A 56,284-nucleotide genomic window follows, 5' to 3' on the forward strand; every position below is an offset into this window, starting at 1 on the left:
TCTCGTCCAGCGCGTCGGGGACGAACGACTCCGCGACGCCGACCCGGCGCAGCAGGCGGGCGAGTACCTCCGCGGGGCCGAGGCCGCGCAGGTCAACGAAGAACTGGCCGTCGGGGAACGCGTCGGCCAGCCCGTGTGCCGCGTGCACCACGAGCGCCGTCTTGCCGACCCCCGGCATTCCGTCCACGAGCACCACACCCCCCGCGAAACGGGCAGCGGCACGCGGCGGCGCACGTCGCGGCCTGCCGACCGCGATGGCACGGGCGGCCTCGCCGAGCGCCTCCTCGTAAGCCGCCTGGAGCTCCCTGCCGGGACCAACGCCGAGTTCCCTCGCCAGCACGTGCCTGGCGCGGCGGTAAGCGCCCAGCGCGTCGGCACGCCTGCCCTCGGCGTGCAGCGCGCGCACCAGGAAGGCCCACGCCCCCTCGCGCAGCGGGTCGTCGCCGGTGAGGGCGGTCAGGGTACGTGCCGCCTCGTCGGCGCGGCCGAACGCGAGCTGCGCGGCACCGAGCTCCTCCCGCAACCGGCCGTGCAGCTCGACGAGCCTGCCGGCCTCCTCCGCCGCGCTCGGCACGCCGTCGTACGGGTGGCCACGCCACAGCGCCAGCGCCGCGCCCAGTTCGTCGATGGCCGTCGCGAGGTCTCCCTCGTCCACCGCCGCATGTGCCCGGGCGGCGTGCTCGGCGACGCGGCCGGTGTCGAGCTCACCAGGCAGCACCCGCAGCCGGTAGCGACCGGGCGCGCTCTCGATCCGCGACCGGCCGGCGTCCGCGGGCAGCAGGCGCCGCAGCTGCCACACGTAGGTCTTCAGGTTGGCCCGCGCCGACGGCGGTGCGGCAGCTTCGTGCCAGGTTGCGGCTGTCAGCGTGGCGGCGGTGACCCACGCGTTAGGGTGCTGCAACAACGTCACCAGCACGGTCGCGGCCTTGCCACGGCCGAGCCGGTGGATGTCCCCGCCACGGCCCTGCACCTCCAGCGGCCCCAGAACACGGAAAAGCATGCGACCAACGATCGCGGCACGAACATGAGGATCCGATGACAGCGACGGCACGGGTGCTGGTGGTCGAGGACAACGAGGACCTGCGCGTCGCCGTCGCGGCCGAACTGCGGGCGCAGGGCTTTCACGTCGACGAGGCCGCGGATCTGGCGGAGGCGCACGCCGCGCTCGGTCGAGCGGACCACGACTGCGCGGTGTTCGACCGCATGCTGCCGGACGGCGACGCGGTCACCTACGTGGGTCGGCGCAGGCAGGACGGCTGGGCCGTACCCGTGCTGTTCCTCACGGCGCGCGACGCCGTCGCCGACCGGGTCGCGGGCTTCGAGCACGGGGGCGACGACTATCTGGTGAAGCCGTTCGCCGTCCCCGAGATGTCGGCCAGGGTGATCGCGCTGTGCCGCCGCGCCGGTGAGCGACGGTCGCCCGTGCTGCGCCACGGCGACCTCGAACTGGACAGCGCGCGACGACGGGTGCGGCGCGCGGGAGCCCTGGTCACCGTGAGCGACAAGGAGTTCGCGATCCTCGAGTACCTGATGGCCCGCCCCGAGCAGGCGGTCACCCGCAGCGAGCTCATCGACCACTGCTGGGACACCAGCACCGATCCGATGTCCAACGTGGTGGACGTGGTCGTCCGCCGGTTGCGGGCGAAGCTGCGCACGCCCGAGCTGATCCACACGGTCCGCGGTGTCGGCTACCGCTTCGGTGCGGCGCGGAGCGGCTCGTGACGACCTCGGCCGCCGCCCGGCTGCGGCGGCTGCGCTGGCTGCTCACCGTCCTGTTCACCATCCTCAACGCGGCGGGCCTCGTGGTGCTCGCGTGGCTGTTCATCGAGCAGGACCGCGAGGCGGGCGAGCTGCGGATGGACACCGAACTCAAGCAGGTCACCGCGGCGGTGCTGCGACTCGTCCAGCGCACAGGCGACACGGGAATCACCACGGGGTACATCGGCGGCGACCAGATCGACACCAGCTGTCCCGAGTTCGCCGTGCTGCCCGCGGGCGCGGGCGAGTTCGACCCGCACTTCAGCACGCGCGACTGCGTGGCCGAGGACCGGAGGTACCTCTACGGCCTCGCGCGGGACGCGGCCGCGAGCGGCAGGTTCGTCGAGGGCTACGTTCCCGGTCAGGGCGGCGAGCTCGTCCGGGTCGTCGCCCAGCCGTTCCTCAACGCGGCGGGCCAGTACGCGGGCGCGGTCGTCGCCACCAGCGACCCCAGCGCGGCCCTGGCCCAGCACCGCAACGTCGTGCTGTGGGTGATCGGCGGCTGCGCCCTCCTGGTGAGCGCGCTCGCGGTGACCGGGCACGTGCTCTCCGGCCGCGCCATCCGGCCGGCGGCCGCCGCGCTGGAGCAGCAGGAGGTGCTGCTGGCCGAGACCGCGCACGACCTCCGCACGCCGGTCGCGGCGCTGCGGGCGCTGGCCGAGACGGCCTGGCGTAACCCCGCGGAACGGCCGGACCTGCTGCCCCGGACCGTGCGGCTCGCGGCCAGGATGGGTTCCATCATCGACGACCTGCTCGTGCGAGCGCGCCTCGCCGCAGGCGTCGAGGTGCTCGCGATGCAACCGGTCTGGCTCGACCAGCTCGTCACGGCCGTGGTGGAGGAGACGCCCGCCGAGGGCGCGCAGGTCACGGTCACCGCGACGCCGACGAGGATCAACGCCGATCCCGGTCTGGTCCAGCGGGCGGTCGGCAATCTGCTGGCCAACGCCATCCGGTACGGCCGTCAGCCCGGCGCGCCCGCGATCGTGCACATCACCGTGGCCGGTGGGCGGGTGACGGTGGCCGACCACGGGCCGGGCATCGATCCGGCGGTCGCGGAGGAGAGCTTCGACAGGTTCGCCAGCGGCGGCGGCTCCAGCGGTCTCGGCCTGTCGATCGTGCGCTGGACCGCGCAGGCACACGGCGGCTATCTGCGGGTCTACAACGCCCAGGACGGCGGCGCCATCTTCGAGCTCGCCTTCCCGCCGGTCCCCTGACGAGCCGCCCGACTGGGCTGCCGGCCGCGCCTGCGCCCGGGCGCTCGGCCGTTCCGGCGGCCCTGTGGGCGATCTGGACCCGGGATGTACCGGCGTATCCTATGCTTGCCCCCGTGACGGGGAGCAAACTGCGGCGTCGCCTTCCGGTGGCGCTGCTCGTGGCCGCCACCGCGGCCACGGTGACGATCGCGGTATCCGGCGCCGCCGAGCCACCACGGGGGTTCGATTTCGCGCAGGCGGGCCATTGGGTCGCCAGCCCCGATCTCGACATCGTCTTCCACGTCAACGGTGGGGCTCAGACGGTCGACGCGCAGGCGCCGATGACGATCGATCCCGGCGACCGGGTCTACCAGGGCGACACCAGTGCCTACGTGGTGGGCGACTCCCGGATCAGGGAGTTCGGCAAGTCCACTCTGGAAGTCGAGCGCACGATCACCCCGCCGACCGGCGAGCGGCCGGTGGGTGTCGAGACGGCGGGCGGTCCGTACCTCGTGTACCGGGAGGCCGGGACGGTGGTGCGGCTCGGCGAGCAGCCGACGACGATCCGCGCGGGACAGGGGCTCGGCAACCCGGTCGCCACCCCCGACGGCACGCTCTGGCTGCACCGTCGTGCCTCGGGAGTGCTGTGCAAGCTGGCCAGGGGTTCGCACCAGGTGTCCTGCCCCGCCGTCACCCCGCGGGGGCACAGCGGTGAGCTGACCGTCGTCGACACGCGGCCCGCGTTCGTCGACACCACGACGGACACCGTGCACGCCGTGCTCGACGAGGACCTCGGCGAACCCGTCAACATCGGCCTGGACGTGCCCGGCACCGCGAAGATCGGCACGGCCGACGCGGGCGGGCGCATCCCGATCCTCGACCCCGGCAAGGACGAGCTGCACCTCATCGACGCCCGCGGAGTCACCACGGCCGCGCCGCCGGCGGCGCCGGTGACCGTGGACCTGCCCGACGGCGAGTACGCCAGGCCCGAGCCGAGCGGCGACTCGGTCGTCCTGCTCGATCTCGAGAGCAACTCCGTGCGCACCTACGCCAGTGACGGCAAGCAGCAGGACGTCACCCCGGTCCCGCCGGAGACCGGCGAGCCGAGGCTCACGCGCGGCGAGGACGCGCGCGTGTACGTCGACGGCGACAAGGGACGGCACTTGATGGTGGTCGAGGAGGGGGGCCGGACGAGCCAGGTTCCCCTCGTCGGCGAGGAGCGGACCGAGGCAGGGGACAAGCCGCAGGCGCCGCCGCCCGAACGCCGTCAGCGAAGGCAGCAGCAGGAGAACCCGCCCGCGCCACCGCCCTCCCGGACCGACCAGCAGGTCGTCGCACAGGAGCCGCCCGCGCGCCAGGAGCCTCCTCCGCCACCGGCGCCACCACCGGCGCCGCCGGACACGCGCTCGTCTCCGGCGCCGGACCCGCCGCCGCCACCGAAGCCGCTACCCGCGAGCCCTCCAGGGGTCGCCACGAACGTCGCGGCCACGCACGAGACGGGCAGCGACACGGCGCGGATCACCTGGAGTGCCGCGAGTCCCAACGGTGCGCCCGTGACGGCCTACCACGTGTCGTGGCGGCCGGTCACCGGCGCAGGGAACCGGACGCTGGCCGGCAACGCACGCACGGCTGTCCTTTCCGGACTGAGCAAGGGCGTCACCTACACCGTCACCGTGGTGGCGGAGAACCGCGCCGGACGGGGCCCGGCGGCGAGCACGACCGTGGTCATCCCGAACCAGGCCATCACGATCTCGCGTGGCGACCCCAGCGAGTACGACGGCTGCGGCCCGCCATGCCACAAGATCCACGTGGAGGCCACCGGGCTGGAACCCAACACGATGTACGAGTTCGAGGTCGACACCAACCATCCGACCTGGGAGAACCCGGGCTCGGGCTGGGAAACCGACGAGAACGGCAACGCAGTGTTCGAGAACATCGACTTCGGTGAACCCGGCTACGAGGTCTGGGTCTACATCGCCGAGCTCAACCTTGTGTCCAACCGCTACCTGTGGCCGGGCGAATGAGCGCGCGAGCGAACGAGGTGGGCAGGCTCATCTCGGACAACGTGCAGCAGGTCATTCGCGGTAAGCCGGAACTGGTTCGCCTCGCGGTGGCCGCGCTGCTGGCCGAGGGGCACCTGCTGATCGAGGACGTGCCGGGGCTCGGCAAGACAACGCTCGCGCGGTGCCTCGCGCGCAGCATCGGGGGCGAGTGGAGCCGGATCCAGTTCACCCCCGACCTGTTGCCCGGCGACATCACCGGCGTCACCGTCTACCACCAGAAGGACGAGGAGTTCACGTTCCACCGCGGGAGCGTCTTCGCGAACATCGTCGTCGCCGACGAGGTCAACCGCGGCACTCCCAAGACGCAGTCGGCGCTGCTGGAGGTGATGTCCGAACGGCGCGTCACGGCCGACGGCGTCACGCACGACGTGCCGCGCCCGTTCCTCGTTGTCGCCACGCAGAACCCGATCGAGATGGAGGGCACCTACCGGCTGCCCGAAGCGCAGCTCGACCGGTTCCTGATGCGACTGTCGGTGGGGTACCCGGACGTCGCGTCGGAAGTTCTGGTGATCATGAGCGACTGTGCCGGTGTCACCGCGGACGATCTGCCGACCGTGGTGGACATCGAGACGCTGCGCGGGGCCATCGAGGACGTGCGCCGCTCACACATCGACCGTGCCGTCGTGGAGTATGCCGCCAGGCTCACCGCGGCGACCCGCGACCACGTGGCCGTGCGGTTCGGTGCCAGTCCCCGGGGCAGTATCGCGCTGGTGCGCACCGGTCAGGCGCTCGCCGCGATGGCGGGGCGCGGGTTCGTGACACCGGACGACATCAAGGACGTCGCCAGGCCGGTGCTCGCGCACCGGCTGATCCTGACGGCGGAGGCGGAGCTGAGCCAGCGCACCCCTGGGGAGATCGTCGACGAGGTGCTCGCCGCGACGCCCGCGCCCGCGGTCAACGCGGCCACCAGGTGACGCCGTGCGGCCCACCAGGCGAGGCATGGCGGTGCTCGGGCTCTGCGTGGTTCTGGTCGTGTTCGGACAGTGGGCGGGGTATCCCCTGTTGCGTGCGCTGGGTGGCATCGCGCTCGCGGCGGTGCTGGCGGCCGCCGCACTGACCGCGCGCCCGGTGCGCGTGACCGTGACGCGTTCGGTGTACCCGGACCGGGTCGAGCGCGGCAAGCCCGCTCTGGCCCGCCTGCGGGTGCGCAACCCGACAGGGCACCGGCAGCCGGCGTTGCTCGCCACCGACACGGCGGGCGGGGCGGAACACACCGTGCGGGTCCGCGCCTCGCCACCACGAGCCGAGTCCACGTATCACTACGAGCTCGCGACCGCGGTCCGCGGCGAGCTGACCGTCGGTCCGCTGCTGCTGCACCGGGTCGACCCGTTCGGGCTCGCCACCAACAGGCTGCCCACCGGCGACACCGCGATCCTCAAGGTGTACCCGCGCCAGTTTCCCGCGCGGGCGCTCGTGGGCGCGCATCCCCGGCACCACCACGAGGGCGCCGCGACCGATGCGGTGCTCCGCGGTTCGATCGACCTCCGTGACGTGCGGGAGTACCAGCCGGGGGACGAGGTGCGGCACCTGCACTGGAGGGCGACCGCTCGCACGGGACGGCTGATGGTGCGGGACCTGGCCGACCCCCAGCAGCCGCGGTTCACCGTGCTGCTCGACACACGCCGTGGTTCGCTCGCGCCGGAGACGTTCGAGGAGGCCGTCGACGTCGCGGCCTCCCTGCTGGCTTCCTCGGCCAGGGCCGGGCAGCACACCAGGCTCGTCACCTCCTCCGGCCTCGACGTGCCGACCGCGGGCGGGAGCCAGGCGTCCCGCACCCTGCTCGACGAGCTGTGCGTGCTCCGGCAGGACGGCGACGCGCGCGGCGCGGTGGTGCCTGCGGCGCTGGCCGCGAGCCGTGGCTTCGGCGGCTGCCTCGCGGTCGTCACCTCGCCCGGGCCCGAGCTGGCGTCGATGGCCTGGCTGCGGCAGCGCTACTCGTCGATCTTCGTGTTCGTGCTCGGAGGTAGCGGCCGTGAGGCGCACGCGGTGACCGGGGCACGGATGGTCGGCGCCGACAACGCCGCGCACGCCGTCCGCAGGTGGAACGAGGTGCTCGGTTGACCCGCCTCACTCCGGTGCCCGCCGTTCTCGTGACGCTGGCGTCCGTGGTCGCCGGGCTGTTGTTCGCTCCCGTGTTCGGTGTGTGGCCGCTGGTCCTCCCTCTGCTCGTGCCGGCCGCGGTGTCGCTGGCGATCGCGGTCGTGGTGTCCCACCGCGAGGCGCTGGTGCCGTGGCGGCCGGTGCTCGCGCTGCTCGGCGGCCTGCTCGGCGTCGTCGAGACCATGCTGTGGTCCACGACCGTCGCCGGACTGCCGACCGGCAGCACCGCACGCGCACTGGGGTCCGGAATCACCAGCTCGTGGCAGCTCGCGCTGCAGTCGACGTGGCCAGCCCGCCCGGAACCCGCCCTGATGCTGTTCGTGCCACTGCTCGTCCTGCTCGCGAGCGTGCTGGGGGTCGAGCTGCTGCACCGCTGGGGAGCGCTGCCCGCATTGGCCCCGGGCTTCGCTGTGCTCGTGCTCAGCCAGTTCTACAGTGCCGCCACGGGCCTAGCGGCGGTGCTGGCCGCGCTCGCCTACGCGGCCGCCGCCGGGGCGTTGCTGATGGCCACGAGACCGGAGCGCGGGTCCCCGGGGCGGCGGCTGTCGTCGGGGCTGCTGCTCGCCACGCCGGCCGTGGTGCTCGCCGCGATCGGCGCCCTGCTCGGCGCCCTCGTGCTGCCCGGCGAGGACGCGAGGTACACGCTGCGGGACGAGCAGTTCGCCCCGCTGACGGCGAGCAACCTGACCAATCCGCTGGATATGCTGTCCTACCGGCTCGCCCATCCCGGCGTCCCGGTGTTCACAGTGGACGGCGATGGTGCCGTGGACCGGTGGCCGGTGGTCGTGCTCTCGGGCTTCGACGGTGTCAACTGGACCCCGGGATCGGCCTATCGCAGGCTCGGCTCGGCACTGGCGCCCAGCCCCGACGTCGCGGTCGAGGTCGAGTGGCGAACGGCCCGGATCAGCGGCGCCCGCCTCGACGGTCCCTGGCTGCCGAGCCAGCCGTCGCCCGCCGCGGTCGGCGGGATCCGCCCGCTCGTGGAGGAACGGCAGGGCTCGCTGCTCGCTCCTGATGCGCCGCGGCCCGCCTCGTACACGTTGAGCTGGTGGGAACCCCAGGTGGATCGCGACGACCTGGTGAACGCCGCCATCGACCGCGACGTCGCCGCCGGGATGCGGGGTGGCGTAGGGCAGGTTCCGGAGGGAATCGCCGAGCTGGCCGACCGGGCGGTGCCCGCGAGGCCGACCTTCCGGACCGCCGTGGCACTGGCGGACTTCCTGCGCACGGAGTACCGGCTCGCGACGGGCCAGAACCTGCCCACCGGGCATTCGTGGGCGCAGCTGCGGGAGTTCCTGCTGGACAGCAAGCGCGGCACCAGCGAGCAGTTCGCCGCCGCCTACGTCGCGCTGGCCAGGATGAAGGGAATTCCGGCGCGGCTCGTCGTCGGGTTCCGGGCACCGGCCGACCGCGAAGGCGGGCGGTACACGGTCCGCAACGGCGACGCGCTGGCCTGGCCGGAGGTCGCCGTCGAGGGCGTCGGCTGGGTGCCGCTCGACCCGAGTGGTTCTGCCGGCGCGGTCGGTGCGGTGCCCGCCCGGGGTCTGGCGGCGGCCACCGAGGAAGTGCGCAGATCGTTGCCCGAACGCGACGAGCTCCGCGACGCCCCTGTCGCGCCTGAGCCGGCGCCGCCAGGCTCCGATTCCGGCAGTGGCTGGCCGGTCCCGTGGTGGGTGCTGCTGGCGGTACCGGCGGCGGCGCTGGCCTGGCTGACCGGGGTACCGCTCGCCAAGGCCTTGCGGGCACACGGGCGCAGGCGGAAGCCGGGCGCGGCCACCGTGATCGGCGCCTGGGAGGAGGCGCGGGACATGCTGCGCGCCCACGGGGTCCCGGTGTCGCCGGGCATGACGGTGCGGGACCTGACGACGGTGGCCGTGGCCGCTCAGCCGCTCGGCGACGAGGCCACCCAGGGGCTGCGGTCACTGGGCGCCGCGGTGGACGTCGCGCTGTGGTCCGGTACCGAGCCCGGGCCGGACAGCGGGACGCAGGCGTGGGCCGCGGTCCGCGCGATGCGCAAGGGGCTGGCACGGCGAGGTCTGCGGGCGCGGATCCGTGCCGCGGTGAACCCCGCTCCCCTGCGGCCCCCGCGGTGAGCGCCTACTCGCTGCAGGTCGCGTTGTGGATGGGCTTCGACTGGCTCGTGTAGACGCCCGCGCTGTTCGCGCCCTGAACCTGGAAGCAGTAACCCTTGACGGGATCGACTTCGAGCCGGTACTCGGTCACCCGCTGCACGAAGATGGTGCGCCGCTGCTGGCCCTCGGCCGCGACGACGATCGCGTAGTCGAGCGGCTCGCTGCTGCTCCACGACAGCTCCACGTAGTTGCCCTTGTCGACGGGGTCGGCGAGCTCGATGTGCACGGGCGGGACACTGGGCGCGGCCGGTGGACGATGCTCGGGAACCTCGGCAGCACCGCGCACGTCCAGCTGGGCCGGCTGGTTGAGCAGCAGCACGACCACGGCGACGGCGAGCACCGCCAGCGCCCCGGTCGCCGCGAGGACGAGACCCGCCCTCGGCTTGGCGCGCGGCCGGTCGTCCGGTCCGTACTCGACGAGCAGGTGACCGCGCGGTGGGCCGGGCGGCACCGGAGCGGGAGGCCCGGGGAGTGGTGCGGCGGCCACGGGAATCGGCCCCGCCGGCACGGAACCCGCCACCGTGCCGCCGAAGTCGTCGAACGCCGGCTCGGTCCGTGCGGGCCCTGTCATGGCGCCGATCCTGGCTGCCACCGTCGCGGCGTCCAGCGGCCGCGCGTCAGGGTTCTTCGCCAGCAGTGCCGCGATGAGCTGCCCGAGCCCGGCAGGCACATCGGGCCGCTGCAGCGGGATCACCTCGCCGCTGAGTGTCCGGAGCAGCTGGTCGTCCGCCTGCTCCCCGGGCCGCCCCTGGTGCGGGGAGGCACCCGAGAGCGCGAAGTACAACACCGCGCCCAGCCCGTAGAGGTCGGTCCGCTCGTCGCGGGTGCCGTCGCGCACCGTCTCCGGCGCGAGAAAACCGGCGGCACCGGTGACATCGCCCGCGAACGCGTGGCGCAGCGCGAGCCCGAAGTCGGCGAGCACCGGCTCCCCCGACGGGCGGAACAGGACGTTGCCCGGGGTGACGCCGCCGTGCACGATGCCGGCCCCGTGCGCGGCCGCGAGCGCGCTGGCCAGCCCGCTGCCCAGGGCCAGAGTGTCGTCGACCGTGAGGGGACCGAACGACGCGACCAACTCCGGCAGCGACTGTGCGCACAGCTCCATCCGGAGCGCGCAGCGGCCGTCAGGCAGCTCCTCGACGCGGTCGGCGACGAGAACATGGGCCCGGGTGCGTAGGTCGGCGAGGCCGCGCAGCTCGGCGTCGACATCACCGCGGGTACGCCGGTCGATGCCCCCGGGGAAGACCTTCAGGGCGAACGCCGCGCCGCTGTGCGCATCGACACCCGCGAACACCGTGGCGACCGGACCGTCGCCAAGGGGAACCAGTTCGTCGCTTCCGGAGAGCATCGTCATCGCGCTGGTCATTGTGGCGTCATCCCGTCGTGTCCGCTAGCTGCCGTCCCGGTTCCGCCGCCTTCCTCGCGCCGCGATCGTAGGCAGTGATCAGGTGCAGGACGGGCTTCACGGCCGTTTGCTGCCACCACCCGAGGCTTCGAAGGGGCACGCGGATGACCACGACACTCGTCAGGGTGACCATCGACGCGCCCGCCCGGCGGCTCGACCTCGCCTTGCCGGAGCGGTCGACCGTGGCCGAGTTGCTGCCGGGCCTGTTGCGGCGCGCGGGCGAGAACCTGCCCGACGACGGGGTGACCGACGGCGGCTGGCTGCTGCGCCGCACCGACGGCACGGCGCTCGAACTCGGCACGACACTGGGCGCCTGTGGCCTCCGCGACGGCGAGGTGCTGCACCTCGTACCGCGGCGCCTGCACTGGCCTGAGCTCGAGTACGACGACCTCGCCGACACGATCGCCCAGGGCAGCGGCCGCACGGGCAACCTGTGGGGTCCGGCGCACACGCGCGCCGCGGGCCTCGCGGCGGGCGGGTTCGCCACCCTGCTGGCGTTGCTGGCGATCGTGCGGGCGGGACCGCCGTGGGCCACGGCGGCGTGGGTCGCGCTCGGCACCGGCGGGCTGCTCCTGCTGGCGGGCACCGTGCTGGCGAGAGCGCTCGGCGACGCGGGCGCCGGTGCCGTCGTCGCGGCGCAGGCGTTGCCGTTCTCGTTCGCCGGTGGCGCCCTGCTGCTCGGGGCCGGCCCGCAGCAGGCCGGGTTCGGAGCCCCGCACCTGCTCGCGGGCTGTTCGGCGCTGCTGATCGCCTCCGTGCTGGGGTATGTGGGCGTGATCGACCGCGCCGAACTGTTCCTCGCGGGCAGCACCGCGGGTGGCGTCGGAGCGTTCGGGGCGTGGCTGGCGACGCTGGACGCGCTGGACGGCGTGGACGGCGCCGCCGTGGCCGCCACGGTGGTGCTGCTGTTCTCTCCGCTGCTCGGTCCGCTGTCGATCCGGCTGGGCAGGGTGCCGATGCCGGTGCTCCCGCGGACGACCGCCGACCTGGTCCGCGACGATCCGCAGCCACCGCGCCGCGCGGTCTACGCCGCGGTGCTGCGCGCCGACCAGTTGCTGACCGGAATGATCGCCGGATCGGCCACGGTCGCCGTGGTGTGCCTGCTCGTCGTCGCACGGGAGACGAGCACGTCGGTGATCGTGCTGTTGTCCGTGCTGTCGGCGGGTTTCTGCCTGCGCGCCCGCCTCTATCCGGCGCTGCGGCACCGGGCGCCGCTGCTGTTCACCGGGGTGTTCTGCGCGGGCGCCCTCGCGGCGGGGCCCGCGATGAGCGTCCCCGGGAGCCTGCTGGCCGTGACCACCCCCGCCTTGCTGCTCGCCGGTGGGCTCGCCGTCGTGGCCGGGCTCCGGCACAGCGGGAGTGCTCCGAGTCCCTTCCTCGGCCGGTACGCGGAATTGCTGGAGGTGGCGATCGTGCTGGCCTGCGTGCCGGTGCTGTGCGCGGTGCTCGGCCTGTACGGCATCATGCGCGGGCTCGGCGGGTGACGCCGTGTCGTCGAAACGCGATCTGCTGCAGGCGCACCAGTTTCTCGCTCAGCGCACCACCTCGGCGCTCGTCACCCGCGACCCGGATCCGGAACAGCCGCCGTTTCGCCGGCCCGGTGGGGCGGCGCTCGGCAGCATCGTGCTCGCCGTGCTCGCCCTCGCGGGGTTCGCGGTGTTCGGACTGGTCAACCCGGGCGGCAACTCGGCCTGGCGCGACCGGCCCTCGGTCATCGTCACGAAGGAGACCGGCGCGCGCTACGTCTACCTTGGCGGGACACTGCATCCCGTGCCGAACTACGTCTCGGCACTGCTGGCGCTGGGTGAGCATGCCGAGACGGTCTCGGTGTCGAGCGACTCGCTGCTGGGCGTACCGCGCGGAGCGCGGATCGGGATTCCCGACGCGCCCGACGCCCTGCCCGGCAGGGACAAGCTGCTCACCGGCGGCTGGAGTCTCTGCTCCCGCCCCGTGCCCGACGAGACCGGGCAGGGCACGGAGGCGTCGGTCCTGCTGGTCGGCGAGGGCGCGCGCGGCGGCAGGCCGGTCGGCGAGGCCGCCGTACACGTCGAAGTCCCCGACACCGGGGAGCAGTACCTGATCTCCGGCGGCTACCGGCACCGCATCGGCCATCCGGGCCCGGTGGCCGTCGGGCTCTCGCTGCAGTCCGAGCCCACGGTGCGCACCAGCATGCCGCTGGTGGACCTGATCCCGGCAGGCGAACCGATCTCTCCCATCCGGCTCGCGGGCACGGGCTCGCGGTCGACCGCCGTGCCGGGCCGCGACGACCTCCGGGTGGGGCAGCTGCTCGTCGTCGAGACATCGGGAGGCACGGAGCACTACCTCGCGGACGCCGACCGCCTGCGGCCGATCTCCCCGCTGCAGTACGACCTGCAGCGCGCCGATCCACAGGCCAGGAAGGCCTACCGCGACGGTGAGCCGTCCGGCATCTCGCTGAGTCCGGCCGCGGTCGCCGGCGCTCGCGTGACGCCCGCAGGCGACGCCGGTCCGGCGGCGGCGCCCCGCGTCCGGCCGCGGTTCGCCGGCGGGGACACGCTCTGCGCGACCTACGAGCCGGGGGCGGCGACTCCGGCGCTCCACGTCGACCCCCTGCTGCCCGACACCGCAGCGCTCGCGACCGCGGGCCGCACCGCTCGCGGGATGCCCATCGCGGATGCGATCCACGTCGAGCCTGGCCGGGCCGCGGTGGTCGAGGCGATGCCGAGCGCGGATGCCCAGTCCGGCACCGTCGTGCTGGTCACCGATCAGGGCGAGGCGTTCCCGCTAGCCGGCCGGGAGGTGCTGGACATGCTCGGCTACGGCGACGTACGTCCCGTCCGCCTGCCCGCGGCCATCGTCGCCAGGGTGCCGATGGGCCGCGGGCTCGACCCCGCGGCGGTGCTGGCTCCGGGCGGGCGGTGAGGGGCCGCCGTCCCACGTTCTCGGGTCACAGCCGGTCGGCTGGAGGCGGCGGCACGACGAACAGCTCGTCGGGCAGCTCGTCGCGCACCGGCCCCCGTGCCGGGAGCACGGCACGACGGGGTTGCCAGCGGGACCGGCGCCCGCGCAGCAGGACGAAGGCCACGGCCGCTCCCAGCACCGCGGCCGCGAGGGTCACGACGGCCGCCACCCGGGAGGCCGAGGTGCTGCCGTCCCACCACGCGGAGGCACGTGCCTGCGCCGGGTCGGTCGCGGGCCGCTCGACCGGGGGTGGCGGGGACGGCGGTGCGCCGACGAGACCGTCGGTCACCGCCCGGTACGGATCGACCAGCCCTGCGCCGTAGGCCTGGCTGTCCAGGCCGCCGGGAGCAGGGGTCGCCGTGGCGAGAATCCGCTGCACCACCTGCTCCGCCGACAGCTCTGGCCGCGCCGATCGCACCAGCGCGGCCGTCGCCGCGACGAACGGCGCCGCGAAGCTCGTGCCTTCGTGATACCGGTGCCCGCCCGCGCGTGCGGCCGCGAGCACTCCCCCGCCCGGTGCGACGATGTCCACCTGTGGACCGATCTGGGAGCTCGGCAGGCGGGTGCCCGTCGGGTCGACCGCACCCACCCCGAGCACACCGTCGTAGCCCGCAGGGTAGGTCGCCGGGCCAGGGGCCGTGCCTTCCTGGGCGTTGCCCACGGCGGCGACCACGACCACATCCTCGCTCTGGGCGTGCCGGACGGCGTCGCGCACGAAACGGTTGTCCAGGCTACCCGCGACGGACAGGTTGATGACGTCGGCGCCGTGGTCGGCCGCGTACCAGATGCCGCGGGCGAGCACCTCCGGGTCGATGGCCTGCGCCGTACCCTCACCGGTGGCGTCGCGCTCGCTGACACGCACCGGCAGGATCGTGGCATCGGGGGCCAGCCCGGCGAAGCCGATGCCCTCGGCGGGCCGCGCGGCGATGATGCTGGCGACGGCCGTGCCGTGCGAGACACAATCGAAGCTGCCCGGCAGGTCGCCGACGAGGAAGAAGTCCTGCCCGCGCAGCACCTTTCCGGGCTCGCGCAGCTGCGGATGGTCACTGTCCACGCCGGAGTCCACGACCGCGACGACGACGCCGCTACCCGTGGCCTGCCGTCGCACGGCCTGCGCGCCGAGGGTCCGCTGGGCCCACGGCAGCTCGCGGACGACAGGGCTGGCCGGGCTCGGGTTGTCGCACGCGCCCGGTGGTGGCGCCGCGACGGCGGCACCCGGGCTCGCGACGGAGCCGGTGACGGCCGCCGCGAGCGCGGCGGCCGTCACCGTCCTGAGACTGCGCATGGCTTTACCCGGCGATCTCGCGGCCGTCCGTGCCGGTCAGCCGGGTGAGCGCGCCGCCGCCCCTGGTGTCGGCGGCCCGGTAGTCGGCGACGCAGCAGAGCGCGTCGTCGCACAGCGTCCGGTACGCGGTGGGAATGCCGTCGGCTCTGGCCGTCAGCCGCTCCGCGAGCGGCCGGTACCGCTCCAGGAAGGCCTGCGCGACGAGGTCACCGCCGATCCCTGCCTCGCTGGCCCGCAGCGCGTGTTTGCGCTTCTCCCAGGCGCCTGCGAAGTCCTCGCCCGCGGCGCGCAGCCGGTTGTGGTTCGCCGTCACCGCGTCCGGGTCCCTGTCGTAGCCGGCCATCACGGTTCTCCCTCGATCTTCGTGCCGAGCTGGTGCAGGAACGCGTCGGTGTGCACGTCGGTGCTGTCGCGTTTCGCGGTGGGTGGCAGATAGCGGCGGGTGAGCTCGAACAGCTCGTCGTGCGACCGCGCGACGGCGTCGGCGATGGTGTCCACAATGGCCCGCGCGAGCGCCCGGGAATCCTTCGTGCGGTAGATCCGGGGGTTCAGGTAGAGGTCGCTGAGTTCGCCCCGGCCCACGACCGTGGCACTGATCAGGCCGTCCGGGGAATCCGCCGTCACCTCGATGTCGGCGATTCTGGCCCGGATCTCGAGGAGGTCATCGCGCAGTCTTTCGTATTCCGCCTTCCGCGTGGCGGCGTCGATCATCGGCCCTGCCATCAGTGTCTCTCCCTTCCCTGTTCTCCAGCGGTTTCCGCCTTACGCCCCGGTCCGAGTCGAGGGCGGACAGCATCACTGCGAAGTCGGCCGCGATCTGGTCGGCCTGGTCGAGCGTCGCCGTCGACGTCGCCCGCAACACCGGCGTTCCGGTGGGTGAGGCGCTCTCCACGAGAGCGACGTACTCTTCCACCCGAACGAGCCGCTGTGGCGGTGGCGGAGTTCCACCGCTCAGGTGGAGCACCTGCCGCAGCCGTGGCCCACGAGGTCCCTGCCAGCCGGCGGCGATCGGTCATGATCGCCGCCGGCTGGGTGCTCCGGGTTCGGCCCGTTCGGCAGCGCCTTCGGTGGCCAGCGTTTCCTCGGTGGCCGCAGTGTCCTCAGTGGCCGGAGTTTCGTCGGGGCCCTCGGCCGGGCTTTCGGCAACCGGCTCGGCCTCGGCGCTTTCGGCTGCTCCAGGGTCCTCGCTCGCGTTGCCAGCGGCCGCGTCCGCGGGCTCAGCGCCTTCGCTGCCCTCGCCACCCTCCGGAGCGCCGGATCCGGCGCTCGACGGTTCCGCGGATGCCGTCTCGGGGGCCGGCGCCGGGACACCTGAGGACCCGCCTTCGCCTGCCTGCTCGGTCATGGTCGATGCTCCTTGGACGGCGAACCGGTCTGTTTACCGCGATCCAGTCTCGCGAACGCGAGACGCGAGCAACGGGCGTTGGCCTGTTCCGGTCATCCGGAAGGACCGGCACGCCACAGAAAAATGTCCCGGTGCACTCGCGCGCACCGGGACATCGTCGGCGTGTGCCGTCACATACCCGAACCGAGCCGTCCGCAGGAACGCTGCACCGCGGCCATGTTCTCGTGGTTGCAGGTCTGCACGCCCTGGTTCATCGCCTGCATCAGCTCCTGGCCAGCGGCCATCACCTGCTGGCACGCCCTGCTGATCTCGGCGAACTGACCACCCGCCTGGTCGAGCCAGTCGGCCTGCGTCATCCCCGAGGCCTGGCCCCAGGAGTCGATCGACTGCTGAACACCGTTGACGCAGCCGTTCATGTTGGCCGACAGGGCGTCGAGTGCGCCGAACATCGCGAGCTTACGCGTCATGAGTCACTCCTTTCCGTTGTCTCCCTGGTTCTGGTCAGAGAGCCCGCAGCACTCCGGCGAAGGCGTAGGTCCCGGACGAGGAGTCGCCGCCATCACCATCACCGCCGGCACCGCCAGCACCGCCGTTGTCGTCGTCCTCGTCGCCGCTGTCGCCGCTGTCGCCGCTGTCGCCGTCTCCATCGGAGTCGCCGTCACCGAAGCCGAAGTCGGACAGGTCCCCGTCGCCGAGGCCGAAGCCCGAGTCACCGCCACTGAGGCCGAGATCGGACCCGAAACCGCCGCCGAAGCCGGACCCGCCGAGCCCACCGCTCCCGAACACGCCGTCACCGATGCCGGCGAAGCCCGCGGCACCCTGCTGGTCGACATCGATGTAGTCGTTCATGGCGAACCTGGTGTCCTGGCCCAGCTTCTCGAGCTTCTGACACAGGTTGCGAATCGCCATGTCCCACTTCTTGTGCGCCACCAGCAGCGCCTGCGACTGCTCCATGTTCCACTGCGCGGGAATCACGGAGTTCACTTCGCCCTCGAGCCGGCAGCGGTGGCCTTCGATCTCCTGAACGACCACCGCTGCCATCTGCACCACGCGGGCGAGTGTGTCTGTGTTGGCGTCCATCAGACCGCCACCAACGAACACAGCCTTCTCCTTTCCGTTCGTACGGCTTGCGCCGTCCCGTGCCCGCGACACCGGCGGACATGTGCTGAGCCAACCGCGTCCGCGCCGCGCGCAGGGCCGTGCGGCACCTTCCTGCCACGAGCCTGCGGCCAACGGCGACGGCGCCGAGAATCACCGAGGTCGGAACTCAGGCGAAGGGCATGGTGATGGGCACCGTCGTCGTACGCAGACCGGTTCGCAGGCCGGCTCCGGAAACGCCGGCGGGCGAGCTCATCCTGGACTCGCCGCCCGAGATCCCGCGCCCGGGAGGCAGGCAGTGGACGCAGCTGCTCATGGTGATCCCGATGATCGCCATGATGGCCGCGATGATGCTGCTGTTCTCGGGAAGCTTCGGCGGCAGCTCCAGCGTGCTGCGGCTGGTGGTCATGGGCCTGTTCGGCGTCGGCATGCTCGGCATGCTCGGCATCGCCCTGCTCAACTCGTCCGGGCCGGGCAAACGGGAGATGGGGCAGCACCGCAGGGACTACCTCCGGCAGCTGGGACAGCACCGCATCCGGCTCACCCGCGCCATCCACCGGCAGCGGGACGCCCTGGTCTACCTGCACCCGGAACCGGCGAGCCTGCTCTCGCTCGTGGCGAGCCACCGGCTGTGGGAACGCAGGCCGTCCGACGCCGACTTCGGGGTCGCACGGATCGGCATCGGGCCACAGCGCCCGGCGATCACGCTCGTCCCGCCCGAGGCCAAGCCGCTGGAACGGCTGGAGCCGCTGTCCGCGCTCGCCCTGCGCCGTTTCCTCACGACCTACACGGCCGTTCCCGGGTTGCCGCTGGCCATGGCCGTCAACGGGTTCAGCCGCGTCTACGTCCGGGGCGACCACTCCCGCGGGCTGGCGCTCGTGCGCGCGGTGCTCTGCCAGCTCGCGTTGTTGCAGACCCCCGACGACCTCCGCATCGCGGCCTGCCCGGGCCCGGTCGCGCACGCGCGGTGGGACTGGCTGAAGTGGCTGCCACACGCGCTGCACCCGGAACGGACGGACGCCGCGGGACCGTTGCGGCTCGTCGCGCCCTCGATCGTCTCGATCGAGGCGATGATCGACGACCTGCTCGGCAACCGTGGGCGATTCGATCCCTCGGCGGACCGCCGCGACACGCTGCCGCACCTCGTGGTGGTCGTGGACGGCGGTTCGACCGGCGGCTCCGACAGCGTGCTGACCGAGGGCGGGCGCGAGGGGGTCACGGTGATCGACGTCGGGGGAACGCCGCCGCGTGCGCTCGACCCCGCCACGATCGTGCTGCACGTCGGCGAGGACGGCGCGCTGGCCAGCGAGACCATCGAGGGGGCGGTCGAGCTCGGCTGGGCCGACGCCCTCGACCTGCCCGCGGCGGAGGGCATCGCCCGGCAGCTGGCACCGCTGCGGGTGAGCGCGGACAGGCGCGGTGACGCGCCGATGAGTGCCACCCTGGATCTGGCCGAGTTGCTCGACATCGGCGAGGTCCGCGCCTTCGACCCGGCGGCCACCTGGGTACCGCGGCCGACCAGGGACCTGCTGCGGATCCGGTTCGGCGTCCGCACCGACGGAACGCCCGTGGAGCTGGACCTCAAAGAGTCCGCTCTGGACGGTATGGGGCCACACGGCCTGCTCATCGGGGCGACGGGATCCGGCAAGAGCGAGCTATTGAGGACGATCGTGCTCGCACTCGCCGTGTCGCACCCGCCGAGTTCGCTGAACTTCGCGCTGGTCGACTTCAAGGGCGGCGCCACCTTCGCGACACTGGACGAGCTGCCGCACACCAGCGCCGTCATCACCAACCTCGCCGACGAGCTCCACCTCGTGGACCGCATGACCGACGCGCTCAACGGCGAGCTGCTGCGCAGGCAGGAACTGCTGCGCGCGGCGGGCAACTTCTCCTCGTTGCGCGACTACGAGCGGGCCAGGGCGACGGGCGCGCCACTGCCGGAGGTGCCCACACTCCTGGTGATCTGCGACGAGTTCAGCGAGCTGCTGTCCGCCAAGCCCGACTTCATCGACATGTTCGTCCAGATTGGCCGGGTGGGCCGCTCGCTGGGCGTGCATCTTCTGCTGGCCAGCCAGCGCCTCGACGAGGGCCGCCTGCGAGGTCTGGAGACACATCTGTCGTATCGCATCGGCCTGCGCACGTTCTCGGAGCTGGAGAGCAGGGCGGTGCTCGGCGTCGGCGACGCCTTCAAGCTCCCCCGCGCGCCCGGCCACGGGTTTCTCAAGTGCGACAACGATGCGCTGATCCGCTTCCGCTCCGCCTACGTCTCGGGCGCGCTGCGCATACCCGAGCCGGGACTGGCGGGCACCGGCGACGACGGCGCACGCGACCTGCTCGCCTACTCGACGCGGTACCTCCCACCCGCGCTCGACACCGGCGACACCGACGACGAGCCGCACGACGAGGAGGCGGCCGTCGGCGAGAGCCTGCTCGACGTCCTCGTCGAGCGCATGCGCGGCCACGGCACACCGGCCCACCAGGTCTGGCTGCCCCCGCTGGACGCGTCGCCGACACTCGACCACCTGCTGCCGAACCTCGTCCTGAGCGACGACCGTGGCTTCTCCTCGGCGCACGAGGGGCTGGCGGGCCGCCTGCGCGCGATCGTCGGTGTCGTCGACCGTCCGCTGGAGCAGCGCCGCGACCCGCTGGTGCTCGACCTGTCCGGGTCGGCCGGTCACGTGCTCGTGATCGGCGGCCCGCAGTCGGGCAAGAGCACCGCGTTGCGGACGATCATCACCAGTCTCGCTCTGACCCACACACCCCGCGAGGTGCAGTTCTACTGCCTCGACTTCGGCGGCGGGACGCTGAACTCCGTTCGCGGCCTCCCCCACGTCGGCGGGGTCGCGGGAAGGCAGAACGCCCCGGCGGTGCGCAGGACGATCGCCGAGGTCCTGGGCCTGATCGCGCGGCGGGAGCGGGTGTTCGCCGAGCACGATGTCGACGGGATGGCGGCCTACCGGCGGCTGCGGCGGGAACGCGACGGCGGCGACGCCTGGGGTGACGTGTTCCTCGTCATCGACGGGTGGGGCACCGTGCGGACCGAGTTCGAGGAGCTGGAGGCCGCGGTCGCCGATATCGCCGCCCGCGGCCTGTCCTACGGCGTCCACGTGGTGGTCTCGGCGGGCAGGGCGTTCGACCTGCGGATGAACATCAGGGATCTGTTCGGCAGCAAGCTCGAACTGCACATCGGCGATCCGGTGGACAGCATGGTCGACCGGGCTTCGGCGATCAAGGTTCCCGAGGACGCCCCGGGGCGCGGAGTCACGATGACCAAGCACCAGCTGCTCGTCGCACTGCCGCGGGTCGACGGCGTGCGTACTCCGGACGACCTCGCCGACGGGCTGCGTGAGCTGGTGCGCACTGTGTCGTCGGCCTGGTCGGGGCAGCCGGCTCCGGCCGTGCGCCTGCTGCCGGCCACGGTGCCGTACGCCGAGCTGGCCGGAGCCCACGACGCGGCGGCACACCGGCTCGCCGTGGGAATCGCCGAGCAGGACCTCGCACCCGTGCGGCTGGAGTTCAGGTCGGACCCGCACCTGGTGCTCCTCGGCGACACCGAGTCGGGCAAGACGGCGTTCCTCCGTTCGCTGGCCCACGCCATCACCGGCGCCTACGAGCCCCGCCAGGCGAGGATGATCGTGATCGACCACCGCCGTGGCCTGCTCGGCGACGTCGAGTCGGAGCACCTCATCGGTTACGGCACCGACCGGGACTCGACATCGGTGCTGATGCGGCAGGTCGCCGAGGAGATGACGGTGCGGCTACCGGGCAAGAAGGTCACTCCGGAGCAGTTGCGCGACCGGAGCTGGTGGCGGGGCCCGGAGCTGTTCGTCCTGATCGACGACTACGACCTCGTGACAGGCCAGCAGGACAACCCGTTCCTGCCCATTGCCGATCTCCTCCCGCACGGACGTGACATCGGCCTGCATGTGGTGCTGGCCCGCCGCACGGGTGGTGCGAGCCGGGCGTTGTTCGAGCCGTTCGTCTCGCGGCTGCGCGATGTCGGCTCGCCGGGCCTGCTGCTGTCCGGTGACAAGGACGAGGGGCCGCTGTGGGGCGGGCTCAAGCCCGAGGTGCTCCCGCCCGGCCGGGCGTGGCTGGTGGGCAGGCGGCACGCGCCGCAGCTCGTGCAGCTGGGCTGGGTGCCCAGGAACGAAAACCGATGATCGGAGAATCCATGTGCGAGGCACGGCACGCGATGCACGGAGACCCGGAGGCCATGCGGCGGTTCGCCGAGCGGCTGGCCGGGCTCAGCGCGCCCGAGGCGATCGCCTCCCCGCCGCAGGCGCAAGTGTGTGCGGGCGGTTCCCAGGCGTGCTCGGTGTTCACGGCCGCCGACCTGCTCGCCACGCTCCGGCTCGCGGGCTTTCTCGCCGAAACCGGCGAGGCGATCGAGACACTACGCGCGGCCGCGGCGGTGGCGGCCGAGGACTACCTGGCCACCGACCAGGCCGGGGCGCGGGCAGTGACGGGCGTGGTGGCCGGCGTTGTCCTCGTGGCGGACTGACATGGACGACGGGGGCTACTACGCACGCCTTCCCGCCATGGTCCAGTACGCCGTCGGCGACGTGGAGGCGCACACTCACCTGGCCCATGTCGAGCGAGCCAGCCGCATGTGGCGGGCTGTCGCGGAGGAGCTGAGCACGCTCGCGCACTCGTTGCGCCGCGAGCTCGACTGCCTGCGGGCGAGCTGGAAGGACGCGACCGGCGCCGAGTTCGTCCGCCGGGCCACGGAGCGCCACGCCGCGGTCGAGGACGTGCTCGCGAGGATCCTGGAACACCGGCCGTGGCTGGCCCTCGACGACCTCGCCAGGCAGCTGCTGCTGACGCGTGCCCGGCTCGGCGGCACCGCGGAGCACGCCACGGCGGATGCCCGGTACGTTGCGGCCGAGCATCTGCGGGAGCTCGACCGCTACTTCCTGGCCGCCGCGGACGCGGTGTCCCGTGCGGCGGGCGGGCACGGACACTCCGCCGGGAACCACGCTCTCCGCACGGGCACCGGTGAGGACGCGTGCTGCGCGGAGCCCGCCGACGCCCTGCCGACGCTCGCCGGATCCGCCGGGCCCGGCCTGCTTCCCTCCGTGCCGCTGGGGCCGGGCGCCGCTTCGCCGTTGCCACCGGGCACCCTCGCGATGCCGGGCCTCGTCGCGGTCCCGCCCGGCTCCCTCGCCCACGGCGCTCGGCCCCGCCACGGCCGCTCCCTCGCGACCTCGGAGTCGCGGCCCGCGCACGCGGGTGGGAGCTTCGATCCGAGCGCCCTCGTCGGCGGCGAGCTCGGTGCGGGCGCGCCCGGCCCGGGCACCGCGCCGGGAGGTTCGCCGCCCGGTGCGATGGCCCCGGACGTTCCGCCACGGATCGACCAGGCCGCGAGGCCGGTGCCGCTGTCGGGACCCGCGTCCGCGCCGGAAGCGCCGCAGCCTCCGGCCAATGCCGGTGCGAGCGGCGCGGGATCGTCGGCGGCCACCGGATCCGGCCGGATGATCCCGCCCATGATGATGCTGCCGATGGCGCCGGGTGCGGGCCGGACGGCCGCGGGCCGCTCCGGATCCGCGCGGTCGCTGGAGGACACCGAGCGCACTGCGAAGAAGCCGGCGGCGGCGCCGGGCGTGCCGGCGCGGCTGCGCGGCAGATCGGCGGTGGGCGATCCGGCGGCGAGCGGTGTCCGCCCCATCGCCACGTCCGGTTCACGGCACAGCACGCCGCAGCCTGCCGAGCAGTACCCGCTCGACCGCGAGGTCTGGCAGGTCACGAACATCGGCGGTACGTCCCCCCTGCAGCCGCAGGCCGTGCAGGAGCCACCCCGAGTCCGCCGCCGGCGGCAGTGACCCGTCTCCCCGACCCGAACACGAGGTACTCCATGAGCACGAGGGCGATCGCGCCGCTGACCGCCGCGCTGGCGCTCGTGCTGGCGAGCTGCTCGCAGCAGAGCGCCGGCCAGGGCATGCGCCACGACAGCCCGTTTCCCGGCTGCCACCACGACGACGTCGGTGAGCCCGGCAACGCGCGCCCGGCCAGGATTCGTCGTCGACTTCGGGCCCCGCGGAAGCACGGTGGAGCGCCGCACGCGCCGCCGCCGGGAAGATCTGCGGGCACTCCCCTCCCCCGGCTCGACGATTGACCGGATGGTGCGCTCGCCGCCGACGAGGAGTAAACCCGCACGGGGACTCACCTTTCGGATTCGACGCCCCGGCGCACCTCGACGTCGCCGTATCCGGCGGTCCGGATACGTGAGGCCACCCAGCCTTTCGCCGTACAACTAATAGGCTGGGTGGCTCACGTCGTCGACACGTCCAGCACCGCCGCAGTACCGGTCGTCGCCTTGACCGAGAAGACGACGGTCTCCTCGCCCGTCCCGAAGCGCGCGGTACCGGGGCCGCTGAGGCGGATCAGGCCGCTGCCGTTGACGATCCACACGGTCCCGTCACTCACCGCGGTCGTGAACCGGCTTCCCCGGATGCTGACGTCGACCGGCGCGGACACCGCGATCTGGCAGGTGCCGTCCTGGCAGGCCGCGATCTTCCGGCCGTCCCGCGCGGACGGCAGGGTCGTGGTCGGGGGTGCCGACGACGGCGCGTCGAGCGACACGCACCGTGGCGCGAGATCGTAGGCGTCGGCCAGGGCAGGGTGCCTGCGGGCGAGGCCGGGCAGATCCTGCCCGGCAGGCACGACCGCGGCAACGGCGCGGGCCGCCTGCCGTGCCTGCGTCCGGAGCTGTCCGAGGGGAACACTGAATGGGGAGAACATGGGCGCGTCCCGCGGTAGCCGCGCCCTGGCCTCTCGCAGACCCGACAGCAGGTCCGAACGGTAGGCGTCGGCCTCGGCGATCCGGGTCCGGGGCAGGTCCGCGAGCGACTCGGTCAGTGACTCCACTTCGGAGGTAAGGGAGGAGAGGTAGTTCGAGAGCTCCATGCTCTCGAACTGCGCGAAGCGTGGATCCTTGAGCAGGTCGTCGCCCGGTTCCGGCAGCGTCGCGATCGACTCCGTCGTCGCGCACAGGGTGTCCGCCCAGCGGACGAGGTCACGGGTCGCGCTCGTGGAGAGGGCGGGTGGCCGCTTCAGCGGACGACAGCCGGGAGCGAGGTGGTAGGACGCCCTCAACGCCCGGGAGCGCGCAACCAGCCGGGCAAGCTTCGGCTGCTGCCGGCTGACCGGCTCGACGAGGGCCGTGACTCGAGCCGCGGGGAGCTGTTCGGGTGCCTCACTGTCCGGTAGCTGGTCCCTGAGCTTGCCGAGGGCTCGCGCCAGGTCGCTCACGTAGGCGTCGGCCTGCTTGACACCGGAAGGCTCGAGCGCGTCGAGCGCGTCCAGCACACTGTTCACCTGCGTCGCGACCTGCGTGGCGTAGTACGAGGATCCGGCGTGGGAACGGAGCCCGTCCACGACCTTCACGTTGGCGCAGACGGCATCCGACCACGCGACGAGCGTCCTGCTCGGCGGCCGGTCCTGCGGATCGGGGCGCGGTTGCTCGGCCGCCGAGCAACCGGCGAGAAGGACGAGGCCGGCGATGAGCGCGGCAGCCGGGCGCGTTCGCATCGGGAGTGTCCTTTCCGGTCTTCCATTCGCGCCGACGCTAGCCGCGTCACCGTGCGCGATGGCGGCCGTGACATGAACCTGCCACGCCACACCCGGCCGTTCGGGGGTGTGACGACGCCGTACTCTCCGGCGGGAGCAGCAACGCATCGGCATCGTTCGTGCCCATCTCGCCGGCCGCGAGATCCCGCGTCCTTGACCGCGCCACCGCGAATGCCGCACCGGAAAACGAAGCCCGCCTCCAGGACGCGCTGTGCGAGCTGGCCGCCGGTCGCAGGATGCTGGTGATCGCGCACCGGCTGTCCACCGTCCGCCGCGCGGGCTGCATCGTCGTCCGCGACCGCGGCCACCTGGTCGAGCAGGGCCGCCACGACCCTGTGGGCGTCCATCGGCCGCATCACGGCAGCCATCGCCGACCCGCACGCGACCCGATGACCGAGTGCCTATAAACTTTAGGCAAAAGTAATACTACTATAGGCATCCGGGAGAGCTCATGGTGCGTGCGGGTCTGAGCGCGGAACGCCTGACGCAGGCAGGGGCGGAACTGGCCGACGAGGTCGGATTCGACCAGGTGACAGTCTCGGCGCTGGCCAGGCGGTTCGACGTCAAAGCCGCGAGCCTGTACTCACACCTGCGGAACTCCCAGGATCTCAAGGTGAGGATCGCCCTGTTCGCCCTGGCGGAGCTCGCCGACCGCGCCGCCGCGGCGCTGGCGGGCCGGGCGGGCCGAGACGCGCTGACGGCCTTCGCGAACGTCTACCGCGACTACGCCAGGGAACATCCCGGCCGGTATGCGGCCGCCCAACTCCGGCTCGACCCGGAGACAGCCGCCGCCAGTGCCGGAGTCCGGCACGCAGAGATGGTCCGCGCGATCCTGCGTGGCTACGACGTGCCCGAGCCGGACCAGACGCACGCGGTCCGGCTACTGGGCAGCTTCTTCCATGGCTACGTCAGCCTCGAGGCGAACGGTGGATTCAGCCACAGTGCCCCCGAAGCACGGGAGAGCTGGGCGCGACTGCTGGACATCCTCGACGCCCTGCTGAGGACCTGGCCGGCGTCCTGACCGGGCACGCGCGGCCGGTGCCGAACCAGTCCGGAATCCACCTACGGGAAGAAGCGATGCACACCGAGCACCACTGGACCACGACACCCATCACCGCGGACCTCGTGCGCGGCGCCGCCGAACTGGAGCCCACCGCGCACGGCGTGCTGCCGCACCGGCTGCCCGCGCGGGCCCGCGCCCAGTGCACCGATGCACGGCTCGCCCTGGCCGAGGCCCAGCCCTCCGGCGTCCGGCTCGTCTTCCGCACCCGAGCCACCGCCGTCGAGCTGGAGACGATGCCGACGAAACTGGTCTACCTCGGCGCCCCGCCCCGTCCGCAGGGCGTGTACGAGATCCTCGTCGATGGCCGTCACGCCGGCGAGGCCAGCGTGGACGGAGGCACCACGCTCACCATCGACATGACCACCGGCGCGGTCGAGCGCCAACCCGGCCCGACCGGCGTCATCCGCTTCGCCGACCTGCCGCAGCGCGCCAAGGACGTCGAGATTTGGTTACCTCACAACGAATCCACCGAACTCGTCGCCCTGCGGACCGACGCGCCCGTCGCGCCAGCGGCAGACCAAGGCCGCCGGGTGTGGCTGCACCACGGCAGCTCGATCAGCCACGGCTCCAACGCCATGCGCCCAACCGCCACCTGGCCCGCGCTCGCCGCGGCCACAGCCGGGGTCGAGCTGGTCAACCTCGGCTTCAGCGGCAACGCCCTGCTCGATCCGTTCGTCGCGCGTGCCATGCGGGACACGCCGGCCGACCTGATCAGCATCAAGATCGGCATCAACATCGTCAATGCGGACCTGATGCGCCTGCGTGCCTTCGGCCCGGCCGTCCACGGCTTCCTCGACACCATCCGCGAGGGACATCCCACCACACCGCTGCTGGTGACCTCAGCCATCTACTGCCCGATCCACGAGGACACCCCCGGACCAGGCGCATTCGACTCCGACGCGCTCGCCGACGGACAGGTCCGCTTCCGCGCCACGGGCGACCCCGCCGAGCGCGCCGCCGGCAAGCTCACCCTCGGCGTGATCCGGGACGAACTCGCTCGAATCGTGCAGCGGCGCGGCCACGACGACCCGAACCTGCGTTACCTCGACGGTCGTGCCCTCTACGGCGAGTCCGACTACGCCGAACTGCCCCTGCCCGACCAGCTCCATCCGGACACCGCCGGCCACCACCGCATCAGCCAACGCTTCGCCGAACTGGCCTTCGCCACCGACGGCCCGTTCGCGGACCAGAACAGCTGACACGGAACACCGCAAACCGGTCGCCCTGCCGACCGCCGGTGACATGGCTGTCCACAGTAGATCAGATGCCTCACGGTGGTCCCTTCGGCATAAAGCCAGATCGCACCCATGGGTGCTGCGACCCGCTGGTACCGGATCAGCTCGGACGGGCCGTGGCACTGCCTCGTAAGGTTGCTCGAGACGGCCAGTGTCCGGCGTTCGTAGGCGGTGTCGACCAAACGACCTGAGCGGGTGGTGAGTACGGCGGCGGCGCACGGGACGATCCGCGCGTTACCGGTTGGCGAAGTGGTCGACGAGTCGCTGGTGTCGTGCACAGCCAGCCCGTACAGGAAGGGTACCCGCCGCTCGCAGCCTCCAGGATCTCGCGGGCGGCGTCGTTGCCGTTGGCGCTCGGCGTCGAGGGTCGTCAGTCGGCGTCGAGGAACTCGCGGGTGAGCTTGACCAGGCCGGCGGGATCGGCGAACCAGTCCATGTGCCCCTGCTCCCGCACCTCCACCAACTGGCTGCCCCGGATGGCGGCGTGCAACTGGCGGGAACCCTCGATGGGGATCATGGCGTCGTCGGTGAAGCCGATCACGAGGGTCGGCGCGGTGACGGCGGGCAGTAGTGGCCGCACATCGACCTGGGCAAGGTCGATCTGGCGGCCGATACCGGGCGGCGGCCAGGCGTCGGCGAGCGACTGCGCCAGCCCCTGGTGGCCGAAGCTGTCCAGGGCTGCCCGGCTGAATCCGGTGAGGGTGGCGAAGCGCTTGAACAGTTCCCGGTCGGTGTCCAGCAGCTTGCGGAACGTCTGGAAGTAGTACTGGTCCCGGGGGCTGGAGGAGTGCGCCCAGCCACCGACCAGAACCAGACGGCGCACCAGCTCCGGGTGGCTGGCCGCGACGGCGGCGGCCGCGACCGCTCCCAGGGAGAAGCCGAGCAGGTCCACCGGGCCCGTCACGGCGGCCTGCGTCGCGCCGGTGACCTGCTCGGCGACCAGGTCGAGGGTCAGCGGGGAGCCGTCGTCACTGGTGCGGCCGCTGCCGCTGAAATTGGGCCGGACGACGGTGCGGGTGGGGCTGAAGTGGTCCACCACGTTGCCGAAGACCTTGTCGGCATCGCCGCCGATGCCGTGCACCAGCACCAGGCCGGGCCCCTGCCCGTCGAGCTTGTAGTGGACGTCGGTGTTGAGAACCGAGACGTGAGGCATGAGACCACCGCTCCTAAGTCAGCACTAATTAACTTAGCGCTAAGTTAACGGGGGTTAGGGCAAACGTCAACTAGGTGAGCGCTAAGATAATTCGCCGGGAGGTGGCCGATGACCGACGCAGTGGCTGCGGCGCTGGAGCAGTGGCGCCGCGAGCGCCCCGACCTCGACCCCTGGCCGATCGGCGTCGTCGGCCGCATCATGCGGATCTCCCGCATGTGGGACAAGGAGATCAAGAGCTTCCTCGCCGGACATGGCCTGGAACCCGGCGAGTTCGACGTGCTGTCCACCCTGCGGCGCTCCGGCGCGCCCTACGAGCTGACCGCCGGGGCGTTCCTGAAGACGTCGCTGGTCACCACCGGCGCCATCACGCTGCGGGTGGACCGGATGCAGGACAAGGGCCTGGTCACCCGTATCCGCGACGGCGACGACCGCCGATCGGTCAGGATCCGCCTCACCGACCATGGCCTGGAGGTCATCGACCGCGTCCTTCCACTGCACCTCGACAACGAAGCCCGCCTGCTCCAGGCTCTCGATCCCGAGGCTCGCGCGCAGCTGTCCACCATGTTGAGCACCCTGCTGGAGTCCTACGGCGACACCGGCGGGCAGTGAGAGAACGACGGCGCCGCCCCGAGGCAGTGTCGCGGCGACGGCGAGGGCCACCGCCGCGACGGAGACGTAGGCGTTTCCGGCCAGCAGGCGCCACGCGTCCCACGGCGTGTCCGGATCCCACCACCAGTGCGGCGCGACGACGACACGCAGCGTCGCCGCGCCGACCGCGGCGATCACGGCCGCCCGCGCCACGGCGAACACGGCGCCGGTCAGCAGAACCGGCACCACCCACACCCAGTGGTGCGAGTACGAGACCGGGGACACCAGCAGCCCGCCGGGCGCGTTGAGACCCAACGCCCACGTCGGCCACCCGGCGGCGAACGCCCGTCGCATACCGAGGGCGGTCAGTCCGACTGTCGCGGCCGCGGGCAACGGCCACGGCAGGCCCGGATCCACCCCGAACCGCACCAGCATCACCTTGAGCGACTGGTCCATCTCGTTGGACAGGCCACGGCACTGGGAGGAGTAGAGCATCTCGTGCGTCCAGAACCGCACGGCCGTCGCGCACAGGAACGACGCCCCCGCGGTGAGCGCGGCCCCCGCACTGGAACTGCCGTTCGGCTCCGACGAGGCAGCGACGGTGGTGGTGCTGGCGCTGTCCCACGGATTCACCGTCGAGGATGACCTCGACCCCGGGGCCGTCCCGCCCGACCTCTTCGGCCGGGTCCTCGCCGCACTCGCCACCGGACCGACCGGCCGTCCTGACTCGTCCCGGTCACGTCGATCAGATCCGCGAGACCAGCTGGACCACGGCGATCACCAGCTCATAGGTGGCCCACAGTCCGACCGCGCCGATCGCGGCCAGCACCAGGCTCTCCCACCACCGGTTGGCATAGCCGGGCAGCATCAGATCCTTGCGCATCGTGATGACCAGCAGCCCGGCGATCAGGGCCGGGACGGTCAGGACACTGAGCCCGTTGCCGAGCAACGTGAGCACGATCAGGTCCGGCGCGAAGGGGAACGAGAACACGATCGGCACGACCATGATGAACAGCAGCACCGACTTGAACAGGATGTCGGTGTGGTGCAGCTGGTCGGGGGCCGTGGACGGCGACGCCGCCTGCAGCCGGTCGAGCCGGGCGGGCCGCGACTTGTACACCGATTCCGCCAGCATCTGCACGAAGACGCGGGGCTGGGTCACGATGTTGTCGAAGACGACGAAGAAGATGGCCAGCCACATCAGCGTCGGGCCCGCCGGGCCGACGGCGCGCTCCATCATGAGCACCAGACCCTGCTCGGAGTCCACGCTCGCGCCCGTTCCGTGCAGTGTCTCGGCGGCGACCACCCACACGGCGAGCACCAGGCCGAACATCACCAGCGTTCCGGTGAGCAGGTCGTACTTCTGGAGCCGGCGGAACTCCACGCCGCGCCAGCCCTTCTCGTGCATGAGGTAGGGATACAGCAGGTTCGCGGCCGACCCGCCGACCGCGCCGATGAGCGCCACCGCCGTGGTGACGGCCGTGATGTACCCGCTCTCCCCCGGCGGAAGGTCGAACGCCAGGCCCCGGACGAGCGCGGGCACGTCGATCCCGGTGCCGATCAGTGCGATGAGGAAGCACACCACGAGCGCAGCCATGGTCACCTGGGCCAGGATCTCCAGCCCGCGGTAGTGCTTTCGCTTGAGAAACGCCAGCCAGGTCGCCGCGCCGCCCGCGACGGCCGCCCAGACCGGCGTGCCCCAGGCGCCGAGCGGCACCAGCCCGCCGACGAGGTTGTTCAGCGCCGTGCCCGCCGCGACGAGCAGGAAGGAGACGTAGACGAAGCCGAGGATGGTGGTGGTGATGCCGAGGTAGAGGGGAAAGCCCCGCCACAGCCTGCGGTAGCCGTCGAGGATGGTTCCGTCCCCCACGGCGTTGCACAGCTGGTACTTCGACATGGCCGACACGATGAAGTACCGCGATCCCACGGCGAGGATCAGCGTCCAGATCAGCGCGTAGCCATACGTCGAGCCGGACACGGCCGAGCTGATGAAGTCGCCGGTGCCCAGCCAGGAGAGCACGACCACGATGCCGGGGCCCATGCCCTTGAGAAAGCCCAGGAACGTGGTCGGCGGAACGGGTTTGCGGGAGACGTGCTGTCCCGAGGTTTCTTGGCGCATCGTTGCGTCACTTTCGACGGTGAGGGGCGGGGACGGTGTGGGGCGAGCCGAAGCGGGCTAGGCGTCGAGCCACGAGGGGTGCAGGCGCACGTACGCGATCGCCTGCCGGAAGCGGGTGTAGGCGAGGTGCAGCAGGCCGTCCGGAGTCTGCACCAGCGAGGGGTAGGACAGTTCGCGGTTGAGTCCCTCGCGGGAGTTGTTGGTGAGGCAGTAGCCGTCGCCCTCCTCGACGTTCCTGCGCACCGGCCACGTGCGGCCGCCGTCGGACGACACCGCCAGCGTGAGCGGCGCGCGCGGCGCGCCCCAGAACGCGAGCCCCGGCCTCGCCGCCGTGTCCTCATCGGACAGACCGGGGTCCTCGATCTCGTCGTAGAGCGAGGACCGACGTTCGACCGCGTCCGCGGCGCTGCTGTGGTTGTAGGCGACGACGACGCGGCCGTCGTGGAGCACGATCGCCTGGATCGACGAGTTGTTGTTGGGCAGTTCGGTGGGCGCCGGCGCGCTCCAGGTGACGCCGTCGGGCGAGTGACTGCGGTGGACGGCGTCGGCCTGCCTGCGGCGGAAGAGGGCCAGGAACGAGCCGCCGGGAAGCCGCAGCACGTTCATGTGCACGCAGCCCGTGCTCCCGGGGACGTCCCGTGCCGTCCACGTCGAGCCGCCGTCGGACGACACGAGCACGCCGCTGTAGTCGTCGTCGCCGACCCAGCGGCCACTGTCCGGCTGGGGGCAGAAGAACGCGGGCAGGACCAGGCTGCCGTCGTCGAGCGCCACCGGGGGCTGCCGGATGAAGACGCCCACCCCGGGCCTGGCGGGCACCTCCGTCCGCCCCGGCTCCCACGACCGGCCGCCATCGTGCGAGACCGCCAGCCGTACCTCTGCCGTGTCCTGCCGTCCCGCACTCTGCGCGGTGTAGAACAGGCGCAGCTCGCCCGACTCGGCGACGAAGGGCACCGGGTTCTGCTCCGAACGCGCCGGGTCGTCGCTGACCTGCACGGGCGGTGTCCAGGACCCGTCCGGCGCGCGGCGGGAGAACCAGATCGCGATGTCGGAAAGGCCCTCCTGCGTACCGCCGAACCACGCGCAGCCGAGGGCGCCGTCCGGCAGCAGCACGAGGTTCGCGGCGTGGCACTGCACCGTGGTCGCGGGCAGGACATCGTGGGACGGCGCCGCGGGCGTGCTCGGCAGGCTGTTCATGCGTTCCTCCGCGCCGTCTCGAGGTGGCTGAGGGCCGCCTGTTGCAGGTGGACCAGATCGGAGGCGACGGTCGCGAACGTGTAGCCCTGCGCCAGGCGCCGGGCCGCGGTGGCGCCGTCCGGCGTGTGGATGCCCGCCGCGACACCGCTGGCACGGGCGACCTCGGCGATGTGGCGGACGGCGTCTTCGAAGACCCCGTCGACGGCGGGGTCGGTCGAGGTGCTGCCGCCCACGGCCAGCCGCAGGTCCGACGGCCCGACGTAGACGCCGTCGAGGCCGTCGACCGCGCAGATCCGTTCGACGTTGCGCAGGCCTTCGGTTGTCTCGATCATCGCCAGGCACACCACGGCCTCGTCCGCCTCCGCGGGAGCCGGCCCGACGCGCAACTGTGCCCGCATCGGCCCGTACGAGCGCCTGCCACGAGGTGGGTAGCGCGTGGCGGCGACGGCTCGCTCGGCTCCCTCCACGTCGTCGACGAGCGGCACGATGACGCCGGTCGCGCCCGCGTCGAGAACCCGGCCGATGGCGAACGGGTCGTTCTGCTCGACGCGGACGACCGCGGCGGCCTGGTTTCCCGCGTCGATGGCGATGATGCCGTTGCGGACCCCCTCGTAGCCGAGCAGGCCGTGCTGGGCGTCGATGGCGACGTAGTCGTAGCCGAGGCGGGCCAGCCGCTCCGTGGCGACCGGGTCGTCCAGCACGACCCAGTAACCGATGGTCCGCTGCCTGCCGCGCAGACGCCGGGCGAATTCGAGTGCAGTCATGGGATGCTCCGGAAAAGGTCGCCGGTCAGCGGTGGTAAGCGGGCATCGGTCCGCGCAACCGGGCGCCGACCTGGTCGCAGGCCTCGACCACGTCGGCCGCCAGGGGGCCGCGCGCCAGGCACGCGATGTTGGACTCCAGGTGGGCGGGGCGCGAGCCACCCAGCAGGACGGCGTCGGTGGTCGGCCGGGACAGCAGCCACCTCAGTGCCAGCTCGACGAGCGGTATCCCCGCCTGCCCGGCGATCCGCGCCAGCTCGGCGACGGCGTCGAAGAGCTGCTCGTTCCAGTAGCGGCGGCGGTACATCTCGGCCAGCCGGGAGTCGCCGAAGCGGCCTTCGCGCGGGTGCTCGTCGAACCGGTGTCCGCCGGCGAGCAGCCCTCCGCCCAGCGGGTTGTAGACCATGGTCCGCAGGCCGCTGGACAGGGCCATCTCGGCGTACTCCTCCTCGAGCCTGCGCGCGAGCAGGTTGTGCAGCTGCTGCGCCACGGCGGGCCGGGGAGCGCCGACCTCGTCGGCGACCGCGCCGAGCCGCACGATCTGCCAGGCGGCGTAGTTGGAGACGCCGAGTGCGCCGACCTTGCCCTCCGCGACCAGCGCCGCCACCTCGGTCAGGGTCTCGTGCAGCGTCACGGCGCGGTCGGGCTGATGCAGGTACAGCAGGTCCAGGTGGTCGACCCCGAGGCGGCGCAGGCTGCCCTCGACCGCCGCGCGCAGCCCCGCGGCCGACAGCGGCGACGCCTCACCCGCGTCCGGGTGCGGCATTCCCGCCTTGCTCGCGAGCACGATGCGATCGCGCCTGCCCGCGAGGAGGGGGCGCAGGATCTCCTCGGTCCGCCCGCCGGCGTAGCCGTTGGCGGTGTCGACCGCGGTGATGCCCGCATCCAGTGCCACGTCGAGCATGCGCTGCGCGCCGTCGGCGTCCACGGTGTCGCCGAACGTCATCGTGCCGAGCACCAGGCCCGAGACCGGCACGTCGACGCCCGGAACCCGGAAGCCCGGCAACCGGGCCGTGCTCGTACTGGTAGCGCTCATCGGGATCCCTTCGGTTTCCGGGCCGTGTGGCAACGATCACGCACTCTCTCATCAGTGCGTGAATCGCGCAAGACATATCGCGTGTTTCGCGCATATGAGCTAGGGTGATGGACACACGGCTCGCGACGCGTGACGCGCCAGGAGGACCCGAAGGGAGTGAGCCGAGATCGCGACGACCCAGCTGGGCGCCACGCCCGCAGGCGAACGCGCCCTGATCGTGGTCGGAGACGACCTGAGCGGCACCAGCGAGGCGCTGGCCGCTGCGCTGAGCGGGCACACGGAGGCGTGGGTTCATCTCACCGTCGACAGCTTCTGTGCGCGTTTCGCGCAACGCGAGGCGTCCCCCGCGGCCCGGCGCTGGGATGCTCTCGATCTCGACGTCCGCCACCTCCCGCGGGACACCGCACGCGCCCGCTACGAGGCGGCTACCGGGCGCGCGCTGCGCGACGGCCACCCCGGCGTCCTGCTGCTCAAGATCGACTCGCTGTTGCGCGGCAACGTCGGCGCCGCCCTCGCGGCCGTCTCCCCCGCACCCGGACGGCCGGTCGTCCTCGCGCCCGCGCTGCCCGCGCAGGGGCGCCACACCGCCAGGGGCAGGGTGCGGCTCGCCGAGGCGGCAGGGCCGCTGCCCGGTTCGCTGGAGGGGGCACGCACCGACGTCGCCGCCGCGGCGGAGCGTCCGGCCGCGCTGGTCGGCCTGGGCGTCGTGCGCGCGGGCCCGCACGCACTCGGCACCCGCCTCGCGCGGCTGGCCCGCGACGGCATGGTCGCGGTGTGCGACGCCGAGACCGACGAGGACCTCGACGCCGTCGCGGCCGCAGCGCTGCGACATCGGCATCCGGTCGTGGTGGGCGCGGGCGGCATCGCCGCCGCGCTGGGGCGCGTGCTCCGCGGCGAGCGGACCGGCCCGGACGAGCCGTCCCCCGCCTGCTGTTCCGGACCGGACACCCACGACGGCCCTGTGCTCGTCGTCGCGGGCACCGCCGAACCCTCCACGCACGCGCAGATCGCGCGGCTGGAGCGGGCCGGGGCCCGCGTCGAGACGCTGGAACCCGCACAGCGCCGGGCCGAGGCGGAGGCCGCCCACGGAGTCGAAACGGCGCTGCGCGACGGGTGCGCCGTGCTGCGGGTGGCGCCCTGCCCGATGGCGCCCAGCCGGTCCGGGCGGGTGCTCGCGAGCCTGGCGAGCACGGCGGCCGCCGTGCTCGAACGGGATCCGCGCATCCGCGTGGTGCTCACCGGTGGCGCCACGGCACGCGCCGTGCTGACCCGGCTGGGAGCCGGCGCACTGCGCCTGCGGTGCCAGGTGCACCCCGGCGCCGTGCACCTCGGCACCGGCGACGGCCGCGAGATCGTGACCCGGCCCGGCAGCCACGGAGGACCCGACAGCCTCACCCTGCTCGCCCGCCACCTCGGCGCGGCGCTCGCCCCGCCACCACGAACCCCGGCCCCGACAGCCGCGCACCACTCGACGGAAGGTCAGTCATGAACAGTCTCCACACTCCCGCGACGCGTCCGGCCGGGGGGCACGCGCCCGTCGTGGCCGTCACCATGGGGGACGGAGCCGGTGTCGGACCCGAGGTGGTGGTCGGCGCCCTCGCCGACGCCACCACCACGCACCGGTGCCGCCCGGTGGTCATCGGCGACGCGGCCCGGTTGCGCCTCGCGGCGTCGATCCTGCGCCTGGACACGGAGATCCACCCGGTGACCTCGGTTGGCGAGGCGCGTTTCGCACCCGGCGTCGTCGACGTGATCGACCTGGCGCTGCTGCCGCCCGACCTGCCGTGGGGCACGGTGTCGGCGGTCGCGGGCGACGCCGCCTACCACTACGTTCGCGTGGCGTGTGAGCTCGCGGTGCGCGGTGACGTCCAGGCGATCTGCACGGCACCGCTCAACAAGGAGGCGCTGCACGCCGGCGGGCACGCCTTCCCCGGCCACACCGAACTGCTCGCGCACCTCACCGGCACCGACGAGGTGTCGATGATGCTGTCGTCGTCCCGGCTCAAGGTCATTCACGTGACCACCCACATCGGGCTCATCGACGCCGTGCGCCGGATCGAGCCCGGCCTGGTCGAACGCACCGTGCGGCGGGGCCACGCCGCCGTCGTCGCCTCCGGGGTGGCCGAGCCCGTCATCGGCGTCCTCGGCATCAACCCACACGCGGGCGAGAACGGCCTCTTCGGCTATGGCGAGGAAGAGGAGAAGATCGTTCCCGCGCTGCAGCGGCTGCGCGCCGACGGCATCGACGCGCGTGGCCCCCTGCCCGCCGACACGGCGTTCTTCCTCGCGGGCCGCGGGGACTACGACCTGATCGTGGCGATGTACCACGACCAGGGTCACGGCCCGGTCAAGGTCCTCGGCATCGACGCGGGGGTGAACATCACCGTGGGGCTGCCCGTCATCCGCACCTCGGTGGACCACGGAACCGCGTTCGACATCGCCGGAACGGGCAAGGCCGAGGCGGGTAGCATGATCGAGGCCCTGCGGCAGGCGGCCGAGCTGGCGCCCGCCCCGGGTGCGCGCCGACCAGGTCTCGAGGAGGTTCCCGGTGCGTCGTGACAACCACGCGCGACGTCAGGCCATTGTGGAGCTCGCCTCGACCAGCGGGCTGGCCAGTGTGGACGAGCTCTCCCAGCGGTTCGGGGTCACCGCGTCGACCATCCGCCGCGACCTGGCTCAGCTCGAGCAGTCCGGGCAGCTCGCCCGCACCTACGGCGGTGCGCGCGCGATCCTCGCCCACCCCGAGGCCGACCTCCGGCAGCGGCTCGGCGAGGCGCACGAGGCCAAGCGCGCTATCGGCCACTGGGCCGCCTCGCAGGTAAGGCCCGGCGAGACGATCCTCCTCGACGCCGGCACGACCACCGCCGCCGTGGCGCACGAACTGCGGGACCGCGAGGGCCTGACCGTGGTCACACCGGGAATGACCGTCCTCAACGAACTCGCCTCCGCGGACGGCGTCGAGGTCGAGTGCCTCGGCGGCACGCTGCGGCAGCTGAGTCAGGCCTTCCTCGGCCCGGCGACCGAGGCGGCGCTGGAACGCCGCACCTTCGACCGGGTCTTCCTCGGAGCCGACAGCGTCACCGCCGACCGCGGCATCTGCGAGGCCGACGTCCGCCAGACCCGGCTCAAGGAACTCATGACCCGGCAGGGCAAGCAGGTGTACCTGCTCGTGCATGCCGCCAAGATCGGCCGGGCGCCCTTTCACGCCTGGGCACCCATGCCCAGGCACTGGACGCTCGTCACGGATCAGAGCGTCGAGGAGGCCGCGCTCGAGCCGTTCCGCGCGCGCGGTGTCGACATCGCCGTCGTCGGCCAGCAGGGCGAGCGGGTTCAGTAAACTCCGCCAGTTCTTCAACGGATGTGGAATTTCCGCGCGGATCCGGGCAGTCGGGCTGTGAGCACCGACAACCGCCAGGCCCCCCCCGGGCCGCACAGCAGTTCAACAAGGCCGCGCGCAAGGCCGCCGGCCGCCGGTTCATGCCCCTCTGGGCGCTCGTGGAGTACCGCGGCCGCAAGTCCGGCAGGTCCTACACGACACCGATCGCCATCGTCGGCTTCACCCCGCGGAGCGGGTACATCGCGCTGCCGTGGGGCCGCGGCACCGACTGGGTCCGCAATCTCCAGGCCGCGGGCGAGGGGAAGCTGATGTGGAAGGAAAGACCTTTACCGTCTCCGAACCCGGGTTCGCTGACAAGCCGAGACCCTCGCCGCGGCGCCGGGACTGCGGCGCAGGATCGCCGGTCGCTGGTTGCCCGAGGACTGCCTGCGGCTGCGCTTGGCACCGAGCACCTGACCGGCCGGGTCCGCGCGGCCTCGCTTCCTCCCGCACGTGACCCGGCCCGGTGCGTGCCCCGTCAGGCGGCGGGGTAGTCGGTGACGGGTGCGCTGTCCCGCGTCCGGTCGAGGTTGTCCTGGAGCGCGGCCACCTTCGCCGTGGCGTAGGCGTGCGCGTCCGAGCCCAGCACCTGGCGCAGCGGCGTGGTGGTGCCGGCGGTGACGCGGGCGATGATCTGCTCGACGGCCCTCACCGGGTCCCCGGGCTGATTTCCCTGGAGCTCCAGGTGGTTGGCCACCATCTCGCGCAACGCCGGGTACGCGTCGACGGTGCTCTCGGGCAGCGCGAGGGAATCCCGGGTCAAAAACGACGTGCGGAAGTAGCCCGGCTCGACGAGCGTGACACCGACACCGAAGTCGGCGACCTCCCCGGCGAGCGCCTCCGTGAGCCCCTCGAGAGCGAACTTGCCGGCGCTGTAGAGGCCCCAGCCCGGCACCGCGGTCATGCCCAGGACCGACGAGACGTTGACGATGTGACCGCCGTTCTGCTTGCGCAGAACCGGAAGCACGGCGCGCAGCACGTTCCAGACGCCGAAGACCTGGACGTCGAACATCGCCCGCACGTCGCGGTCGGTGGTCTCCTCGACGGCCGCCAGAAAGCCGTAGCCCGCGTTGTTGACCACGACATCCAGTGAGCCGAAGCGGTCGGTGGTCTGCTCCACCGCTGCCGCGACGGCCTGCTCGTCGCCCAGGTCCAGCTCGAGCGCCAGCAGCCGCGACGTGTCCAGGTCGCCGAGCGCGGCGAGCAGGCGCTGCGCCGAACGGGTGGTCGCCGCGACGTTGTCCCCGCGCCGCAGCAGCTGGGTCACCAGTTCCAGTCCCAGCCCCCGGGAGGTGCCGGTGACCAGCCAAGTCGCGGGACGCTGTGTCGGGTAGTTCATCGTGATCTCGCTTCCTTGCCGCGTATCCGTGGTCGCCGCCGCGTGCCGGCGACGTCGAGGACCAGCCTGGCTCCTCGAACCGGGGCACGGGACGTCATCTCCGGCCCTGCGAGACCGCGCACTCGCGTGACGAGGACTGCCAGTCCTAGGTAAGGCGTGGCCGAACCGGCAACGCGGCACGCACAATGAGCGCATGCCGGACAAGAACACCGAGCTCGCCGACTTCCTGCGCCGCGCACGCAGCCAGTGCGACCCCGCCCGCGCCGGGCTGCCCGCCGATGGCCGCATCCGGCGGGTGCCCGGGCTGCGCCGCGAGGAGGTCGCGCTGCTCGCGGGCGTGTCGACCGACTACTACGCCCGCCTCGAACAGGGCAGGCGCATCATTCCCTCACCGGCCGTGGTGGACGCCATCGGCAGGGCCCTCGGCCTCGACGCCGCCGGGCGCGCCCACCTGGCCGCGCTGATCGGCTCGGGCTCCTCCCCCGGCACGCTGCGGGCCCGCCCCGTGCAGCGTGTCCGGCCCGGGCTCTACCAGCTGCTGGACGCGCTCGACGGCGAACCGGCCCTCGTCCTGGGCCGCCGCGCCGACGTGCTGGCCCAGAACCGCATGGCCAAGGCGCTGTTCACCGACTTCGAGCGCTTCCCGGCCACCGAACGCAACTACGCCCGATGGATGCTGCTCGACGACGAGTCGCGGTCTCTCTTCCTCGACTGGGAGACCCACGCGCGCGCCGCCGTCGAGAACCTGCGCCTGGAATCCGGCGCCGACCCCGACGACAGGGCCACCGCCGAACTGATCGCCGAGCTGCGCGAGCGCAGCCCGGAGTTCAGCACCTGGTGGGACGAACACCGCGTGTACCAGCGCACCCACGGCTCCAAGCGGTTGCGTCACCCCATCGTCGGTGACCTCACCGTCGAGTACGAGACCCTCACCCTGCCCGGCGACCCCGACACCACACTGTTCGTCTACACCACCGAGCCCGACTCGCCCTCCCGGCGGGCCATGAGCCTGCTCGCCAGCTGGTCACTGACCGTCAAGCCCGCCGACCACACCGGACAGCGGTAGGGCTCTCCGCCGGGCTCAGGCCCGGGCCGGGCGGGACACGGCGAACGCGAAGGCGGGAACGAGCAGGATCGCGGCCAGCACGCCGCAGGTCAGGGCGAACTTCATGATCTCCCTGCTCGTCTTCACCGATCGAACCTTGCCGATTGGGTACTCCAACTGGACTACCGGGGAGGTACCTGGCCGCCAGCGGGGCGGCAAATGGCCGCCGACGGGGATTCTCACTGACCGCCGGCAGGTGAAGTCGCGGCTGTGGGGAGTGCGAGAGCCAGTCAGCGCGCTCTTGGCAGTCGAATCGGGTCAGGAAGGCAAGGCTGATCGGCGAGTCGATTTCGGCGAACAGACCGACCGTGCCGGGGAGCACACGCTTGAGGTGCTCGCGCAGCTGGTTGGCGACGCCGACCCGGTGGGAGACGAGGTCCTTGCGGGCCCGGCAGGCGCGGCGCAACGCGAGTGTGGCCGGTGTGTCCGGGATCAGGGGGCGCAGCCGGGCGCGGTCGGTGCGCAGCGTATCGGCCAGCACGAAGGCGTCAAAGCGGTCGTCCTCGTTGCCGGCCGAGCCGTAGCGGCCGCGCAGGTTCTTGAGCTGGTTCGGGCTGATCACCACCACGGTGAGTCCGGCCTCCAGCAGCGTGTCCACCACCGGCCCGTCGGGTCGCTCGATCGCGACCTCGCCGACACCATGCTTGTTCAGCACGCCAAGCAGGGTGCGTATTCCGGCGGCGCTGTGCTCAATGACGCACCGGTGGACCTGGCGGCCCCGGGCATCGACGATCGCGAGCGCGTGGTCGTCGCGAGCCCAGTCGATACCGGACGTCGGATCGCCTGGTGGTTCCTCCGGCAGAACCGATGGGGCTGACTTCATGACAGCCTCCTCGCTGCTGATCCCAGTGGGGAGGCACCCAACTTTCGGTGCCGGGGCGTGACTGCCGCATCGCTCACTGTTCGGCGCTCGACGGCGCACAGCCCTGTCGACGGTCGGCACACCCCGGGAACCGCCAGGCCTCGCAGAACTCACGATGGACGTCCAGCGCGTCAAGCGAGCAGGGCAATGACCCGGCGGCACCTCGGGTGCATCAACGATCCGTCCAAGATCGCCGACCTAAGGATGGTGTACCAGTGAGCGGGAGAACCCCGCTATCCGCTCACGCCCGCTGACGGCCGGAAGAGGTAGTTGTGGGAATGCACGCACACGCGTTCCGCGGGGCGCCAGCCGCGCCGCCACGCGTACATCGTGTAGCCCCGGCAGGTCAGCCACTCCACGACCTCGTCGGGGGAATACCCGTACCGCTCTGTGTGCCGCGCCTCGATCTCGATGAGCATCGTGGGACGGCGGGTCTCGATGGTCCGCTGCCCACCGTGCAGCACGTACAGCTCCGCACCCTCGACGTCGATCTTGACGAAGTCGACCCGGCCCGGGCTGACGTCCGCCACGAATCCGTCCAGAGTGTCCGTGTCGACGAGCATGTCGATGTGGTACAGGTACTCGGCTGTGGAACCGAGGTTCTGAGTTTTCCAGTCGAGAAAGGCCCGGCTCGTGGCAGGTCCGTAGGGCCCGAACGGCACCCGGATCGCTCCCTGCCCCGGCTCGGCGCCGAGTGCCTTGGTGTGCTGGTGCACATTCGGCCGCCGCCGCGCGCCGAGCACACGGGACCACACCGGGTGCGAGAACGGCAGCGGTTCGATGCTGTGCACGGCGCCCTGTGGCCCGGCGAGGCACGAAAGCGCCTGGCTGTACACGCCGGCCGCGGAACCGACGTCGACACACACGTCGCCGGGTCTGACGAGTTCGCGCAGCGTGTGCAGCTCGGCGTCCAGGTAAGGCGTCCAGCGAGAGACCAGGTTCACCACTGCGCTGGTGAGAGACGGTCGGTCGAGGCGGATCACGGAGTTCTCCCAGCTGTCGTGGCGGGCGGTCACGCTCCCACGATGCCGACTCCGAGGCGGCCGTCACATCGGCCCGCAGGCCACATCGCGGGAGCCGCGACCCACCCGAGGGTGTACATCCGCGGGATAAGGGGCGCGCAGGACGGCGGGCCCGGGCACACGACCGGACACGGCCTAGCGGCGTGGTGTCACCAGGCCCGTCTCGTATGCGCTGATGACAAGGTGCACACGGTCGCGAGCGCCCAGCTTGGAGAACAACCGGGCCACGTGTGCCTTCGCTGTGGCCGCGCTGATCTGCAGTTGCTCGGCGATCTCGCTGTTCGACAGGCCGCGGCCGACGAGTGCGAGTACTTCCCGCTCCCTGGGAGTCAGCCCTTCGAGCGGCTGGGGTGCCGCCCCAGGTCGCCGCCCCGCGAATCCGGCGACCAGGCGGCGTGTGGCGTTCGGCGTGACGAGCGCGTCGTCCGCGGCGACCACCCGGATGGTGGAGAGGATGCTGTCGAGCAGCGTGTCCTTGTTGAGGAATCCGCTTGCCCCCGCCCGCAGTGCCGCGTACACGTACTCGTCCGCGTCGTAGGCGGTCAGCATCAGCACCCGCGGCGCGTCCGAGCCCTCGGTCACTCTCCGGGTGGCCTCGATGCCGTCCATGTCGGGCATCCGGATGTCCATCACGACCACGTCCGGCCGCGTTTCCTCGGCGAGCCGCACGGCCTCCGTACCGGTCCCGGCCTCACCCACCACGAGCATGTCCTCGGCGTCCCCGAGAACGGAACGCAGACCGGTGCGGATCAGCGCCTGGTCATCGGCGACGACGACCCGGATCACCGTCCCACCACCCGTGCCGCGACACCCTTCACGGCGGTGTCGGGAGAGTCGGCGGCGGACATGGTCCGATCCTAGCCAACCATGGCGAAGCAGCCAGGTGGCGGATGTCCACCCGGGGGCGTACATCCGCGGGTCACGGTCGGGGCGCGCAATGTGGCCGCCCGGCCGATGCCGCACCGCCCGGACATCGGCACTGTCGGCCGTGTGCCGAACGTGAGCGAGCTGGCCGTATCGCCCGCCGGGAGCCGGGACCTGCCGTGTCCGGTGCGGGCCGATCCCGTCGCGGTGCACGGCTTCCTGACCGCGGCGTGCGCCGCCGAACGGCAACGGCTGGTCGCCGAGCACCCGAGTGTGCTGGGGGCGCTGGACGGAGCACCCCCGGCCTTGCGGTACGCGGCGAACGACCTGCTGATGCACGCGGCCGGGCCCCCGTACCGAGATCGCGACGGACGGTACCTGTTGTTCGACCCGCGCGGCCGCGGCCGGATCGCGCGGGTGTTCGGGGACCTGGCCGCGGCCGACCGGATCACCGTGCTCGTGCCGGGGGCGGGCAACCGGGTGGTCAACTTCTGGAACGGCGTGGGCGGCGAGGGCTACCGGTCGCCTTCGGCACAGGCAGCGGTCCTGTACGAGGCGGCGTGCCGGAGGGCCGGAAACCCCGGCCGACTGGCCGTCATCGCATGGCTCGGCTACGACACACCGAACGGGAACGACCTCGCCGTGGCGCGCCAGGAACGCGCTCAAGCGGGCGCGCTGGCGTTGCGGCGCTTCCTGGCGGGCCTGGTGGTCGTCTGTCCACGGGCGAGCATAGCGCTCTTCGGACACAGTTACGGCTCGACGGTCATCGGTCTGGCGGCTTCCGGTCTACCGGCACGGGTGAGCGACGTCGCGGTCTTCGGCAGCCCGGGAATGGGCGTGGACAACGCCGCCCAGCTCGGCATCGACGCGCGGTTGTGGGCCGGACAGTCCACCCGCGACTGGATCCGCTGGGTGCCGCGGTCCCGGCTGTTCGGGTTCGGCCACGGGACGAAGCCCGCCGACCCGCGTTTCGGTGCCCGCGTCTTCCCGACATCCGACGTGGCCGATCACGACCACTACCTCAGCCCGGGCACGGACTCGCTCTCCAGCCTGGCGCGCATCGCCGCCGGCCGACCGTAGCCCCGCGCGCAGGTGGATGGCCGAATCCTCGCGGCCTTGCCTCGGGCGTGCGCGTCTGGTCGGCACAGCGCATCCGGGAGCGACTTTCCCCACCGTTCAATCTCCTTCTGTGGCCGCGACAGCGCGAGCATTCTGGTGCCCTGTCGGGAAGTTCGGCACTGGGGAGCGGAATGGACCGCGTCGATATCGGCCACACCGGCTTCAGCACCCGGTACCTGCCGGAGCGGCTTCGGTTGGACACCGCGGAACGGGCGAGCCGCATGCGCGATCCCGGCTTCGGCCGGGTACTCACCGAACACATGGTGACGATGCGCTGGTCGGCCCAGCGTGGATGGCACGACGGACAGCTCACGCCCTTTCAGGACATTCGGCTCGATCCCGCGACCGTCGGCCTACACTACGGGCAGATCGTCTTCGAGGGCCTCAAGGGGCGTACTCACAGCCCAACGGCGGCGTCGCGGTGTTCCGGCCGGACACGGCGGCACGCCGGATGCGGCTCTGCTGCCCGGCATCCTGCTCATCACGATCGCATCGGGCGTCGCCTACACCGCTCTCCGGCTCTTCACCGACATGAGCAGCGGGATCTTCGAACGGTTCCACTCCATGCCGATCGCACGGTCGAGCGTGCTGTGGGCGCACGTGCTGACCTCGCCGGTCGCCAACCTGATCTCGCTGGTGCTCGTCGTGTGCGTCGCCCTCCTCATGGGCTTCCGCTCAGGCGCCGACCTGCTGGCCTGGCTCGCGGCCGCTGGAATCCTCCTCCTGTTCACCCTGGCGTTGACGTGGATCGCGATGCTCGCCGGTCTCTCCGCGAAGTCGGCCGAAGGCGGGGGTGCGTTCGCCTACCCGCTCATCTTCCTGCCGTTCCTCAGCTCGGCGTTCGTACCAACGAACACCATGCCCACATCCGTTCGCTGGTTCGCCGAGAACCAGCCGGTAACCTCCATTGTCAACACCCTCCGCGCCCTGTTCACACAGCAACCGGTCGGCACCGGCATCTGGATCGCTCTCGCCTGGTGCGTCGGCATCCTCATCATCGCCTACCTCGTCGCCACAGCCGCCTACCGCCACAGAATCTCCTAGCCGAGGGTCCAGCGGACGCGTCGGTGCCGCTGAGTGACACAGCTTCTTCACGTCGCTGGAGTGGAATGGCGCAACCAGAAGCGACGGCCGCCAATGCCGCCATGGAGTCGTTCTTTTCGTTGCTGCAAAGAATGTTCTCGATACCCGGCGTTGGCGCACCCGGGAAGAACTCCGGTTGGCGATCGTGTCCTGGATCGAGACGAAATACCACCGCGAACGCCGGCAACGAAGGCTGGGCAAACTCACCCCGGTCGAGTTTGAGACCATCTACACGACCGCAGCAGCGGCCTGAAAACAGTCAGCTCCACTGTCAACCGAAGCCTGGGCAGACCCTCAGTCAGCACCGACAGCCAGCATTTGCCGCCTTCGGCGCCGTCGCCGGCCCAGATGCCGGTGGTCAATCCGCGAGCCGTCAACGACAACACGATCTCATCGATCCCGGAGAGTCGTCGCTGCCGCTTCTTCACCAACTGCGGCTCGAAACTCCCGTCCCGATCGCGCCGGACGTCGATCTCCACCGGTCCGATCTCGGTGTGCACCGTCTTCGACCGCGTGCCGCTACGCGAGTTCCCGCTATGGTGCCCGGCCCGAGCGTGGGGTTCGTACCCGACGTGCTCGCTCATCTCCGCCTCCAGCGCGGTCTCATGCACCTGCTTCGTCAGCCCGGTCAACACCCCATCCGGACCGGCCAACTCCACGCCCCCGCTACGGGCGGACTCCACACGTTGCTGCGCCCACTGCCGCTGATCAACCTGAGCCGACATCGGCCCCATCGTCTCGTCCACGGCTGGCCCCTTCCCCGAGCCAAACACAGCGTGTCGGACCAGTTACACCGTGTCTCTGACAGACCCTCGCCGCCGCTGTGCTTCCACCAGGGTGGTCGCCGTGCGGTTACCTTTGCGCCTTCGGGCCCGTCATCTCCATGACGGAGTTCGCGCTGGGAAGGTAACGACATGACCGGATCGGGATCGGGTATGCACGAAACGCTGGCGGGAGCGTTCGAACAGCAGCGCGGGCGCCTGGTGGCGGTCGCCTACCGGATGCTCGGGTCGCGCGCGGACGCCGAGGACGCGGTGCAGGAGGCGTGGATCCGATTGGCGCGGCATGACGTGGCCGCGATCGACAACCTGGCCGGCTGGCTGACCACCGTGGTGGGCCGGGTCTGCATCGACGTGCTGCGCTCCCGCAAGGCCCGGCCCGAGCTGTCGTATGAAGACCGGCTGCCCGAGCTGGTGGTGGCCGTGGAGGGTGGGGCGGCACCCGAGGACGACGCGATGCTCGCCGACTCGGTCGGTATGGCACTGCTGGTGGTCCTCGAGACCCTCACGCCCATCGAACGGCTGGCGTTCGTGCTGCATGACATGTTCGCCGTGCCGTTCGCCGAGATCGGCGAGATCATCGACCGGTCCGCCAGTGCGTCCAAGATGCTCGCCAGCCGGGCCCGCCGGAAAGTGCGGGACGCGTCGCTGCCGCCCCAGCAGCGGCGGCGCCAGCGCGCCGTGGTCGACGCCTTTCTCGCCGCGGCGCGCGAGGGGGACTTCGAAGGGCTCATGCGGCTGCTCGATCCGAACGTGACCTGGCGAACGCTGCACCCGCAGGGCGCGCTGACCACGGTCGGGGCCGCCGAGGTGGCCGAGGCGGTCGTGCGCGGTATGAAGGCGATGACCTCGTCGCGGGCGGTCATGGTCAACGGCGAGCCCGGTTTCGTGGCCTGGGGTGCGAACGGCAAGGTGCTCGGCGTGGCGGCGTGCACCGTGGTCAACGGCCAAATCGTCGAACTGTTGACCGTGAGCGACCGCAAGCGCCTCGACGCCATGGACCTGCCCGCCAGACCCGAGTAGCGCACATCGCTCACCGGAGTTGTTACCTCTTGCCGGCGTGCCTCGTCGTAGTGGTGCAAGCATCCGAAGACGAAGGAGACCGAAGATGGAGAACCGGATCAACCCCATGGCCAACGAGCTCGGGGCCAAGGTCGCGAAGTACATCATCTCGGCCGGCAAGATCGTCACCGACTCCGCGCTGCCGAACACCGTGCGGGAGCTGGTGAACATCCGCGCCAGCCAGATCAACGGCTGCGGCGGCTGCCTCGACATGCACACCAAGGACCTCGCGGCCGCCGGTGAGAGCACGGTGCGGATCAACCTGGTCGGGGCGTGGCGGGAGACGACGGTCTACACCGAGGCCGAGCGGGCGGCGCTCGAACTCACCGAGCAAGGCACCCGCCTCGCCGACACCAGCGGCGTCACCGACCAGGCGTGGGCCAACGCAGCCAAGCACTTCGACGAAGGCCAGCTCATGGCCCTGGTCGCGCAGATCTGCCTGATCAACGCCTTCAACCGGCTGAACGTGATCACCCGCACGCCCGGCGGCGACTATCAGCCCGGGCAGTACGCCTGACACGGGCATCCGCTCCCAAGCCGCGGGCGGGCCAAGGACCTGGGTCCGCCCGCGCCCGCCACCCCCCCCCCAGACAAACTGCCCAGGAGAAAACTCATGAACATCGCACTGTGGATCACCACCGGCCTCATGGCCGCGGTCTACCTGCTTTCCGGCTTCGGGAAACTGTTCGTCCCAAGGGAGAAGATGGCCGCGATGGGCCACGCCTCGCGCTGGGTCCTCGACTTCCAGCCCGCCACCCTCAGAACCATCGGGACACTCGAGATCCTCGGCGCGGTCGGGCTGATCCTGCCCGCCCTGCTCGACATCGCGCCGATCCTGGTACCACTGGCGGCCAGTGGCCTGGCGCTGATCATGACCGGTGCCGTGATCATGAGGATCCGCCGCGGCGAGACCAAAGCCGCACTGGTCGACGGGCTCTACCTCGCGCTGACCGCCTTCGTGGCGATCGGCCGCTTCGCATTGGAACCCTTCACCGGCTAACCAGCACAACGCCGGGTCGAGGCGCGAGACTGCACCCCGCGCCGATCGCAGCCACCACCCGCATCCACACCACCTCCCGCCCCGCCGGAGGAAGCCTTGACATGTCCGTCAGCCACGCCAACCCCACGCATGAGACACCGTTTAGTGATGGATCAGATCAAGATGACCGTGGGTGGGGCGACGGGCCTGCGCCAAAGGAAGGTTGGGCCGATTCGGGATCGGGCTCAGGTCCGCATCGTTCAGCCAGGCACGGTCGATCATCGTGGAGCCGAGACGCTGGGCGGCCGACCGCAGGGCCGACGGTGGCTCGTCGACAACAGCCGACTGGACTTCCACGTCCACACACACGGCTCGGGTTGTCCTTCATCGACACCATCGGCGCCATCGGCGATCCACCACGCGCCAGATCGCCGTCGATCTGATCAACCATGCCACCGCGGCACAAGACGGATACGCCGCCCGCGACGTACTCGCCCACAACAGACTCCCAGCCGCGCAGACCTGGCGGGCTCGGCTACCCTGCCACCCGCCGTACGACCGCGTGATCGCCACCGTCTCACCGTGGGAGATCCCCGTCGCGTGGTGGTAGCAGCGTGTTCCTGGAGGACGCCTGGTCGCTCCACTGCGCTTCCCGGTCACGTCAGCGTGCTGAGCTCTGCCGAGTGGAAGTTGGTCGCCCGGCACCTGTCGAGTGCCGCAGGTGAATGGCGTCCTTGTACCGGGGAGAGTATGTCCGCGTTCCTGACTGATGGAGGTTCTCGTGCGGTACATGGTGTTGCTCTACAACTGTGACTGGTCGCCGGAAGGCAGCGCGGAGTACGCCGCCAAGCGGGACGCCGTGCTGGATTATGTCGCGATGTTGCGCGAGCGAGGTGTCTTCCGGGGGGCTGACCCACTTCAGGGCGCGCACGCCGCGACGACGGTCAGGGTGCGGGACGGTGAGCGACTAGTGACCGATGGTCCGTTTGCCGAGAGCCATGAGTGGTTGGCCGGCTACTTCCTGCTCGAGTGCCGTGACCTCGACGAGGCCCTGGAGCTGGCGGCAGCGTGCCCGATGGCGTCCGACGCCGGGGTGGAGGTCCGCCCCGTCCGAGCGGTGCCCGGGTGGTACGACCCGGCCGACCGCCTTCGGGAGGTGCTTGCTGAGTGACCCCTCGGCGAGCGCACGGTGGCGTCGCCGACGGCGATGGTCCTGAGCGCGGATCCGGGCCGGCCGATCGCTACGCGCGTGCTGCCGCCGCACTGCATCAGACGTTCTCCGCGCATCGTGCCCGGCTGCTCGCGGGATTGGTCCACCGCTTCAACGACTTCGAGGTCGCCGAGGACGCGTTGGCCGACGCACTCGAGGCAGCGATGCGTCACTGGCCCAAGGACGGGACTCCAGACGACCCCGTGGCGTGGCTGCTGACCGTCGCCCGTCGTCGCGGCCTCGATCGCCTGCGTCGGGTCGAGGCCAAGCAAGAAAGGGCGCGTCAGAGTCTGGCAGATGCCGCCACGACGGCACGCGAGCTCAACCCCGCCGGTGTCGGCGACGTCGAGTGGCAGTCGGGGCTGACAGCTCTCGGCGATGAACGTCTGGCGTTGGTGTTCACCTGCTGTCACCCGGCGTTGAGCCTGTCCGCAAGGGTTGCGCTGACGCTGCAGGCGGTGTGCGGTCTGACCGCCGCCGACGTGGGCCGCGTGTTCCTGATGTCGGAAGCGGCGATGGCGCAGCGCCTGGTGAGGGCGAAAAGAAGGGTTCGTGACACCGGCATCACCTTCGCGGTGCCATCCGAGGCGGCCCTGCCCGAACGGTTGAACTCGGTGCTGGCTGTTATCTACACGATGTTCACCAACGGCTATGTGCGAGGTGGCCGCGACGACCAACTCGTCCAGCCGGCCTTGTGTGCCGAAGCCGTTCGTGTCGCCAAGCTGCTGGCGGTGTTGATGCCGGACGAACCCGAGGTCCTCGGCCTGGCTGCCCTGCTCCTGCTTCAACATTCCCGACGAGCGACCCGCACCAGCCCGGACGGGGACTTGGTCACCCTGGAGCATCAAGACCGCACTCAATGGGATCGCGACGACATCGAGGAAGGACTACGCCTGCTCAGGGCAGCCGCCCGTCGAACACAGCCAGGCACCTACCAGATCCAGGCCGCCATAGCCGCTGAGCACGCGCGGGCCCCCTCCGCTGAGGCCACCGACTGGGTGGTCATCGCCGAGCTTTATGCCGGTCTGGAGGAACTTGATCCGTCGCCGGTGGTGGCGCTCAACCGTGCTGTCGCGCTCGCCATGGCGACCACGCCCCAGGCCGGCTTGGAGCTGCTCGCCAGGATCACAGGCTTGGAGCGTTATCACCCCTATCACGTCGCCCGCGCCGAGCTGCTGCACCGCACTGGCGACACCGTCAGCGCCCGCGATGCCTTCGTCCGCGCGCTTAACCTGGTCACGAACGCGGTCGAGGAGCGGCACCTGCAATCCAGGCTTGCCGCCCTCGACTAGCTCGAATGGCGCTTCCAGCCACGGTTGATAGACGACACGACGGTCGTACAGGCGCGCGCCCGGCGACTGAATACTTCGTCCTCCGTGTCGAGTTCCGCGATCGGTTGGCGTCCTTGCTGCGAACGCGGGTTGGAGCGAAGCTCCCCGACTGCGCTGTCGGCGCCAGGGCCCGCATCTCACACCGATGGAAAGGGAGATTTGTTATGACGACTCAATTGGTTTGGTTCGAGTTGCCCACACCGGACACCAACCGTGCCCGCGAGTTTTACGGAGCCTTGTTCGGCTGGAAGTTCAGCGACTTTGGCGGTATGGACTATCAGATGGTTGATGGCGCCCAGCCCGGGGGCGCAGTGTCCGCTGGCGAGGGCAAACACCCAGTTGTCTACTTCTCCACCGACGACATCGAAGCTTCGGTAACCAAGGTCAAGGAACTCGGCGGCACCGCCGGCGACGTGCAGGAAATCCCTGGTGTTGGCCGTATGGCTCATTGTCAGGACGACCAGGGCACGACTGTCGGCCTCTACCAGCCGGCGCAAGCGTGAGAAGCGTGACCAAACAGACAAGGAGGTACGTCACATGGCGAACCACATCGAGCTCGTTGCGCGCACCCTTGCCGAGCGCCGTTCCGCGGCGCAGGAGCGCGTGCAGGCCGGCAGCCAGTTCTGGCTCGCGTCGGGCAGCAGTCAGGGGCCACATCTCATCCCCGTCGCATACGTCTGGGACTCGGGCGAGTTCGTCACGGCCACTTTCGAGAGAAGCCGCACCGTCAGCAACCTTAAGCGAACAAGCCACGCCCGGATCGCGCTCGGTGACACGACGGATGTCGTGATGGTCGACGCTCGCGCCCGGTTCGTCCCGGTTCCCGCGATTGATCCGGACCTCGCTGATCGATACGCTGAGGTCTCCCATGATCCGCGCAGTATGCCCGGGTTCGTCTATATCCGCCTAACGCCAGAACGGATCCAGGTTTGGAATGGATTCCACGAATTCTCCGGACGAACAGTCATGCAGAATTCCCGGTGGCTCACCGCTCCCGTCGACTAGGAACTGTTTAGGAACGGGCCCTGGTGTCTGGGTATAGCGAGGTCTCCGGTAGATGGATCAACGACCAAGAAGATCAGCATCTATCCGGAGACCTCGGTGGGAAGCGTATCGGTGGGCGCGCGCAACGACTCGACGGGCCGGCAGTGGCAGGGGGGTCTGCCCAGGCTTGGTTGACAGTGGGGCTGACTGTGTTCTCCCCGGGACTCCACCGTCGCACTGGGCGAGACCGCCCACGAGCCCTCACCGGCAGCGGCCTCACCGCCTGCGTACTCGAGTGGCACGTCCAGGATGTGGCAAGCCGAGCCAGGCCCGTACGCTGTCAACGCCGGTCGAATCGTGGTTCTGGCACGGTTTCCGTGATTCGCTAGTGTGGTACGGCGGGCGTGACGGCCGGCCGGCTCCGGCAGCTGCTCGGCAAACGTGGTCTTCACGCAAGCAGAGTCGTCGCAGAACAGGCGGCGGACCCGCAGTCGGATCAGCACCGCACGACCGGACGAGGCGGTGTCGGACAGGTGTCGCACATACCGGCTGTGCACCCGGCCAGACACCGCTCCGCAGCCCGTGCAGGCGGCTGTGGGAGCGACGGTTTCGGCGACGTTCTGCGGTACCTGCCCCACAACCGATACTGCCTCCACCCGCACCGACGCCAGATGCGGCCACAGAACCCGAACGAGATCAAGAACAACGCACTCGCAACACGATCAACCACCCCGGAGCGAGCCAGAAACCGGGCCATCACGGAAACCGTGCCAGAACCAGTATTCAGCCGGAACCGACAGACGCCTCACTCGTGGCACCAGTGGCGTCGTCCCGGTTGGGACCGTCTCCTCCGTCTGCGGTGGCGGTGGACGAGCTCGAGCTCGCCCGCCACGAGCTTCCCGCAGCCGCAACCAGCGTGCGCGGAGCTCTCGGTCGGTGGCCCTCCGGTGGTGCCGAACGCGGACGGGGCGGCCGCGACGGCTTGGCCGACATCCTCGAGCATGCCGTCCGCGACCTGCCGATCACCTCCTCGGTGGCGGGTCGATGTTGTCGAAGCGCCCGGCGGACGGGGAGCCGGACAGGTCCCCGCCGCTCGGTTCGCACCGATGGGCGTCAGGCGGCGAAACCGCCATCGATGTTCAGGCTGGAGCCGGTGATGTAGTCGGCGTCGGGCCCGGCGAGGTAGGACACGAAGGCGCCGATCTCGGCTGCGGTGCCGTAGCGTTCGGTCGCCATGACGCCGAGCATCGCTGGCGCGACGGGCCCGTCGGCGGGGTTGGCATCGGTGTCGATCGGTCCGGGCTGGATGTTGTTGATGGTGATCCCGCGCGGTGCCAGTTCACGCGCGAGGCCGCGGGTCAGGCTCGCCAGCGCACCTTTGGTCAGCGCGTAGATCGACTGGTCGGGGAATGGCGTGCGGTCGGCGTTGATGCTGCCGATGTTGATGATCCGCCCACCCTCGGCCAGGTGGGGCAGGGACTCGCGGATCGCGACGATGGCGGAGCGCACATTGACCGTCAGCATCGCGTCGATCTGGTCCATCCGCAGGTCGGTGATCGGGGCGAAGAAGCCTACGGCGGCGTTGTTCACGAGGATGTCCAGGCCACCGAACCGATCGACAGACTGTGTGACCGCGGTGGCGACGTCCTCCTCGTGCATGCTGTCGGCACAGATCGGGTGTGCAGTGCCTCCCGCCGCGACGGCCGCGGCCGCTACCGCGTCCGCGCGCGCGGCCGACCGGGCGTAGGTGAACGCGACCGTCGCGCCGTCGGCTGCCAGGCGAGCGACGATGCCCGCGCCCACGCCCCGGGAACCCCCGGTCACCAGCGCGGTCTTGCCCTCAAGCGGTCGTGTCGGCATGGGTGTTCCCTCTCGGTGATGTGGTGCTGGGCCAGGTACCTGTGATCAGGGGCGTGCGTGGGCTACGAACCGGGCGTTGCGCAGGTTGCGGGCCAGCTCGGCGCGGTTCTGGTGGGCGTGGCGGTTCCAGGCGGGTTGGCCTGGCGTGGTGCGCCAGGACTCCCGCAGCGGACTGTTGTCCACGGTGTCGAAGCCGAACTGGTCGTAGAGCCGGGTCACGAGGGCGACGGCATCGGGGAAGTCGCTCGAGACCGACAGCGCCAACCGGTCGGGGTCACCGGCCGGCCGCCCGGCGGTGAGCAAGACCGGCGCCTGGATGTGCGTGAAGGCCTTGGCGATCCTGGATGTCGGTAGTTGCTCCTGGCGCAGCTCGTGCTCGGTCTTCTCACCCGAATCGATGGCCGGTCTATGGCCGTCGCGCCACACCATGTAGTTGTTCGTGTCCAGTACGACCTTCCCGGCCAGTTCCTCGACCGGCAGCCGGTCCGCCCCGGTGAGGGGCATCGCCAGCACCGCGAAGTCGCCTGCGGCCGCCGCGGCCGCCACGCAGGCGGCGGACGCGCCCGGACCGAGCTGGGTGACGAGGTGCGCCAGGGTCTCGGGCCCCCGCGAGTTGGCCAGGACAACGACGTACCCGTTCGCCAGCGCCGCCCGCGCGATCTGGCTCCCGACCTCGCCGGCACCGATGATCCCGATCGTGGTCACGGTCTCTCCCCTCCCGCCGAATTTTGTACCGTTCGGTAGCCAACCTAACATCTTTTGTACCGATCGGTTGGTGAAGTGCTTCACAATTTGTACCGAGCGGTAGGATGGCGCGGTGAACACAGACAAGCCGAGTACGGGCCGGCCTCGCGGCTTCGACGAGGAGACGATCCTCGACCGCGCCGTCGAAGTCTTCTGGCGGCACGGCTACGAAGGGACGTCGATGAGCCACCTCACCGACGCCATGGGCATCAACCGGCCCAGCCTGTACGCCACGTTCGGCAGCAAGAAGCAGCTGTTCCAACGCGCCTTCGACCGCTACCTCGAGACCAAAGTGGCCTACCTCGGCGACGCCTTCGAGCAGCCGACCGCATACGCCGTCATCGAGAGCTTCCTGCGCAGCAACGTCGACGCCCTGACTGCCGGCGATCACCCCCGCGGATGCCTCTCCATCCAGGGCGGCTTGGCCTGCTCGCCGGAGAACGCTGGCATCTCCGAGCTCCTCGCCGCAGGCCGGGCCACTACGGAGGACGCACTCGCAGAGCGGCTGTCGCGAGCAGTGCAGGACGGTGATCTTCCGAACGAGGTCGACACCCGGGCACTGGCGCGATTCGTCATGGTGCTCAGCGAGGGGTTCGCGGTTCACGCCGCGGCCGGTGCCGAGCGCGACGATCTCCAAGCCTCGGTCGATGTCGCGCTGCGGTCCGTCACGGCGCTCTGCTCGTGACCGATCCCTGAAGGAGACAAACCCGCCCGCAGCCGCACGCCGTGCCAGCCACGCGGTACGGGGGCGACACGGGCACGGCGTGCCCGAACTCGCCCGCACCGCCGGACCGGCCGTTCATAGGTTGTCGGTCATGCACTGGTCGTGGTTGACATCCGCGCGCTGTCACCACAGCCGACGATGGACCCGCGGAGGCGGCCAGTATTCGGCGGCGCGGCGTTGGCGCCGCTGCCTGCCCTGTCCGACAGGCAGAACGACTCGCACGGTTTCCTCCCGGGGCTGGACGTTGGTCGGCACCCGGACCCGCTCGCACTGACCTGGACCAGCTGGCGGCCAAGCGGGACGCCACCGACCGCATCGTCGGCACCAGTACCTCCGAGGACCCGCCTTCGATGGCAAGCAGCTGTGGGCCTTGACCACGGCGACGGGTGTGATGCGGGCGCTCGGGACGGGAGGTCCATGCCGCAGCGGGTGCCGCAGCGGCTGTCAGGGATCGATGAGATCGTGCTGTCGTTGACCGCCCGCGGCTCGACCACCGGTGAGCTCGCCGCGCGCTTGGCCGAGTTCTCCGGCGCGACGGTGTCCCAGGATGCGCCCTCGCGCATCACCGACAAGGTCGTGCCCCGCTGATGCCACCGACCGGTGGACGCGGGTTGACGGTGCCGCTGTCTCATCAGGCCGCTGGGACTGCGGTCGCTGAATCCGTGAGCTGACCCGGGCAGATGTGATGACGGCCTTCGGTGACGGCCAGCCGGGCACGTCTCATGTCACCTTGATGACGACCTTGCCCGAAGCGTGACCGTTCTCGACGGTGGCGAGAGCGGCCGGAGCTTCGGAGAGCGGATGGACCGCGGTGATCACGGGCGCGAGGACTCCGTCGAGGGCCAGCCGGGCGGACCGCTCCAGGTTCTCGCGGTCGAGACGGCGCTCGACGACACGCCCACCGAGATCGGGCACGGACGGATCACCCACGGCGATGACGTTGCGGGGAGCCCGGGCCAGTGGAGCGACCGTCCGCAGCGAGGTGCCGCCGACCAGGTCGACGATCCCGTCGAAGCCGCCCGGAACCAGCTCCCGTGCCGCGGCGACGACGTCCCCGGCGGTGTAGTCGATGAACCGCACCCCGATGGTCTCGGCATGTTCGCGCTTGGCGGTACTCCCGGTGCCGATCACACGCAACTCGCGCTCGACGGCCAGCCGGGCGACGGCGAGACCGACCCCGCCCCCGACCCCGTTGACCAGGACCGTGGCACCGGCCGGGAGGCCGAGTTGGTCGAGGGCGTCCACCGCGGTCGTCCCGGCCACTGGCAGCGTTGCCGCCACGGTCGCGGACAGGCCCGCCGGGATGCGCGCGGTGTTCGGCGCGGACAGCACCGTCGTCTCGGCGTAGGTGCCGCCACCGGTGAGCGCGAAACCGAAGACCGCGTCACCCACCTCGAGCCCGACGACGTCCTCGCCCCGGGCGAGAACCGTTCCCGCCGCCTCCATGCCCAGCACGCGGGGAAACGGACGCCCGCCGTCGAGCCCGGAGACCAGGCCAGAGCGCAGAAGGTGGTCGAGGGGATTCACGCCGGCGACGTCGACCCGGATCAGCACCTCGCCGCGGCCGGGGGCGAGATCGGGACGATCGAAGAACTCCTGCACCTCGGGCCCGCCATACCTGCCGAAACCCCACGCCTGCCCCATCTTGTGCCGCCTCCCGTGTGACCGACCCCGGTGCTTCCGGGCTCTGCAGCCATCCTCACCTCTCACATCGATGTCAGAGGCAACCGGCTGCGGCGCAGGTCACAGCATCAGGTCGACCGTGCCACCGGTTCCGGAGCCGTGGACAGCTCCGCCCGGTGCCGGC

52 protein-coding genes and 4 pseudogenes (2 of these 56 running past the window's edge) are annotated in these 56,284 nt (G+C 71.3%); 32 read left to right on the forward strand and 24 right to left on the reverse strand.

Annotation, left to right across the window (positions count from 1 at the left end; all coding sequences use genetic code 11):
* A protein-coding gene (locus tag B0I33_RS15835) for an AfsR/SARP family transcriptional regulator (RefSeq protein ID WP_106179555.1) crosses the window boundary here: on the reverse strand, positions 1 to 1,000 show its 5' portion. 695 nt of this gene lie to the left of the window's left edge; 1,000 of the gene's 1,695 nt are visible here — the first part of the coding sequence; it begins with the start codon at positions 998 to 1,000; the stop codon falls past the left edge of the window.
* 35 nt (positions 1,001 to 1,035) lie between these two features.
* Here B0I33_RS15835 and B0I33_RS15840 point away from each other — a divergent pair, with 35 nt between their 5' ends.
* The 6 genes from B0I33_RS15840 to B0I33_RS15865 all read left to right on the forward strand — a co-directional run bounded on the left by B0I33_RS15840 (position 1,036) and on the right by B0I33_RS15865 (position 9,207).
* Positions 1,036 to 1,722, forward strand: coding sequence for a winged helix-turn-helix transcriptional regulator (locus B0I33_RS15840; RefSeq protein ID WP_106179556.1), 687 nt, complete (start codon positions 1,036 to 1,038; stop codon positions 1,720 to 1,722).
* Positions 1,719 to 2,972, forward strand: a complete 1,254-nt coding sequence (locus B0I33_RS15845; protein WP_106179557.1) for a sensor histidine kinase — start codon at positions 1,719 to 1,721, stop codon at positions 2,970 to 2,972. Before B0I33_RS15840 ends, B0I33_RS15845 begins: the two co-directional genes overlap by 4 nt.
* Before the next feature lie 113 nt (positions 2,973 to 3,085).
* A complete protein-coding gene (locus tag B0I33_RS15850; RefSeq protein ID WP_245900732.1) occupies positions 3,086 to 4,975 on the forward strand; it encodes a fibronectin type III domain-containing protein in 1,890 nt (629 codons plus the stop codon).
* A complete protein-coding gene (locus B0I33_RS15855; protein ID WP_106179559.1) occupies positions 4,972 to 5,928 on the forward strand; it encodes an AAA family ATPase in 957 nt (318 codons plus the stop codon). Before B0I33_RS15850 ends, B0I33_RS15855 begins: the two co-directional genes overlap by 4 nt.
* Before the next feature lie 4 nt (positions 5,929 to 5,932).
* On the forward strand, positions 5,933 to 7,075 hold the full coding sequence (locus B0I33_RS15860; protein ID WP_181193317.1) for a DUF58 domain-containing protein: 1,143 nt from the start codon (positions 5,933 to 5,935) through the stop codon (positions 7,073 to 7,075).
* Positions 7,072 to 9,207 carry a transglutaminase TgpA family protein gene (locus B0I33_RS15865; protein ID WP_106179561.1) on the forward strand — a complete coding sequence of 712 codons (2,136 nt, stop codon included), beginning with the start codon at positions 7,072 to 7,074 and terminating at the stop codon, positions 9,205 to 9,207. The genes B0I33_RS15860 and B0I33_RS15865 overlap by 4 nt, the downstream gene beginning before the upstream one ends.
* Before the next feature lie 4 nt (positions 9,208 to 9,211).
* Here B0I33_RS15865 and B0I33_RS15870 read toward each other — a convergent pair whose 3' ends face one another.
* Complete coding sequence (locus B0I33_RS15870) at positions 9,212 to 10,609, reverse strand: protein kinase domain-containing protein (protein WP_245900734.1); 1,398 nt, start codon at positions 10,607 to 10,609, stop codon at positions 9,212 to 9,214.
* Between the two features lie 143 nt (positions 10,610 to 10,752).
* Between B0I33_RS15870 and eccD the strand changes: the two genes are divergently transcribed.
* Positions 10,753 to 12,132, forward strand: a complete 1,380-nt coding sequence (gene eccD, locus B0I33_RS15875) for a type VII secretion integral membrane protein EccD (protein ID WP_106179562.1) — start codon at positions 10,753 to 10,755, stop codon at positions 12,130 to 12,132.
* 4 nt (positions 12,133 to 12,136) lie between these two features.
* Complete coding sequence (gene eccB / locus B0I33_RS15880; RefSeq protein WP_106179563.1) at positions 12,137 to 13,549, forward strand: type VII secretion protein EccB; 1,413 nt, start codon at positions 12,137 to 12,139, stop codon at positions 13,547 to 13,549.
* Between the two features lie 25 nt (positions 13,550 to 13,574).
* Here the strand turns inward: eccB and mycP are convergent, their stop codons facing one another.
* The 6 genes from mycP to B0I33_RS15905 form a co-directional block, all read right to left on the reverse strand.
* The gene (mycP, locus tag B0I33_RS15885; protein WP_106179564.1) at positions 13,575 to 14,873 is read right to left on the reverse strand and encodes a type VII secretion-associated serine protease mycosin; all 1,299 of its coding nucleotides are present in this window, start codon (positions 14,871 to 14,873) and stop codon (positions 13,575 to 13,577) included.
* 4 nt (positions 14,874 to 14,877) lie between these two features.
* The gene (locus B0I33_RS15890) at positions 14,878 to 15,216 is read right to left on the reverse strand and encodes a hypothetical protein (protein ID WP_106179565.1); all 339 of its coding nucleotides are present in this window, start codon (positions 15,214 to 15,216) and stop codon (positions 14,878 to 14,880) included.
* Positions 15,216 to 15,596 (reverse strand): YbaB/EbfC family nucleoid-associated protein, encoded by a 381-nt coding sequence (locus B0I33_RS15895; protein WP_181193318.1) that lies wholly within the window; start codon positions 15,594 to 15,596, stop codon positions 15,216 to 15,218. Before B0I33_RS15895 ends, B0I33_RS15890 begins: the two co-directional genes overlap by 1 nt.
* Before the next feature lie 289 nt (positions 15,597 to 15,885).
* The gene (locus B0I33_RS29665) at positions 15,886 to 16,218 is read right to left on the reverse strand and encodes a hypothetical protein (RefSeq protein ID WP_146147508.1); all 333 of its coding nucleotides are present in this window, start codon (positions 16,216 to 16,218) and stop codon (positions 15,886 to 15,888) included.
* Positions 16,219 to 16,388: 170 nt separating this feature from the next.
* Positions 16,389 to 16,685 carry a hypothetical protein gene (locus tag B0I33_RS15900; RefSeq protein WP_106179567.1) on the reverse strand — a complete coding sequence of 99 codons (297 nt, stop codon included), beginning with the start codon at positions 16,683 to 16,685 and terminating at the stop codon, positions 16,389 to 16,391.
* Positions 16,686 to 16,719: 34 nt separating this feature from the next.
* Entirely contained in the window at positions 16,720 to 17,319 is a 600-nt protein-coding gene (locus tag B0I33_RS15905) for a WXG100 family type VII secretion target (RefSeq protein ID WP_245900736.1), read from the reverse strand.
* A gap of 185 nt (positions 17,320 to 17,504) precedes the next feature.
* Here B0I33_RS15905 and eccCa point away from each other — a divergent pair, with 185 nt between their 5' ends.
* From eccCa to B0I33_RS29670, 4 genes are read left to right on the forward strand one after another with little or no spacing between them, the layout of a single operon-like run.
* Complete coding sequence (gene eccCa / locus B0I33_RS15910; RefSeq protein WP_106179821.1) at positions 17,505 to 21,479, forward strand: type VII secretion protein EccCa; 3,975 nt, start codon at positions 17,505 to 17,507, stop codon at positions 21,477 to 21,479.
* The gene (locus tag B0I33_RS15915; protein ID WP_245900738.1) at positions 21,476 to 21,820 is read left to right on the forward strand and encodes a hypothetical protein; all 345 of its coding nucleotides are present in this window, start codon (positions 21,476 to 21,478) and stop codon (positions 21,818 to 21,820) included. Before eccCa ends, B0I33_RS15915 begins: the two co-directional genes overlap by 4 nt.
* 1 nt (position 21,821) lies before the next feature.
* Positions 21,822 to 23,138 carry a YML083C domain-containing protein gene (locus tag B0I33_RS15920; RefSeq protein WP_106179569.1) on the forward strand — a complete coding sequence of 439 codons (1,317 nt, stop codon included), beginning with the start codon at positions 21,822 to 21,824 and terminating at the stop codon, positions 23,136 to 23,138.
* Between the two features lie 32 nt (positions 23,139 to 23,170).
* A complete protein-coding gene (locus B0I33_RS29670; RefSeq protein WP_146147509.1) occupies positions 23,171 to 23,431 on the forward strand; it encodes a hypothetical protein in 261 nt (86 codons plus the stop codon).
* Positions 23,432 to 23,586: 155 nt separating this feature from the next.
* On the opposite strand, the gene B0I33_RS15925 is transcribed toward B0I33_RS29670, so the two are convergent.
* Positions 23,587 to 24,846: a hypothetical protein gene (locus B0I33_RS15925; RefSeq protein WP_106179570.1), complete on the reverse strand. Its 1,260-nt coding sequence runs from the start codon at positions 24,844 to 24,846 to the stop codon at positions 23,587 to 23,589.
* 158 nt (positions 24,847 to 25,004) lie between these two features.
* Here B0I33_RS15925 and B0I33_RS29980 point away from each other — a divergent pair, with 158 nt between their 5' ends.
* Genes B0I33_RS29980 through B0I33_RS15940 form a run of 3 tightly spaced genes read left to right on the forward strand, consistent with a single transcriptional unit; the run spans position 25,005 to position 27,147 of the window.
* Positions 25,005 to 25,292 (forward strand): hypothetical protein, encoded by a 288-nt coding sequence (locus B0I33_RS29980; RefSeq protein ID WP_106179571.1) that lies wholly within the window; start codon positions 25,005 to 25,007, stop codon positions 25,290 to 25,292.
* 44 nt (positions 25,293 to 25,336) lie between these two features.
* Positions 25,337 to 25,906 (forward strand): TetR/AcrR family transcriptional regulator, encoded by a 570-nt coding sequence (locus B0I33_RS15935; RefSeq protein ID WP_106179572.1) that lies wholly within the window; start codon positions 25,337 to 25,339, stop codon positions 25,904 to 25,906.
* 56 nt (positions 25,907 to 25,962) lie between these two features.
* Positions 25,963 to 27,147, forward strand: a complete 1,185-nt coding sequence (locus tag B0I33_RS15940) for an SGNH/GDSL hydrolase family protein (RefSeq protein WP_106179573.1) — start codon at positions 25,963 to 25,965, stop codon at positions 27,145 to 27,147.
* A gap of 406 nt (positions 27,148 to 27,553) precedes the next feature.
* Here the strand turns inward: B0I33_RS15940 and B0I33_RS15945 are convergent, their stop codons facing one another.
* Positions 27,554 to 28,336 carry an alpha/beta fold hydrolase gene (locus B0I33_RS15945; RefSeq protein ID WP_106179574.1) on the reverse strand — a complete coding sequence of 261 codons (783 nt, stop codon included), beginning with the start codon at positions 28,334 to 28,336 and terminating at the stop codon, positions 27,554 to 27,556.
* Between the two features lie 108 nt (positions 28,337 to 28,444).
* Here B0I33_RS15945 and B0I33_RS15950 point away from each other — a divergent pair, with 108 nt between their 5' ends.
* Positions 28,445 to 28,945, forward strand: a complete 501-nt coding sequence (locus B0I33_RS15950) for a MarR family winged helix-turn-helix transcriptional regulator (protein ID WP_106179575.1) — start codon at positions 28,445 to 28,447, stop codon at positions 28,943 to 28,945.
* Positions 28,946 to 29,669: 724 nt separating this feature from the next.
* Here the strand turns inward: B0I33_RS15950 and B0I33_RS15960 are convergent.
* The 4 genes from B0I33_RS15960 to B0I33_RS15975 are packed head-to-tail and all read right to left on the reverse strand — an operon-like array spanning position 29,670 to position 34,034.
* A complete protein-coding gene (locus B0I33_RS15960) occupies positions 29,670 to 31,043 on the reverse strand; it encodes an Nramp family divalent metal transporter (RefSeq protein WP_106179577.1) in 1,374 nt (457 codons plus the stop codon).
* 57 nt (positions 31,044 to 31,100) lie between these two features.
* Entirely contained in the window at positions 31,101 to 32,237 is a 1,137-nt protein-coding gene (locus B0I33_RS15965) for a sialidase family protein (RefSeq protein ID WP_106179578.1), read from the reverse strand.
* On the reverse strand, positions 32,234 to 33,001 hold the full coding sequence (locus tag B0I33_RS15970; protein WP_106179579.1) for an HpcH/HpaI aldolase family protein: 768 nt from the start codon (positions 32,999 to 33,001) through the stop codon (positions 32,234 to 32,236). The genes B0I33_RS15965 and B0I33_RS15970 overlap by 4 nt, the downstream gene beginning before the upstream one ends.
* A gap of 25 nt (positions 33,002 to 33,026) precedes the next feature.
* Positions 33,027 to 34,034, reverse strand: a complete 1,008-nt coding sequence (locus B0I33_RS15975) for an aldo/keto reductase (protein ID WP_181193319.1) — start codon at positions 34,032 to 34,034, stop codon at positions 33,027 to 33,029.
* Positions 34,035 to 34,251: 217 nt separating this feature from the next.
* Between B0I33_RS15975 and B0I33_RS15980 the strand changes: the two genes are divergently transcribed.
* Genes B0I33_RS15980 through B0I33_RS15990 form a run of 3 tightly spaced genes read left to right on the forward strand, consistent with a single transcriptional unit; the run spans position 34,252 to position 37,371 of the window.
* A complete protein-coding gene (locus tag B0I33_RS15980) occupies positions 34,252 to 35,523 on the forward strand; it encodes a four-carbon acid sugar kinase family protein (RefSeq protein WP_181193320.1) in 1,272 nt (423 codons plus the stop codon).
* Positions 35,520 to 36,593 (forward strand): 4-hydroxythreonine-4-phosphate dehydrogenase PdxA, encoded by a 1,074-nt coding sequence (gene pdxA / locus B0I33_RS15985; protein ID WP_106179582.1) that lies wholly within the window; start codon positions 35,520 to 35,522, stop codon positions 36,591 to 36,593. The genes B0I33_RS15980 and pdxA overlap by 4 nt, the downstream gene beginning before the upstream one ends.
* Positions 36,583 to 37,371: a DeoR/GlpR family DNA-binding transcription regulator gene (locus B0I33_RS15990; RefSeq protein ID WP_106179583.1), complete on the forward strand. Its 789-nt coding sequence runs from the start codon at positions 36,583 to 36,585 to the stop codon at positions 37,369 to 37,371. The genes pdxA and B0I33_RS15990 overlap by 11 nt, the downstream gene beginning before the upstream one ends.
* A 517-nt stretch (positions 37,372 to 37,888) precedes the next feature.
* On the opposite strand, the gene B0I33_RS15995 is transcribed toward B0I33_RS15990, so the two are convergent.
* Positions 37,889 to 38,749 carry an SDR family oxidoreductase gene (locus tag B0I33_RS15995; protein ID WP_106179584.1) on the reverse strand — a complete coding sequence of 287 codons (861 nt, stop codon included), beginning with the start codon at positions 38,747 to 38,749 and terminating at the stop codon, positions 37,889 to 37,891.
* Positions 38,750 to 38,942: 193 nt separating this feature from the next.
* Between B0I33_RS15995 and B0I33_RS16000 the strand changes: the two genes are divergently transcribed.
* Positions 38,943 to 39,815 (forward strand): helix-turn-helix transcriptional regulator, encoded by an 873-nt coding sequence (locus B0I33_RS16000; protein WP_106179585.1) that lies wholly within the window; start codon positions 38,943 to 38,945, stop codon positions 39,813 to 39,815.
* 412 nt (positions 39,816 to 40,227) lie between these two features.
* On the opposite strand, the pseudogene B0I33_RS16005 reads toward B0I33_RS16000, so the two are convergent.
* The 3 genes and pseudogenes from B0I33_RS16005 to B0I33_RS16015 all read right to left on the reverse strand — a co-directional run.
* Positions 40,228 to 40,677, reverse strand: a pseudogene (locus B0I33_RS16005) (IS110 family transposase); the annotation flags it as partial.
* Positions 40,678 to 40,949: 272 nt separating this feature from the next.
* Positions 40,950 to 41,732: an FkbM family methyltransferase gene (locus B0I33_RS16010; RefSeq protein WP_106179586.1), complete on the reverse strand. Its 783-nt coding sequence runs from the start codon at positions 41,730 to 41,732 to the stop codon at positions 40,950 to 40,952.
* A 141-nt stretch (positions 41,733 to 41,873) separates the two neighbouring features.
* Positions 41,874 to 42,524: a response regulator gene (locus tag B0I33_RS16015; protein ID WP_245900740.1), complete on the reverse strand. Its 651-nt coding sequence runs from the start codon at positions 42,522 to 42,524 to the stop codon at positions 41,874 to 41,876.
* Between the two features lie 204 nt (positions 42,525 to 42,728).
* On the opposite strand from B0I33_RS16015, the gene B0I33_RS16020 reads away from it, so the two are divergent.
* From B0I33_RS16020 to B0I33_RS16030, 3 genes and pseudogenes are all read left to right on the forward strand, one after another.
* Complete coding sequence (locus B0I33_RS16020) at positions 42,729 to 43,682, forward strand: alpha/beta hydrolase (protein WP_181193321.1); 954 nt, start codon at positions 42,729 to 42,731, stop codon at positions 43,680 to 43,682.
* Positions 43,683 to 44,009: 327 nt separating this feature from the next.
* Positions 44,010 to 44,765 (forward strand): ABC transporter permease, encoded by a 756-nt coding sequence (locus B0I33_RS16025; protein ID WP_281259421.1) that lies wholly within the window; start codon positions 44,010 to 44,012, stop codon positions 44,763 to 44,765.
* Between the two features lie 80 nt (positions 44,766 to 44,845).
* Positions 44,846 to 45,057, forward strand: a pseudogene (locus B0I33_RS16030) (IS3 family transposase); the annotation flags it as partial.
* A gap of 97 nt (positions 45,058 to 45,154) precedes the next feature.
* On the opposite strand, the pseudogene B0I33_RS16035 reads toward B0I33_RS16030, so the two are convergent.
* Positions 45,155 to 45,529: pseudogene (locus B0I33_RS16035) on the reverse strand (transposase); the annotation flags it as partial.
* Between the two features lie 189 nt (positions 45,530 to 45,718).
* Here B0I33_RS16035 and B0I33_RS16040 point away from each other — a divergent pair.
* From B0I33_RS16040 to B0I33_RS16075, 7 genes are all read left to right on the forward strand, one after another.
* Positions 45,719 to 46,606, forward strand: coding sequence for a sigma-70 family RNA polymerase sigma factor (locus B0I33_RS16040; RefSeq protein WP_106179589.1), 888 nt, complete (start codon positions 45,719 to 45,721; stop codon positions 46,604 to 46,606).
* Positions 46,607 to 46,691: 85 nt separating this feature from the next.
* On the forward strand, positions 46,692 to 47,162 hold the full coding sequence (locus B0I33_RS16045) for a carboxymuconolactone decarboxylase family protein (protein WP_106179590.1): 471 nt from the start codon (positions 46,692 to 46,694) through the stop codon (positions 47,160 to 47,162).
* 96 nt (positions 47,163 to 47,258) lie between these two features.
* Positions 47,259 to 47,645: a DoxX family protein gene (locus B0I33_RS16050; RefSeq protein ID WP_106179591.1), complete on the forward strand. Its 387-nt coding sequence runs from the start codon at positions 47,259 to 47,261 to the stop codon at positions 47,643 to 47,645.
* A 748-nt stretch (positions 47,646 to 48,393) separates the two neighbouring features.
* A complete protein-coding gene (locus tag B0I33_RS16060; RefSeq protein ID WP_245900742.1) occupies positions 48,394 to 48,795 on the forward strand; it encodes a YciI family protein in 402 nt (133 codons plus the stop codon).
* Positions 48,792 to 50,126 (forward strand): RNA polymerase sigma factor, encoded by a 1,335-nt coding sequence (locus tag B0I33_RS16065; protein WP_342750067.1) that lies wholly within the window; start codon positions 48,792 to 48,794, stop codon positions 50,124 to 50,126. Before B0I33_RS16060 ends, B0I33_RS16065 begins: the two co-directional genes overlap by 4 nt.
* 203 nt (positions 50,127 to 50,329) lie before the next feature.
* Positions 50,330 to 50,668: a VOC family protein gene (locus B0I33_RS16070; protein WP_106179593.1), complete on the forward strand. Its 339-nt coding sequence runs from the start codon at positions 50,330 to 50,332 to the stop codon at positions 50,666 to 50,668.
* Between the two features lie 34 nt (positions 50,669 to 50,702).
* A complete protein-coding gene (locus B0I33_RS16075; protein ID WP_106179594.1) occupies positions 50,703 to 51,170 on the forward strand; it encodes a pyridoxamine 5'-phosphate oxidase family protein in 468 nt (155 codons plus the stop codon).
* Between the two features lie 80 nt (positions 51,171 to 51,250).
* Here B0I33_RS16075 and B0I33_RS30900 read toward each other — a convergent pair whose 3' ends face one another.
* The 3 genes from B0I33_RS30900 to B0I33_RS16090 form a co-directional block, all read right to left on the reverse strand.
* On the reverse strand, positions 51,251 to 51,811 hold the full coding sequence (locus tag B0I33_RS30900) for a transposase family protein (RefSeq protein WP_425440482.1): 561 nt from the start codon (positions 51,809 to 51,811) through the stop codon (positions 51,251 to 51,253).
* Positions 51,812 to 52,262: 451 nt separating this feature from the next.
* Complete coding sequence (locus tag B0I33_RS16085) at positions 52,263 to 53,009, reverse strand: SDR family oxidoreductase (RefSeq protein WP_106179596.1); 747 nt, start codon at positions 53,007 to 53,009, stop codon at positions 52,263 to 52,265.
* 45 nt (positions 53,010 to 53,054) lie between these two features.
* On the reverse strand, positions 53,055 to 53,714 hold the full coding sequence (locus tag B0I33_RS16090) for an NADPH-dependent F420 reductase (protein ID WP_106179597.1): 660 nt from the start codon (positions 53,712 to 53,714) through the stop codon (positions 53,055 to 53,057).
* A 112-nt stretch (positions 53,715 to 53,826) separates the two neighbouring features.
* Here B0I33_RS16090 and B0I33_RS16095 point away from each other — a divergent pair, with 112 nt between their 5' ends.
* Complete coding sequence (locus B0I33_RS16095) at positions 53,827 to 54,438, forward strand: TetR/AcrR family transcriptional regulator (protein WP_106179598.1); 612 nt, start codon at positions 53,827 to 53,829, stop codon at positions 54,436 to 54,438.
* A gap of 474 nt (positions 54,439 to 54,912) precedes the next feature.
* Positions 54,913 to 55,056 (forward strand): annotated as a pseudogene (locus B0I33_RS16100) (IS256 family transposase); the annotation flags it as partial.
* A gap of 141 nt (positions 55,057 to 55,197) precedes the next feature.
* Here the strand turns inward: B0I33_RS16100 and B0I33_RS16105 are convergent.
* Positions 55,198 to 56,121, reverse strand: coding sequence for an NADP-dependent oxidoreductase (locus tag B0I33_RS16105; protein ID WP_106179599.1), 924 nt, complete (start codon positions 56,119 to 56,121; stop codon positions 55,198 to 55,200).
* 107 nt (positions 56,122 to 56,228) lie between these two features.
* Positions 56,229 to 56,284, reverse strand: partial view of a MerR family transcriptional regulator gene (locus tag B0I33_RS16110; RefSeq protein WP_106179600.1) — the end only. 340 nt of this gene lie beyond the right edge of the window; only the last 56 of its 396 coding nucleotides appear in the window; its start codon lies off the right edge, out of view; the stop codon is at positions 56,229 to 56,231.

The sequence above is a fragment of the Prauserella shujinwangii genome, assembly GCF_003001955.1.
Lineage (GTDB): Bacteria > Actinomycetota > Actinomycetes > Mycobacteriales > Pseudonocardiaceae > Qaidamihabitans > Qaidamihabitans shujinwangii.

Excerpts from the sequence above, each read along its gene's own strand:
- B0I33_RS15970 (WP_106179579.1), bottom strand. The coding sequence starts at position 33,001 with ATGACTGCACTCGAATTCGCCCGGCGTCTGCGCGGCAGGCAGCGGACC.
- B0I33_RS16060 (WP_245900742.1), top strand. The coding sequence starts at position 48,394 with ATGGAGGTTCTCGTGCGGTACATGGTGTTGCTCTACAACTGTGACTGG.
- B0I33_RS15855 (WP_106179559.1), top strand. The coding sequence starts at position 4,972 with ATGAGCGCGCGAGCGAACGAGGTGGGCAGGCTCATCTCGGACAACGTG.
- B0I33_RS16070 (WP_106179593.1), top strand. The coding sequence starts at position 50,330 with ATGACGACTCAATTGGTTTGGTTCGAGTTGCCCACACCGGACACCAAC.
- eccD (WP_106179562.1), top strand. The coding sequence starts at position 10,753 with ATGACCACGACACTCGTCAGGGTGACCATCGACGCGCCCGCCCGGCGG.
- B0I33_RS15920 (WP_106179569.1), top strand. The coding sequence starts at position 21,822 with ATGGACGACGGGGGCTACTACGCACGCCTTCCCGCCATGGTCCAGTAC.
- eccCa (WP_106179821.1), top strand. The coding sequence starts at position 17,505 with ATGGGCACCGTCGTCGTACGCAGACCGGTTCGCAGGCCGGCTCCGGAA.
- B0I33_RS16000 (WP_106179585.1), top strand. The coding sequence starts at position 38,943 with ATGCCGGACAAGAACACCGAGCTCGCCGACTTCCTGCGCCGCGCACGC.
- B0I33_RS16105 (WP_106179599.1), bottom strand. The coding sequence starts at position 56,121 with ATGGGGCAGGCGTGGGGTTTCGGCAGGTATGGCGGGCCCGAGGTGCAG.
- B0I33_RS15960 (WP_106179577.1), bottom strand. The coding sequence starts at position 31,043 with ATGCGCCAAGAAACCTCGGGACAGCACGTCTCCCGCAAACCCGTTCCG.
- B0I33_RS15975 (WP_181193319.1), bottom strand. The coding sequence starts at position 34,034 with ATGAGCGCTACCAGTACGAGCACGGCCCGGTTGCCGGGCTTCCGGGTT.
- B0I33_RS15965 (WP_106179578.1), bottom strand. The coding sequence starts at position 32,237 with ATGAACAGCCTGCCGAGCACGCCCGCGGCGCCGTCCCACGATGTCCTG.
- B0I33_RS15925 (WP_106179570.1), bottom strand. The coding sequence starts at position 24,846 with ATGCGAACGCGCCCGGCTGCCGCGCTCATCGCCGGCCTCGTCCTTCTC.
- B0I33_RS16050 (WP_106179591.1), top strand. The coding sequence starts at position 47,259 with ATGAACATCGCACTGTGGATCACCACCGGCCTCATGGCCGCGGTCTAC.
- B0I33_RS16075 (WP_106179594.1), top strand. The coding sequence starts at position 50,703 with ATGGCGAACCACATCGAGCTCGTTGCGCGCACCCTTGCCGAGCGCCGT.
- B0I33_RS29670 (WP_146147509.1), top strand. The coding sequence starts at position 23,171 with ATGAGCACGAGGGCGATCGCGCCGCTGACCGCCGCGCTGGCGCTCGTG.
- B0I33_RS15915 (WP_245900738.1), top strand. The coding sequence starts at position 21,476 with ATGATCGGAGAATCCATGTGCGAGGCACGGCACGCGATGCACGGAGAC.
- B0I33_RS15840 (WP_106179556.1), top strand. The coding sequence starts at position 1,036 with ATGACAGCGACGGCACGGGTGCTGGTGGTCGAGGACAACGAGGACCTG.
- B0I33_RS15995 (WP_106179584.1), bottom strand. The coding sequence starts at position 38,749 with ATGAACTACCCGACACAGCGTCCCGCGACTTGGCTGGTCACCGGCACC.
- B0I33_RS15900 (WP_106179567.1), bottom strand. The coding sequence starts at position 16,685 with ATGACGCGTAAGCTCGCGATGTTCGGCGCACTCGACGCCCTGTCGGCC.
- mycP (WP_106179564.1), bottom strand. The coding sequence starts at position 14,873 with ATGCGCAGTCTCAGGACGGTGACGGCCGCCGCGCTCGCGGCGGCCGTC.
- B0I33_RS15895 (WP_181193318.1), bottom strand. The coding sequence starts at position 15,596 with ATGGCAGGGCCGATGATCGACGCCGCCACGCGGAAGGCGGAATACGAA.
- B0I33_RS15945 (WP_106179574.1), bottom strand. The coding sequence starts at position 28,336 with ATGCCTCACGTCTCGGTTCTCAACACCGACGTCCACTACAAGCTCGAC.
- B0I33_RS15935 (WP_106179572.1), top strand. The coding sequence starts at position 25,337 with ATGGTGCGTGCGGGTCTGAGCGCGGAACGCCTGACGCAGGCAGGGGCG.
- B0I33_RS16085 (WP_106179596.1), bottom strand. The coding sequence starts at position 53,009 with ATGCCGACACGACCGCTTGAGGGCAAGACCGCGCTGGTGACCGGGGGT.
- B0I33_RS15890 (WP_106179565.1), bottom strand. The coding sequence starts at position 15,216 with ATGGCCGGCTACGACAGGGACCCGGACGCGGTGACGGCGAACCACAAC.
- B0I33_RS29665 (WP_146147508.1), bottom strand. The coding sequence starts at position 16,218 with ATGACCGAGCAGGCAGGCGAAGGCGGGTCCTCAGGTGTCCCGGCGCCG.
- B0I33_RS15870 (WP_245900734.1), bottom strand. The coding sequence starts at position 10,609 with ATGACCAGCGCGATGACGATGCTCTCCGGAAGCGACGAACTGGTTCCC.
- B0I33_RS16045 (WP_106179590.1), top strand. The coding sequence starts at position 46,692 with ATGGAGAACCGGATCAACCCCATGGCCAACGAGCTCGGGGCCAAGGTC.
- B0I33_RS16040 (WP_106179589.1), top strand. The coding sequence starts at position 45,719 with ATGACCGGATCGGGATCGGGTATGCACGAAACGCTGGCGGGAGCGTTC.
- B0I33_RS15940 (WP_106179573.1), top strand. The coding sequence starts at position 25,963 with ATGCACACCGAGCACCACTGGACCACGACACCCATCACCGCGGACCTC.
- pdxA (WP_106179582.1), top strand. The coding sequence starts at position 35,520 with ATGAACAGTCTCCACACTCCCGCGACGCGTCCGGCCGGGGGGCACGCG.
- B0I33_RS15950 (WP_106179575.1), top strand. The coding sequence starts at position 28,445 with ATGACCGACGCAGTGGCTGCGGCGCTGGAGCAGTGGCGCCGCGAGCGC.